The 54160-nt window shown below is 62.4% G+C and carries 62 protein-coding genes (1 of these 62 cut by a window edge); 15 read left to right on the top strand and 47 right to left on the bottom strand.

The genetic code is table 11. The annotated features are described in order from the left end of the window. The 18 genes from NKH93_RS30190 to NKH93_RS30105 all read right to left on the bottom strand — a co-directional run. Positions 1 to 1048, bottom strand: the start of a protein-coding gene (locus NKH93_RS30190) for an ABC transporter permease (protein WP_352974742.1). Its footprint begins 1076 nt before the window's first position; the window shows 1048 of its 2124 coding nt (coding positions 1-1048); its start codon is at positions 1046 to 1048; its stop codon lies beyond the left edge, outside the window. A gap of 210 nt (positions 1049 to 1258) precedes the next feature. After that, positions 1259 to 2284, bottom strand: a complete 1026-nt coding sequence (locus tag NKH93_RS30185; RefSeq protein WP_352571250.1) for a sugar ABC transporter substrate-binding protein — start codon at positions 2282 to 2284, stop codon at positions 1259 to 1261. Positions 2285 to 2341: 57 nt separating this feature from the next. Then, a complete protein-coding gene (locus NKH93_RS30180) occupies positions 2342 to 3328 on the bottom strand; it encodes an ABC transporter permease (protein ID WP_352452739.1) in 987 nt (328 codons plus the stop codon). A 280-nt stretch (positions 3329 to 3608) separates the two neighbouring features. Further along, positions 3609 to 5051, bottom strand: coding sequence for a DHA2 family efflux MFS transporter permease subunit (locus NKH93_RS30175; RefSeq protein ID WP_352819967.1), 1443 nt, complete (start codon positions 5049 to 5051; stop codon positions 3609 to 3611). Between the two features lie 226 nt (positions 5052 to 5277). Beyond that, positions 5278 to 6078 (bottom strand): 3-methyl-2-oxobutanoate hydroxymethyltransferase, encoded by an 801-nt coding sequence (locus NKH93_RS30170; protein ID WP_023675787.1) that lies wholly within the window; start codon positions 6076 to 6078, stop codon positions 5278 to 5280. Positions 6079 to 6115: 37 nt separating this feature from the next. Next, positions 6116 to 6430, bottom strand: a complete 315-nt coding sequence (locus NKH93_RS30165; RefSeq protein ID WP_023675786.1) for a MocE family 2Fe-2S type ferredoxin — start codon at positions 6428 to 6430, stop codon at positions 6116 to 6118. Positions 6431 to 6474: 44 nt separating this feature from the next. After that, on the bottom strand, positions 6475 to 7563 hold the full coding sequence (locus tag NKH93_RS30160; RefSeq protein ID WP_352452737.1) for a fatty acid desaturase family protein: 1089 nt from the start codon (positions 7561 to 7563) through the stop codon (positions 6475 to 6477). A 91-nt stretch (positions 7564 to 7654) separates the two neighbouring features. After that, a complete protein-coding gene (locus NKH93_RS30155) occupies positions 7655 to 8836 on the bottom strand; it encodes an aldose 1-epimerase family protein (protein WP_352686245.1) in 1182 nt (393 codons plus the stop codon). Positions 8837 to 8870: 34 nt separating this feature from the next. Then, positions 8871 to 9653 carry an ATP-binding cassette domain-containing protein gene (locus tag NKH93_RS30150; protein WP_352505663.1) on the bottom strand — a complete coding sequence of 261 codons (783 nt, stop codon included), beginning with the start codon at positions 9651 to 9653 and terminating at the stop codon, positions 8871 to 8873. Further along, a complete protein-coding gene (locus NKH93_RS30145) occupies positions 9650 to 10654 on the bottom strand; it encodes an ABC transporter permease (protein WP_352922148.1) in 1005 nt (334 codons plus the stop codon). The genes NKH93_RS30150 and NKH93_RS30145 overlap by 4 nt, the downstream gene beginning before the upstream one ends. A gap of 61 nt (positions 10655 to 10715) precedes the next feature. Beyond that, positions 10716 to 11657, bottom strand: a complete 942-nt coding sequence (locus tag NKH93_RS30140) for a sugar ABC transporter substrate-binding protein (RefSeq protein WP_352922150.1) — start codon at positions 11655 to 11657, stop codon at positions 10716 to 10718. Positions 11658 to 11694: 37 nt separating this feature from the next. Beyond that, positions 11695 to 12609, bottom strand: coding sequence for a sugar phosphate isomerase/epimerase family protein (locus NKH93_RS30135; protein WP_352922152.1), 915 nt, complete (start codon positions 12607 to 12609; stop codon positions 11695 to 11697). A 26-nt stretch (positions 12610 to 12635) separates the two neighbouring features. Then, positions 12636 to 13724, bottom strand: a complete 1089-nt coding sequence (locus NKH93_RS30130; protein WP_352452746.1) for a Gfo/Idh/MocA family protein — start codon at positions 13722 to 13724, stop codon at positions 12636 to 12638. Positions 13725 to 13774: 50 nt separating this feature from the next. Next, positions 13775 to 14836 (bottom strand): ABC transporter ATP-binding protein, encoded by a 1062-nt coding sequence (locus NKH93_RS30125; protein WP_352819969.1) that lies wholly within the window; start codon positions 14834 to 14836, stop codon positions 13775 to 13777. 4 nt (positions 14837 to 14840) lie between these two features. After that, positions 14841 to 15932 carry an ABC transporter ATP-binding protein gene (locus tag NKH93_RS30120; protein ID WP_352922153.1) on the bottom strand — a complete coding sequence of 364 codons (1092 nt, stop codon included), beginning with the start codon at positions 15930 to 15932 and terminating at the stop codon, positions 14841 to 14843. Further along, positions 15932 to 16891, bottom strand: coding sequence for a carbohydrate ABC transporter permease (locus NKH93_RS30115; protein ID WP_352922155.1), 960 nt, complete (start codon positions 16889 to 16891; stop codon positions 15932 to 15934). The genes NKH93_RS30120 and NKH93_RS30115 overlap by 1 nt, the downstream gene beginning before the upstream one ends. Next, entirely contained in the window at positions 16888 to 17748 is an 861-nt protein-coding gene (locus NKH93_RS30110; protein WP_352541114.1) for a carbohydrate ABC transporter permease, read from the bottom strand. The genes NKH93_RS30115 and NKH93_RS30110 overlap by 4 nt, the downstream gene beginning before the upstream one ends. A 79-nt stretch (positions 17749 to 17827) precedes the next feature. Then, positions 17828 to 19441, bottom strand: a complete 1614-nt coding sequence (locus NKH93_RS30105; protein WP_352458310.1) for an extracellular solute-binding protein — start codon at positions 19439 to 19441, stop codon at positions 17828 to 17830. Positions 19442 to 19814: 373 nt separating this feature from the next. Here NKH93_RS30105 and NKH93_RS30100 point away from each other — a divergent pair, with 373 nt between their 5' ends. The 3 genes from NKH93_RS30100 to NKH93_RS30090 all read left to right on the top strand — a co-directional run bounded on the left by NKH93_RS30100 (position 19815) and on the right by NKH93_RS30090 (position 24305). Further along, positions 19815 to 20846 (top strand): LacI family DNA-binding transcriptional regulator, encoded by a 1032-nt coding sequence (locus tag NKH93_RS30100; protein ID WP_352772999.1) that lies wholly within the window; start codon positions 19815 to 19817, stop codon positions 20844 to 20846. A 241-nt stretch (positions 20847 to 21087) separates the two neighbouring features. After that, complete coding sequence (locus tag NKH93_RS30095; RefSeq protein WP_352771395.1) at positions 21088 to 23220, top strand: TonB-dependent hemoglobin/transferrin/lactoferrin family receptor; 2133 nt, start codon at positions 21088 to 21090, stop codon at positions 23218 to 23220. 2 nt (positions 23221 to 23222) lie between these two features. Next, positions 23223 to 24305 (top strand): SIP domain-containing protein, encoded by a 1083-nt coding sequence (locus tag NKH93_RS30090; protein WP_352541118.1) that lies wholly within the window; start codon positions 23223 to 23225, stop codon positions 24303 to 24305. Here the strand turns inward: NKH93_RS30090 and NKH93_RS30085 are convergent. The 3 genes from NKH93_RS30085 to NKH93_RS30075 form a co-directional block, all read right to left on the bottom strand. After that, positions 24302 to 24724 (bottom strand): aconitase X swivel domain-containing protein, encoded by a 423-nt coding sequence (locus NKH93_RS30085; protein WP_352474226.1) that lies wholly within the window; start codon positions 24722 to 24724, stop codon positions 24302 to 24304. The genes NKH93_RS30090 and NKH93_RS30085 overlap by 4 nt on opposite strands. Further along, positions 24721 to 25971 (bottom strand): aconitase X, encoded by a 1251-nt coding sequence (locus NKH93_RS30080; protein ID WP_352922163.1) that lies wholly within the window; start codon positions 25969 to 25971, stop codon positions 24721 to 24723. The genes NKH93_RS30085 and NKH93_RS30080 overlap by 4 nt, the downstream gene beginning before the upstream one ends. 200 nt (positions 25972 to 26171) lie before the next feature. Beyond that, positions 26172 to 26426: a hypothetical protein gene (locus NKH93_RS30075; RefSeq protein ID WP_352474222.1), complete on the bottom strand. Its 255-nt coding sequence runs from the start codon at positions 26424 to 26426 to the stop codon at positions 26172 to 26174. 275 nt (positions 26427 to 26701) lie between these two features. Between NKH93_RS30075 and NKH93_RS30070 the strand changes: the two genes are divergently transcribed. After that, on the top strand, positions 26702 to 27034 hold the full coding sequence (locus NKH93_RS30070) for a hypothetical protein (RefSeq protein ID WP_352922165.1): 333 nt from the start codon (positions 26702 to 26704) through the stop codon (positions 27032 to 27034). Positions 27035 to 27175: 141 nt separating this feature from the next. Here NKH93_RS30070 and NKH93_RS30065 read toward each other — a convergent pair whose 3' ends face one another. Continuing rightward, entirely contained in the window at positions 27176 to 27922 is a 747-nt protein-coding gene (locus tag NKH93_RS30065; RefSeq protein WP_502896519.1) for a hypothetical protein, read from the bottom strand. A gap of 380 nt (positions 27923 to 28302) precedes the next feature. On the opposite strand from NKH93_RS30065, the gene NKH93_RS30060 reads away from it, so the two are divergent. Next, entirely contained in the window at positions 28303 to 28617 is a 315-nt protein-coding gene (locus NKH93_RS30060; protein ID WP_352922166.1) for a hypothetical protein, read from the top strand. Between the two features lie 137 nt (positions 28618 to 28754). On the opposite strand, the gene NKH93_RS30055 is transcribed toward NKH93_RS30060, so the two are convergent. The 4 genes from NKH93_RS30055 to NKH93_RS30040 form a co-directional block, all read right to left on the bottom strand. Next, complete coding sequence (locus tag NKH93_RS30055; protein ID WP_352474214.1) at positions 28755 to 28982, bottom strand: DUF2934 domain-containing protein; 228 nt, start codon at positions 28980 to 28982, stop codon at positions 28755 to 28757. Positions 28983 to 29068: 86 nt separating this feature from the next. Next, a complete protein-coding gene (locus NKH93_RS30050; RefSeq protein ID WP_352452715.1) occupies positions 29069 to 29281 on the bottom strand; it encodes a hypothetical protein in 213 nt (70 codons plus the stop codon). 124 nt (positions 29282 to 29405) lie between these two features. Then, positions 29406 to 29711: a DUF1236 domain-containing protein gene (locus NKH93_RS30045; RefSeq protein ID WP_352474210.1), complete on the bottom strand. Its 306-nt coding sequence runs from the start codon at positions 29709 to 29711 to the stop codon at positions 29406 to 29408. Positions 29712 to 30054: 343 nt separating this feature from the next. After that, positions 30055 to 30351 carry a hypothetical protein gene (locus NKH93_RS30040; RefSeq protein ID WP_352474209.1) on the bottom strand — a complete coding sequence of 99 codons (297 nt, stop codon included), beginning with the start codon at positions 30349 to 30351 and terminating at the stop codon, positions 30055 to 30057. A gap of 168 nt (positions 30352 to 30519) precedes the next feature. Here NKH93_RS30040 and NKH93_RS30035 point away from each other — a divergent pair, with 168 nt between their 5' ends. After that, complete coding sequence (locus tag NKH93_RS30035) at positions 30520 to 30795, top strand: hypothetical protein (protein WP_352474207.1); 276 nt, start codon at positions 30520 to 30522, stop codon at positions 30793 to 30795. Positions 30796 to 30809: 14 nt separating this feature from the next. Here the strand turns inward: NKH93_RS30035 and NKH93_RS30030 are convergent, their stop codons facing one another. The 6 genes from NKH93_RS30030 to NKH93_RS30005 form a co-directional block, all read right to left on the bottom strand. Next, the gene (locus tag NKH93_RS30030; RefSeq protein WP_352474206.1) at positions 30810 to 31109 is read right to left on the bottom strand and encodes a hypothetical protein; all 300 of its coding nucleotides are present in this window, start codon (positions 31107 to 31109) and stop codon (positions 30810 to 30812) included. A 171-nt stretch (positions 31110 to 31280) separates the two neighbouring features. Next, complete coding sequence (locus NKH93_RS30025) at positions 31281 to 31604, bottom strand: hypothetical protein (protein ID WP_036245970.1); 324 nt, start codon at positions 31602 to 31604, stop codon at positions 31281 to 31283. Further along, a complete protein-coding gene (locus NKH93_RS30020; protein WP_352974720.1) occupies positions 31604 to 31807 on the bottom strand; it encodes a hypothetical protein in 204 nt (67 codons plus the stop codon). The genes NKH93_RS30025 and NKH93_RS30020 overlap by 1 nt, the downstream gene beginning before the upstream one ends. Further along, on the bottom strand, positions 31792 to 32061 hold the full coding sequence (locus NKH93_RS30015) for a hypothetical protein (RefSeq protein ID WP_352773023.1): 270 nt from the start codon (positions 32059 to 32061) through the stop codon (positions 31792 to 31794). Before NKH93_RS30015 ends, NKH93_RS30020 begins: the two co-directional genes overlap by 16 nt. After that, positions 32061 to 32273, bottom strand: coding sequence for a hypothetical protein (locus NKH93_RS30010; RefSeq protein ID WP_352474200.1), 213 nt, complete (start codon positions 32271 to 32273; stop codon positions 32061 to 32063). The genes NKH93_RS30015 and NKH93_RS30010 overlap by 1 nt, the downstream gene beginning before the upstream one ends. Position 32274: 1 nt before the next feature. Next, positions 32275 to 33072 carry an N-acetylmuramidase family protein gene (locus tag NKH93_RS30005; RefSeq protein ID WP_352922170.1) on the bottom strand — a complete coding sequence of 266 codons (798 nt, stop codon included), beginning with the start codon at positions 33070 to 33072 and terminating at the stop codon, positions 32275 to 32277. Between the two features lie 152 nt (positions 33073 to 33224). Here NKH93_RS30005 and NKH93_RS30000 point away from each other — a divergent pair, with 152 nt between their 5' ends. The 5 genes from NKH93_RS30000 to NKH93_RS29980 all read left to right on the top strand — a co-directional run bounded on the left by NKH93_RS30000 (position 33225) and on the right by NKH93_RS29980 (position 35426). Continuing rightward, on the top strand, positions 33225 to 33410 hold the full coding sequence (locus NKH93_RS30000; protein ID WP_352474196.1) for a hypothetical protein: 186 nt from the start codon (positions 33225 to 33227) through the stop codon (positions 33408 to 33410). A gap of 133 nt (positions 33411 to 33543) precedes the next feature. Then, the gene (locus NKH93_RS29995; RefSeq protein ID WP_352491000.1) at positions 33544 to 33726 is read left to right on the top strand and encodes a hypothetical protein; all 183 of its coding nucleotides are present in this window, start codon (positions 33544 to 33546) and stop codon (positions 33724 to 33726) included. A gap of 178 nt (positions 33727 to 33904) precedes the next feature. After that, complete coding sequence (locus NKH93_RS29990; protein WP_352922172.1) at positions 33905 to 34072, top strand: hypothetical protein; 168 nt, start codon at positions 33905 to 33907, stop codon at positions 34070 to 34072. 153 nt (positions 34073 to 34225) lie between these two features. After that, positions 34226 to 34399, top strand: a complete 174-nt coding sequence (locus NKH93_RS29985; RefSeq protein ID WP_352452704.1) for a hypothetical protein — start codon at positions 34226 to 34228, stop codon at positions 34397 to 34399. Between the two features lie 562 nt (positions 34400 to 34961). Then, positions 34962 to 35426, top strand: coding sequence for an acyltransferase (locus NKH93_RS29980; protein ID WP_352501167.1), 465 nt, complete (start codon positions 34962 to 34964; stop codon positions 35424 to 35426). Here the strand turns inward: NKH93_RS29980 and NKH93_RS29975 are convergent. The 7 genes from NKH93_RS29975 to NKH93_RS29945 all read right to left on the bottom strand — a co-directional run bounded on the left by NKH93_RS29975 (position 35415) and on the right by NKH93_RS29945 (position 44249). Then, entirely contained in the window at positions 35415 to 36128 is a 714-nt protein-coding gene (locus tag NKH93_RS29975; RefSeq protein WP_352819314.1) for a class I SAM-dependent methyltransferase, read from the bottom strand. The two genes, NKH93_RS29980 and NKH93_RS29975, sit on opposite strands and share 12 nt — an antisense overlap. Positions 36129 to 36313: 185 nt before the next feature. After that, positions 36314 to 39517, bottom strand: coding sequence for an SGNH/GDSL hydrolase family protein (locus NKH93_RS29970; RefSeq protein ID WP_352922176.1), 3204 nt, complete (start codon positions 39515 to 39517; stop codon positions 36314 to 36316). Between the two features lie 156 nt (positions 39518 to 39673). Further along, positions 39674 to 40024: a hypothetical protein gene (locus NKH93_RS29965; RefSeq protein WP_352541126.1), complete on the bottom strand. Its 351-nt coding sequence runs from the start codon at positions 40022 to 40024 to the stop codon at positions 39674 to 39676. Positions 40025 to 41137: 1113 nt separating this feature from the next. Continuing rightward, a complete protein-coding gene (locus NKH93_RS29960; protein WP_352874774.1) occupies positions 41138 to 41500 on the bottom strand; it encodes a hypothetical protein in 363 nt (120 codons plus the stop codon). 165 nt (positions 41501 to 41665) lie between these two features. Further along, positions 41666 to 41962, bottom strand: a complete 297-nt coding sequence (locus NKH93_RS29955; protein ID WP_352472061.1) for a hypothetical protein — start codon at positions 41960 to 41962, stop codon at positions 41666 to 41668. 3 nt (positions 41963 to 41965) lie between these two features. Then, positions 41966 to 43693: a hypothetical protein gene (locus NKH93_RS29950; RefSeq protein ID WP_352922178.1), complete on the bottom strand. Its 1728-nt coding sequence runs from the start codon at positions 43691 to 43693 to the stop codon at positions 41966 to 41968. Positions 43694 to 43877: 184 nt separating this feature from the next. After that, a complete protein-coding gene (locus tag NKH93_RS29945) occupies positions 43878 to 44249 on the bottom strand; it encodes a hypothetical protein (protein ID WP_352974706.1) in 372 nt (123 codons plus the stop codon). A gap of 80 nt (positions 44250 to 44329) precedes the next feature. Between NKH93_RS29945 and NKH93_RS29940 the strand changes: the two genes are divergently transcribed. Then, the gene (locus NKH93_RS29940; RefSeq protein WP_352974702.1) at positions 44330 to 44596 is read left to right on the top strand and encodes a hypothetical protein; all 267 of its coding nucleotides are present in this window, start codon (positions 44330 to 44332) and stop codon (positions 44594 to 44596) included. Here the strand turns inward: NKH93_RS29940 and NKH93_RS29935 are convergent. From NKH93_RS29935 to NKH93_RS29900, 8 genes are all read right to left on the bottom strand, one after another. Further along, entirely contained in the window at positions 44590 to 45081 is a 492-nt protein-coding gene (locus NKH93_RS29935; protein ID WP_352922183.1) for a hypothetical protein, read from the bottom strand. The genes NKH93_RS29940 and NKH93_RS29935 overlap by 7 nt on opposite strands. 2 nt (positions 45082 to 45083) lie before the next feature. Next, positions 45084 to 45752, bottom strand: coding sequence for a hypothetical protein (locus NKH93_RS29930; RefSeq protein WP_352922186.1), 669 nt, complete (start codon positions 45750 to 45752; stop codon positions 45084 to 45086). A gap of 205 nt (positions 45753 to 45957) precedes the next feature. Continuing rightward, the gene (locus NKH93_RS29925) at positions 45958 to 48411 is read right to left on the bottom strand and encodes a phage tail protein (protein WP_352922189.1); all 2454 of its coding nucleotides are present in this window, start codon (positions 48409 to 48411) and stop codon (positions 45958 to 45960) included. Then, complete coding sequence (locus NKH93_RS29920; protein WP_352922192.1) at positions 48408 to 49010, bottom strand: phage connector family protein; 603 nt, start codon at positions 49008 to 49010, stop codon at positions 48408 to 48410. The genes NKH93_RS29925 and NKH93_RS29920 overlap by 4 nt, the downstream gene beginning before the upstream one ends. A 284-nt stretch (positions 49011 to 49294) precedes the next feature. Beyond that, positions 49295 to 49540, bottom strand: a complete 246-nt coding sequence (locus tag NKH93_RS29915; RefSeq protein ID WP_352750282.1) for a hypothetical protein — start codon at positions 49538 to 49540, stop codon at positions 49295 to 49297. A 210-nt stretch (positions 49541 to 49750) separates the two neighbouring features. Then, a complete protein-coding gene (locus NKH93_RS29910) occupies positions 49751 to 50740 on the bottom strand; it encodes a Coat protein (RefSeq protein ID WP_352770671.1) in 990 nt (329 codons plus the stop codon). 23 nt (positions 50741 to 50763) lie between these two features. After that, entirely contained in the window at positions 50764 to 51672 is a 909-nt protein-coding gene (locus NKH93_RS29905) for a hypothetical protein (RefSeq protein WP_352780654.1), read from the bottom strand. Between the two features lie 217 nt (positions 51673 to 51889). Continuing rightward, entirely contained in the window at positions 51890 to 52462 is a 573-nt protein-coding gene (locus NKH93_RS29900) for a hypothetical protein (protein ID WP_352770668.1), read from the bottom strand. A 120-nt stretch (positions 52463 to 52582) separates the two neighbouring features. Between NKH93_RS29900 and NKH93_RS29895 the strand changes: the two genes are divergently transcribed. The 3 genes from NKH93_RS29895 (at position 52583) to NKH93_RS29885 (ending at position 53690) form a co-directional block, all read left to right on the top strand. Continuing rightward, on the top strand, positions 52583 to 52771 hold the full coding sequence (locus NKH93_RS29895; protein ID WP_352638347.1) for a type II toxin-antitoxin system HicA family toxin: 189 nt from the start codon (positions 52583 to 52585) through the stop codon (positions 52769 to 52771). Positions 52772 to 52775: 4 nt separating this feature from the next. After that, positions 52776 to 53177, top strand: a complete 402-nt coding sequence (locus NKH93_RS29890; RefSeq protein WP_352541138.1) for a type II toxin-antitoxin system HicB family antitoxin — start codon at positions 52776 to 52778, stop codon at positions 53175 to 53177. Positions 53178 to 53372: 195 nt separating this feature from the next. Next, positions 53373 to 53690 carry a YMGG-like glycine zipper-containing protein gene (locus NKH93_RS29885; RefSeq protein ID WP_292654509.1) on the top strand — a complete coding sequence of 106 codons (318 nt, stop codon included), beginning with the start codon at positions 53373 to 53375 and terminating at the stop codon, positions 53688 to 53690. Positions 53691 to 54160 lie beyond the last annotated feature (470 nt).

The raw sequence follows: 54160 nt of genomic DNA, 5'->3' as shown, positions 1-54160 counted from the left end.
CCGGTGCGACATAGACCTCGTCCAGCACCTTGTGGCGGTTCTTCAGCCAGCGAATGTCGATGGTGACGGCGACGGCCAGCATGATGCCCAGCACCATCTGGTTAGTGCCGGTGCCATAGCCCAGCCGGATCAGGCCGTTGGTCATCGTCAGCACGATGATCGCGCCCATCAGCCCCTTGATCACCGAACCGCGGCCGCCGCCCAGGCTGACGCCGCCGACGACCGCCGCTGTCAGTGCCATGACCTCGAGGTTGAGGCCTGTGCCCGGCCCTGCCCCGCTCAGCCGGCAGGCGATGAGGAAGCCGCCGAGCGAGGCGCAGAAGCCGGAGAACACATAGGTCATGAACACGGTGCGGCGTACGCGGATACCGGCATTGTGAGCCGATCGCCGCGACCCGCCCACCGCCTGCACATGCCAGCCGGGCCGCGAGCGCGTCAGCGCGACATGCGTAATAATCGCCAGGATAATCGCCGCCCACACCGCGACCGACAGGCCCCAGAAGGTATCGTCGCCGATGAAGTCCAGCACATCCGATGTGGCATCGGAAAGCTGGACGTCGGCCGCATAGGTGGTGACCAGTATGTCGAACAGCGCCCGCCCGAAGATGAAGGTGACCAGTGTCGTCAGGAAAGCGCGCAGCCTGAAATAGCCGATCAGGTAACCGTTGATCGCGCCGAACAGCAGGCCGGTGGCGATCGAGGCGGCCAGCGCCAGCCACACCGATTGTTCGAGGATGAAGAAGACGAAGACGGCGGAAAAGCAGGACAGCGCGAAGATCGAGCCGACCGAAAGGTCGATGCCGCCGCCAAGCATGACCACCGTCATGCCGGTGACGACCAGCGAGAACTCGCCGAGCTGGCGGGTCGATTCCTGCAGCGACATCGGCTTGAAGAAGCCGGGAATGATCGAACCGAACACGCCGAGCGTCGCCACCAGCGCCAGGAACGGAATGGCGTTGTCGGTCCAGCGTTTGCTCAATATCTCGCCGACGAGATGGTCGGGCACGAGATTGTAGCGCCAGGACTGGAGGCGTTCGCGAAAAGACATCGGATGCTGCTATTCGAGAGGAAAGGGAAAAAGGGGCCGGGCAGAACAATCGCCTCAGGTTTGCGCTGCCCCTCGCCCTTACCCTCTCCCCGTGTAGAGACGGGGAGAGGGGGTCGCCAGCGTTGGAGCGTATCCCTTCTCCCCGTCACTATACGGGGAGAAGGTGCCGGCAGGCGGATGAGGGGCAGCGCCAAGCTCAGGAAAGCCGGCCTACTTGGCCGCAGCTTGGGCTTGCAGTGCTTTCAAGTCCCAGCAGCTGTCCGGCTTGAGGTCGGCCTTGGTCGTCGCCTTCTCCAGCGTGTAGATGTAGGTGTGCGAGGTGCCGGCCGGCTGGCCGCTCTGCAACAGGAATTTTATGACGGCGTTCATGTCGCCCGACTGGCGGGCAAGATCGGTCATCACCACCGCGCCATAAGTGCCGTCCTGCAGCTTGTCGCAGTCGGCGGTCTTTTCGCCACCGCCGGTGGTGACCAGAAAGACTTTGCCCTCGAGCTTGGCATCGCGGATCGCAGCCGATGCGCCGGTCGCGTCGCCGTCCCAGAAATCGATGATGGCGCAGATGTCGGGGTTCTGCTGCAGCATCGTCGTCGTCACGTTGCGCGAGGTCGTCGCATCCCAGTTGGAGTCCGGCTTGGCCACGACCTTGAAGTCGGGGTTCTTGTCCAGCACCTTCATGATGCCGGCATACTGGTAGAGGCTCGATGAGTTGGCCTGGTCGCCCTGCACCAGCCCGATCTTCTTGGAGGAGTTCGGCCCACAACCCTTGATCGCCGCTTCGGCTTCCAGCTGGCCGAGGCGATCCCAGTCGCTGCCGACAAAGGCATCGGCCGGGAAGTTCGCCGGATTGTCGACCAAAAGCACATAGGTGCCGGCCGCCTGCGCCTTCTTCATCAGCTTGGCATAGGAATTGAGGTCCGGCGAATGGATGATCAGCACGTCCGGCCTGGCGTCCGACGAGATTGCGTCGGTTATCGCCTGCGCGCCGGCATCGACCACCCAGTTCGGGTCACGCGTCTCGAACACGCCACCCCAGGCCTCGACCTCCGTCTTCAGGTAATGCGCCCAGCCCTGTGCCAGGTCGAAGCCCATCGCCATCGGCACCAGCATCACACGCTTGCCCTTGAGCGCTTGCGAATAGGCGGCCGGACCCGGATCTTCTGCAGCGAAGCCCGGCGCCACGAAGGCGGAGACGGCAAGCGCTGCCGCGGCAGCCATAAATGTCCTGATGATTTTCATGTCACATCCTCTGGTTTGGTATGTCGTTCGCGGCCGGCCCCAACCGTTCGCGTCAGTTTAAATGTCGCCTTGCTGCGCGGTCTGCTCGTCGCGCGGATTGATGAACCCGTCGACGATGATCGCCGCCAGCAGGATCGCGGCCTTGATCAGGTTCTGATAGAGCAGCGGAATGTCGATGATGGTCATGGCGTTGAGCAGGATGCCGATCAGCGCGGCACCCACCAGCACGTTGCGCACCCCGCCCCGCCCGCCAGACAGACCGATGCCGCCGATCACCGCAACCAGCACGATGTCGTAGAGCAGCGTGGAATTGACGATGCGGGTGTTGATCGAATGCAGGCTGGCCGCAGTGAGCAGGCCGGCAACCAGCGAGACCAGGGCCGACAGCACGTAGCGCAGCACCAGCATCGGGCGCACTGGAATGCCGATATTGCGCGCCGCGACCGGGTTGTCGCCGGCGAAATAGACGTAGCGGCCCCATTTGGTGTAGCGCAGGAACAGGAAGAAGGCGAAAGCCAGCCCGGCGAAGACAAACACCTCGACCGGGATGTCGAGGAAACGCAGCCCGCCCAGAAGCTCGACCCAATGGCCGGGCGGCACCGGCACGGCGTCCTGCGTGATCAATTGTGAACGCACATAGCCGAAGACGAAGGACGCGGTCGCCAGCGTCACGAAGATCGCCGGGACCTCGGCGTAGGCGACCAGGATTCCGTTCAACAGCCCGATGGCGAGAACGCCGGCGAGCACATAGGCGAAGGCCAGCCCGTCGGGCATCCCCGAATTCAGCAGTTGCAGATACCACGCGACCGACATCGCCATGATCGCCACCGCCGAGAGATCGATGCCCCTGCCGATGATAACGACCGCCATGCCGAGCGCCAATATGCCCAGCACCGAGACCGAGCGCACGATGGCAACGAGATTGTTCGAATTGATAAACCCGGGCAGTCCGATGGCGGCGGCAATGAACAGCACAACCGCGATGGCAAAGACAATGCCCTCTTGGTTCAGGCTTCTCCAGTTTAGCCAGCCGGTCGCGTTCATTGCCCGCTTTCACCCGCGATGGCTACGCCCTGCTCCCTCTGCGGCCATCGGAACGAAAGCTAATCGGCTCAAGACCAATTCGTCAAATGAATCCGCGCATTGCAGGCCGGCTTGCGAGGAAATTCCGCGCTTGGATGCACCGATTGGCGAGGCTGGCGCAATGCCGGGAACTCAAGCTGTTTTGCAATTGATCGCGCCGATCGAAGCGCCGGCAAAGGTTTGCTCCGGAACGAGCGAAGCAGGCATAATTTATGTCCGCGATTGCCGCTGGATTCCTGCGTCAAATCCGCAAAACATGGCCCGAGACCTCGGCGCCGGCAGCCTTCGGCAATGCCAGGAAGCGACACGAGGCGACGAGCCCGATTGCGCCGATCGCCACGAAGGCAAGTCGGAAGTCGACGAGATCGAGCGCCGCAGCGCCCCTGGCGATCTGCGACAGGTTGAGCAGTGCCGCGGCGACCGCTACGCCGAACAGCATCGCCATCTGCTGCAGCATGCTGGACAACGTCGCCGCCGAGCTGCGCTGCGGTGAGGCCACATCGGCGAAGGCCAGTGTGTTGAGCGCGGTGAACTGCATCGAGCGCGAAAGGCCGGCGATCAGCATCAGCACCACCACCAACGCTTGCGGCGTCTGCGGCGAAAGCGCCGCGCAGGCCATGATCGATAAAGAGGCGATCACCCCGTTGACGATCAGCACCGAACGGAAGCCGAAGCGCCTCAGCATCGGCGTCGTCACCGCCTTCATGCCGAGATTGCCGAGGAAATAGGCCAGGATCATCATGCCCGCATCGACCGGGCTCAGGCCGAAGCCGACCTGGAACAAAAGCGGCAGCAGGAATGGAGTGGCGTTGATGGCGATGCGGAAGATCGTGCCGGCCGAAAGCGTCGAGATGGCAAAGGTCTGCACCTTGAAAGCTGTGAGGTCGAGCAGCGGATGGTTGGCGCGTTGCAGATGCCGCACCGCCAGCCAGCCGACCAAAATGCCCGTGCCGAGCAGTGCCACGGTCGGCAACACACCCTCTTCCGGATGCGCGATGCGCTCGAGGCCATAGAGCATCGCGGCGAGCCCCACCGAGGTCAGCAGGAAGCCCGGCCAGTCGAGCGGCTTGGCTCCGGCTTCGCGGTCGCCGGGAATGAAGCGGGCGACCAGTGCCAAACCGGCAACGCCAAGCGGGATGTTGATGAAGAAATTCCAGTGCCAGGAGAGATAAGTGGTGATGAAGCCGCCAAGCACCGGCCCGACCACCGGCGCAAACAGCGCCGGCCAGGTGATCAGCGCCGTGGCGTTGAGAAGCTCGGATTTCGGCGCGTTGCGCAATACCAGGATGCGGCCGACCGGCGTCATCAGCGCGCTGCCCAGGCCCTGAACCGCGCGTGCGGCGACGAACTCGGCCAAGTTCTGTGAGATGCCGCAAACGAGCGAGGCCAGCGTGAACAGGGCGATCGCCACGAGGAAGATGTTGCGCGCGCCAAAACGGTCGGCAAGCCAGCCGGACAGCGGCACGAACACCGCCATGGTCAGCATATAAACGGTGATGCCGATGCTCATCGCCACCGCCGGCACGCCGAAGGATTCTCCCATCTGCGGCAGCGAGGTCGAGATGATGGTCGAATCCAGAAGCTGCATGAAAAAGGCGACGGCGACGATCAGCGCCACCCGCCGAGCTTGCCGCGCCGCCGGCGCGGTTTCGGGCAAGGCTTTGTTTTCGGGAATGGCGGTCATGCACAGAACTGTCCGAAGGGGAATTTTCACCCGCTCCATCGGCAACCGCACAATTATCCGGCAAACCGATGACCCACCGGTTTCAACAGTATCTGGCCGGTGCCGTCCAGACCTGGTCCAACAAACTTTCGTGTGGCATCGCAGCCGGCCATGCGATGACCCGGCGCTGGCGCCGAACCGGCCTTTTACGATCCGCGATGACGCTTCGTGCCGCTGCCGGGGCGTCTCATGCGGCTTCGATCTTCTCCAGGAACAGGCTGAGCTGGTCCGGGTCCATGTGCACGACGTGCCTGTCTTCGGGATAGGCCAGGCTGTTCACATCGGCGACATATTCGGAGAAGGCAGCGATTCGTTCGGCCTGCAGGCGATCGTATTCGGCGGCGAAATTGCGATAGACCTTGGAATGGCGCGGCATGTGGCCACGGTTCTGGCCGAGGATGTCGTCGGCGAACAGATACTGCGCGTCACAGCCGGTGCCCGCTCCCATCGACAGCATGATCAGCGACGTGCGTTCCGAAATCGCCTTGGCCACCTCGACCGGCACCACCTCGATCTCGGCGCCGATCGCGCCGGCGGCCTCCAGTTGCTTCACCGCCTCGAACACCTGCATGGCGGTATCGGCGGTCTTGCCGACAGCCTTGAAGCCGCCCGTCCAGGTGGCGCGTGACGGGATGAGGCCGACATGGCCGATCACCGGAATGGCATCGTCGGCCATCCGCTTGATGGTGGCGTACCCGGCGCTGCAATAGACCGCATCGGCGCTGGCCTTGTAGAGCCGGAACGCCCAGCGGACGAAATCATCGGCGGTGCCGATTTCGAAGAAATTCTCGCCCGGCATGGTGAACAGGCTGGGTGCCGCATCGCGGTATTGCGGATTGAGTACCAGCTCCGGCGGCACCGAGACGATATCGACGCCGGCGCGTTCGGCGGCCTCGGCCTCGTCCATCGTCAGCACGCGCAGCATCGTCAGCTGCCGCTTGCCCTTCATGGCACGCAGGTCTGCGACGGTCGGTCTTTTCCGGCTCATGGATTTTGGTCCCCTTTGCTACGTGACAGAAGGCCGGTCAGGCGATCTGGATCATCACCTTGCCAGCTTCGACCTTGACTGGATAGGTCGCGAGATTGACGCAAACGGGAGCGCCCTTCGCCTGCCCGGTCTTATAATTGAAGCGGCCATTGTGCTTGGGGCATTCGATGATGTCGTCCATCACAAGCCCATCGGCCAGATGCGCCTTCTCATGCGTACAAAACCCATCGGTGGCGAAGAATTCATCGTCCGGCGAACGGTAGATCGCGAAGGTGCGGCCGCCATGGTCGAAGCGGATGACATCTTCCTCTTCGACATCGTCCACGGCGCACGCTTCGACCCAATCGGCCATCTCTATCTCTCCTGAAATTTCTGCGTTGCGCTTGTGCGCAGTACCTACTCAGCCGCTGCCGACATGTTCACCTCGTGGAATTCGCCACGATAGGGCCGTGCGGTTGGCGGCAGTTCGCGCTTGAGGAAATAATCCTCGTATTTGAGCTGCCTGAGCAGGACAGGCCAGACCTCGCGATAGGCATGCCATATCGACGGGTTCGGCTCCGGCAGATCGTGCTTGATCAATTCATGCAGCCTGGGCAGCGCGTGATAGGGCACCATCGGAAACATGTGGTGCTCGACGTGGTAGTTCATGTTCCAGTAGATGAACCGGCTGATCGGGTTCATGTACACGGTACGGGTGTTGAGCCGGTGATCGACGACGTTGTCGGCCAGACCGATGTGCTGCAGCAGGCCGGTCATCACCATGTGCCAGGTGCCGTAAAGGCGCGGCACGCCGATGAGCACCACCGGCACCCACGACTGCATGAAAAGGGCGAGTGCTATTGTGGCGATGTAGATGGCAATATGCCAGCGCGCCGCGATGACGGCCTTGTGCTGTTCCATCTCGGGAACGTAGCTTTTCTCGTCGGGCGTCAGCTTGCCGAACGCCTGGCGTACCAGTGCCGGAAGCGAATAGCGAAAATCGAGGATGCCGGTGAAAGCCAGCGCCGCACGCAAAAGGTCCGGCGGGCGCATCACGGCGATCTCGGCGTCGCGGCCGACGATGATGGTATCGGTGTGGTGACGGGCATGGCTCCAGCGCCAGGTCACCGGGTTGCGCATCAGCATGAAGCTGGCGATCTGGTAGACGACATCGTTCATCCAGCGCGTGCGGAAGGCAGTGCCATGGCCGCATTCGTGCCAGCGCGAGTCGCTGGACGAGCCGTAGAGCACGCCGTAGACGAAGAAGAACGGCACGCACCACCAGGTACCCCAGAAATAGATGGCGCCGGCGGCGGAGCCGAGGATGGCGACGATCCAGATGATCGTGTCGCGGATCGCCGGACCGTCTGAGCGCTGCATCAACTCCTTGATCGCCTTGCGGGGGACATCCGTGTGGTACCACTCCGCCGAGGCCAGTCCCGTCTCGATCGCCCTGCGCGTGCTTTCGCCGACCAGGCTGTAATCGCGCTTTACCGTGCCAGCCATTGTGACCTCCAATTCCCGATCGGCCGCGAACCCTCCCCGCTCCGGCCGGAACCAGCCTCCCAACTGGTGTCCCGTATCGTCTTCGCCATTATCACGACCTGCCTCCAAGAACAGGAAAACGGCCCGACGGCTGCGGATAATCCTGCTGCGGCTGCCTGGCGATTGCAGCGATCCGGCTTTCGGCGGCGGCGATCTCGCCGGCGCCGTCGAGGACCCGGAACGCCGCATCGTAGGAGCGGCTCTCGCCATGCTCCAGCCAGATCATCTCGCCGCGTTCGCGCGCCGCCAGATTGCCCAGCACATGATGCGTCGACGGCTCGATGCCCAGCGCGTACTGCCCGGCCTGGAAATTCTGCCATTCATAGGCGCAAGGCAACTGGTCCTTGCGCGTGACCACCTCGAAGCCAAGGCCGAGCCTGTCGTTGACCACCGCCACCGGGACTTCGCCGGTGCTGTCGGCGCCGAGTTCATGCTGCCAGACCTGTTCCTTGAATCCCGGTTGCGGCGCCGGCACCGTGCGGTAGCCGACCTTCTGCGCTTCATAGCGCTCGCCGGCATGCCCGGCCCAGACGACGTCGCGGATCGGCGCCAGGTAGCGCGATCCCTCGTCGAGCACCGGATGACTGACATTGATGTGGTAGAAATACATATGCGGCGTACGGTTGAAACCGTGATTGACGACACGGTCCGAAAGCCGGATCTCGTTGCCGCCGACATCGGCCTCGATCCGCCGCAGCAGGTGCAGATCCTCGCCGAATACAGTCGATTGCTGGACGATGCCTTCGGCCCACAACACGCAGCGGTCGCCGTCCCAGGTCTCGCCATAGCCGGTCAGCCGCGCTGGAATGGTGCTGACACGGCCGTGCAGCGAATGGCGTACCGTCTTCTTCGGCGGGTAGTTGTAGGTGTCGGCGGGTACCTCGTTCATGAACAATATATGGTCGAGGCCGCAGGTCAGCAGAAGGCCGGAAAACGACCGCGCCCACGCCAATCCCTCCTCGCCTTCATATTCGTGCAGGCCGGGATGGCGAAAACCGCTCGGCGAGTGCCAGCCGATCGCCTGGCCCCTGAAGTCGCAATCGGCGATATCGAGCGCCCGGTCGACCAGCGCGGTGAAGCGCAGGCCGGAGCCGGTGCGGAATTCGAGCATGCGGATGCCGCGCTCGACGCCGTCGCCAAGCGTCATCAGCCGCACGCCGGCGAACTGCGACAGCATGCCCGAGCGTTCCGAGACCTGCCGGCGCGACAGCGTCTTGCCGTAAAGCTCTACCATGTGACGGCCAGTTCTTTCACTTTGCTCCGGTCCTTCACTTCGCTCTCGTCTCCTTGAGCAGGGCCGATATGTCGGCACCGGTGATGATGCTTTCCACGGTCAGCAGATCGGTATCGGCGACCGTCTGCTCGGCGACGATCTCGCCGCGGCGCATGACGATGATGCGATCGGCGACCTGGAAGACGTGATGGATGTTGTGGGTGATCAAAAGCACCGAGTGACCGGCGTCGCGCACTTCCTTGACGAAGCGCAGCACGCCGTGCGTTTCCTCGACGCCGAGATTGTTGGTCGGCTCGTCGAGGATGATGACCTTGGCGGCAAATTGCATGGCACGCGAAATGGCGATCGATTGGCGCTCGCCGCCCGACAATGTGCTGACCAGCGCATCGGCGTCGAGTTTTTTCGAGATGCCGACGCGCTTCAATAGAGCCGACGCAGCATCGCGCAATCGAGCGAGATCGAGCGGCGCGAACACGCCGAGCCATTTGAGATTGACCGGCTCGCGGCCGAGGAAAAGATTGCGCGCGATGCTGAGGTCGGGCGCCAGCGAGGTGTCCTGGTGGATGGTCTCGATGCCGAGATCCATCGCGTCGCGCGTCGAGCGGATGGAGACCTTCTGGCCGCGCACATAGATCTCGCCGCGATCGACCGGAAACACGCCCGAGATCGCCTTGATCAGCGTCGATTTCCCGGCGCCGTTGTCGCCGAGCAAGGCCACCACTTCGCCCTCGTTGAGCGCGAAGGACGCGTTCTTCAGGGCGCGGACGCTGCCGAAGGATTTTTGCAAATTCTGCAGCCGAAGCACTTCCATGGTCAGCTCCTGGCGGCGTTCTTCTGCAGCAAAGCGTGCAGGATGAGCATGGCAAGGATGATGACGCCGACGAAGATGTTGTAGGCGAGCCCAGGCACGCCGATCAGCACGATGCCGTTGCGGATGCTGCGCAGCATCAGCGCGCCGACGATGGTGCCTAAAATGGTGCCGCGTCCACCGGTCAGCGCGGTGCCGCCAACCACCACCATGGCGATCACTTCGAGCTCGTAGCCGGTGCCGGCCACCGGCGAGGCGGCAGAGATGCGGAAGGCGCTGATCATGCCGGCGAGACCGGCAAGCACCGAGGTCAGGATGAACAGCCAGATCTTGACCGCATCGGCCGGCACACCACGCGCCACGGCAGCGTTACGGTTCGAGCCGATAGCGCTGATCCAGTTGCCGAGCTTGGCGTAGTGCAGCACATAGATCGCCAGTAGCGACAGGCCGATGAACCACCACAGCGAGGTATAGAAACGGAACGTTCCGATATTGAAGCTGCCGGCCAGCAGCGTCACGAAGAAGCCTGGCTGGTTCCAGGATTTCAGCGGAAAGCCTTGGGTGATGTAAAGCGCTGCCCCGCGTACCACCAGTAGCATCGACAGCGTCACCAGGAAGGAGGAGATGCCGATCTTGGTGACGATCAGCCCGTTGATCGCACCGATCGCTATGCAGATCAGCAGGCCGGCCAGCAGCGCGACACCAATATCAAAGCCGCCGTTCTGCACCAGCAGCATGACCACGACCGGCGCCAGCCCGAACACGGCACCGACCGAAAGGTCGAACTCGCCCGCCGTCAGAAGCAGCGTCATGCCGAGGGCGATGATGCCGAGCTCGGGCAGGAACGCCATCATGTTGGAGATGTTGACCGGCGACAGGAAATTGGCGTCGGCGATCGCGAACACCGCCAGCAGGACAATCAGGATGACGAGCGAAGAGAACTGCGGCGAGCGCATCAGGCTCGACCTGCGTTTGGCACGCGGCATTTCCTCTTCTGCGGCAATTGTCATGACTGTTTCGACCATATCTCAGGGTGACGCCCGCCGCCTGCGCGGCGAGCGTCAGTTCCAATCACTTGTTGTAGAGTTTCAGGATCGGTTCGACGCTCGAGGCGTCGTAGAGACTGAACGTGTGGATGTCGTAGCCGATCGGTTCGCCAGCGGCGGCCAACCCGAGCAGCGCCACCGGCATGAAGCCCTGCGCTGACGGGAACTGCCAGGCAGCCGCGTTGATGAACCCAGACTTCACTGACTCGGCCGTTTCCTTCGAATTGCCCCAGCCGACGACCGGGATTTTGCCGGCCGGCACGCCGGCGCCGTCGAACACCCGCTTGACGCTGGCCGCGACGGAATCGCCGAGCGCGATGATCGCCGGCGGGTTGTTGGCGACTATGTAGTCGGTCATCTTGGCGATGATGCCGGCCGGATCGGTGCCGCAATCGACCACATCATATTTGATGCCGAGCGGATCGAAGACGCTGGCGATGCCTTCGGTCTCGAGCTGCTGGTAGCTGGCGCCCGGCACTTCGACCGGCAGGAACACTTTGTCGCCCTGCTTCACCATCTTGTGGTCGACCAGATATTTCGCCCAGATGACACCGGCTTCCTTAAGGTCGGCGCCGATATAGGCCTGCCGGCCGGTTGCCGGATCGTCGGTATTGAAGAACACGATCGGGATGCCGGCCGCCTTGGCTGCCTTGACCTCCTCGGTCCACAGGCCGGGCTGCGCCGAGGTGGTGGCGATGCCGTCCGGTTTGGCGGCAAGGGCCGAGTTGAAGGCCTCCTTCTGCGCCGCCATGTCGCCGCCGCTGAACGAGATCTTGCAGGTCACCTTGAGCTGGTCGCAGGCCTTGGTCGCGCCGGCATTCCAGTCGATCCAGAAGGCATCCGACGGGCCGCCATGCGACAGCAGGTAGAACGTCTTCTGGGCGTCCTGCGCCAGCGCCGGCGTACCCAGCGCCACACCGGCGAGAACGGTCGCCGCGGCAGCGATTTTCAACGCGAATTTCAACATTTCTCTTCCTCCCTTGTTTCGTAGCCGAACCGCGCCATCACAGTCCGTTGGCGCGGAATTTCCCGTCGAGGAATTTCTTGGCGCGCGGCACGTCGTCTTCCGAAAGATGTTCGATGATGACCGGGATGTTCGGGTGCTTTTCGGCCAGCCGCTTGAGATAGAGGTCGTAGTTCAGCGAACCGAGACCGGGGGCCGGCAGCTCGATCTCGCCGACGCCGCGGAAAGTGTGGCTCTCCAGCGCGTCGTCGTCGCCGATATCTGCGTGCTTTTCCGACTTGTCGCCGCCGGAACGCTTGACGTCCTTGGCGTGGGCTATCTTGATCTTGTCGGTCAACGTGTCGAACACCTGGTTCAGGATCTGGTCCATCCTGTCGATGTTGTGCGTTTCGAAATAGTTGGTCGGGTCCATCAGCAGGCCGAGGCCTGGGTGGTCGACCTGCGCGAACATCCTCACCGTCTCCTCGACCGAGCCGACGACATTGTTGACATAGGTTTCGAGCAGGAAGACCGCGCCGTGGTCATAGGCGGTCTGGGCAAGGTCGGCGATGACCTTGCGGCATTCCTCAAAACCTTCCTCGGTCTTGTTCTTCGGGTGATGCACCCAGTCGGACTCGGTGTTGTAGGTACCGGTTTCCGAGATCACGTAAGGGGTGCCGAAATGGCGTGCGTTGCGGATGATCTCCTTCAAATAGCCGACGCGCCGCTCGCGCTCGCCCAGGTCCGGATGGATGATGTTGGTATAGCCCGATACACAGCAGATCGGCAGATTGTGGTCGCGGAACGTATCGCGGACAGTCTTGGCCTTGTCCCTAGTGATCTGTCCGGCGGAAAGGTCGATATCCCTGAAATGCAGGTCGAGCTGCACGGTGTTGAAATCGAGCGCACGGATCTTCTGCGCGGTCTCCTTGAGGCCATACGGGAAATAACCCGTGAAAATACCTGCCTGCATCATGGTGTGAAGTCCTCCCTGTAAGTGATTCAGTCAGTTGATATTTCGGAAAGTTTGACTGTCCGGCCCTTGTCGATCGAACGATAGCCGGCTTCGACCAGCGCCATAGTCTTGACGTTGTCGGCGACCGACAGCGCCGGCGGCTCGCCCGTCTTGACCGCGTGCTGGAGCTGCTCCATGACGCCGATAAAAGCATGCGGGAACCACATCGTGTCCCAGCTGGGTGTCACCCATTCACCACCGGTGGTCTCGGTCGAGGCATAGGTCAGCGTCGAGGCAGCGCCAGTCGGCCAGCCGATGGTACCCTTGGCGACGCCCTTGGTGCCGTCGACGCGCCAATTGATGTGCTGGTCGTCCTTGTAGCCCTCCTGGCGCGGCCCGGACCAGACATCCTCCAGCGATACGGCGAGCACGCCGGACGGGAACTTGATCGTCGACACGGTGATGCCGTCCGAATGGTCGAAGCGGGTGCGCGGGTCCTTGCGGGTCAGGGTGGTGATCTCCAGGGGATCGCCGAACAGGAAGCGCAATACGTCGAGATGGTGGACGCTCATATTGGCGAGCGTCAGCCGGTCATAGTCCTCGAGGAAGCTCTGCCAGTGCGGGATCGCATGCATGTCGATCTGGGCGAAAACGATGTCGCCGAGCGCGCCGCTGTCGATGATCTGCTTCAAGACGCGCATCGACTGGTCGTAACGCATGTTCTGGTTGACCGAGAGGATCTTGTCGGCCTTGGCCGCCTCGTCGCGGAGTTTGACGGCCTCTTCAAGGGACAGCGCCAATGGCTTCTGCGCCAGGATCGCCTTGATATGTGCTTGCTTCAGCGCATGGCGGATCAGCGCCGGCTGCTGGTCGGGCGGAAAGGCAAGGTCGATGATCTCGACGTTCTTGTCCTCGATGAGCTGTTCCGGCGTGTCGTGGACGGTTGGGATATCCCAGCGTTTGGCGACCTTCTCGGCGCTGGCCTTGGTCCGCGAGGCAATCGCCACCACGGGGAAACCGGCTTCCTTATAGGCGGCAAGGTGACATTCGGCCATGATCATGCCGGCGCCGACGCAGCCGATCCTGTATTCCCTGGTACGGACTTCAACGTCCGGCTCGAAGCCGTTGCCCACCATTTCTTGGCTTGCCATATGTTCCTCCCGAAGCTCGTTCCTTGCAGCCGCCGTCATCGTGCCAGCGCTCCCCCGCTCTGTCCGAAATAATGCACCCTGCCCGGCTCGCAGGATATCGCCACCATCGCGTCCGGCCTGATGTCCGGCTGGCCGCGCAACAGCGCCCGCAGACGCGCCTGCCCGGCGGCGAGCGTCACAACGGTGTAGCCGCCGAGCGGCTCGACCTCGAACACTCGCGCCGGGCGGCCCGCGCCCCCCTCCGACCAGGCCTTGACCTTGATGTCTTCCGGCCTGAGTCCAATTTCCACGGCATCGGCCGGGGCGCCGGCATCCGCGATGCGGACTGTGCCTTCCGCCGCCTCTACGCCTTCCGCGCCGTGCACCGACTTCAATATGTTCATCATCGGCGACCCGAGCAGCCGCGCCACATAGGTGCTGGCCGGCCGGTCATAGATCTCGGCCGGCGCGCCGATCTGCCTGATCTTGCCGTTCTCCAGAATGGCCATTCGGTCGGCGACCGACATCGCTTCTTCCTGGTCGTGCGTGACATAGATCAGCGTCTTGCCGAGCTCGCGCTGGATGCGCTTCAGCTCGACCCGCGTTTCCTCGCGCAGCCGGGCGTCGAGCGCCGAAATCGGGTCGTCCATCAGATAGGCGGCGGGATCCCGTACCAGCGCGCGGGCAATCGCCACGCGCTGCCGCTCACCTCCGGAAAGCTGCGCCGGCGGCTTGTGCAGGATATGGCCGATATGCAGCTTGGCCGCGACGTCGGCGACGCGCTTTTCGATCTCGGCTTCGGCGACCCGGCGTTCGACCAGCGGAAAGCGGATGTTGTCGCGCGCGCTCATATGTGGAAACAGCGCCAAATTCTGGAACACCATGGCGACGTTGCGCTCGGCCGGCGACACCGTGTTGACCGGCTTTCCGCCGATCAGGATCTCGCCCGCGTCCGGGGTTTCCAGCCCGAGCACCAGACGGAGTATCGTCGACTTGCCCGACAGCGGCGGCCCGAAGAAGCAGAAGAACTCATTGTCGTTGACAGTGAACGAGGCGTCGTCGACGGCGAGCGTGTTGCCGTAGCGTTTGGTCACATTGCGGAAGGCGATATCGGCCATGGTCTCAGCCCGCTCTCAAGGCAAGGCCGGTGACGGCGTCGAAGACGCGCACCGCCTCCACCGCAGGTGCGACGACGGCTGTCTGCCCGATCGCCAGCCCGACATCATTGTCGAACACCGCCTTAACCGCGGTCTCGCCGTCGCCAAGGTGGATGATGGTGCGCGCGCCGATCCGCTCGACGAAACTCACCGGCATCGACAGGCCACGGCCGTCTTCAGCCAGCGTCACCTGCTCCGGTCGAAAGCCATAAAACACCTCGCCGCGCATCAGGCGTGCCGCATCGGCGATCTCGACCGGCAGCGGCGGTGTCACGCCGAGCGGGCCGAGATCGACGACCAGGCCACGGTCGCTTTCCGCCGGCCAGCCCTTGAGCAGGTTCATGCCCGGCGCGCCGATGAAGCGGGCGACGAAGACATTGGCCGGATCGTTGTAGACTTCCAGTGGCGTGCCGACTTGCTGCAGCACGCCATGGTCCATCACCGCGATGCGGTCGGCCATGGTCATCGCTTCGAGCTGGTCGTGGGTGACGTAGACCATGGTCTGCCGGAACTGCCGCTGCAACTGCTTCAGTTCGGTCCGCATCACCGCCCGGAATGCGGCATCGACATTGGAAAGCGGCTCGTCGAGCAGGAAGATCGCCGGCTCCATGATCGCCGAACGGCCGATCGCCACCCGCTGCAATATGTTGACCGACAGCCTGTCCGCCTTGCGGTCGAGCAGCGGCGTCAGTTGCAGCATCTCGGCAATGGCGCCGACACGGCGGCCGATCTCGGCCTTTGGTGCGCCGCGCATTTTCGGCCCGTAGGCGAGGTTCTGCCGCACGCTCATATGAGTGAAGATCGCATAGTTCTGGAAGACGAAGCCGACGCCGCGCCGCCCCATCGGCACGCCGGCCATGTCGCGCTCGCCGAACAGGATCTTGCCGCTGGTCGGCTCTTCCATGCCGGCGATCATGTTCATCGTCGTCGACTTGCCGCAGCCGGACGGCCCCAGCAACGCCATGAACTCGCCATCGGCAATGGCCAGATCCATCGTCTTCAGCGCGGTGAAATCGCCAAATTTCTTGACCAGGTTCTGCAGATGGATGGTGCTCATCAGGCCGCCACCTCGCGTACCCGAGCCATGCGTTTCATGGCAAACACCGCGGCGATGGACAGCACGATCAATATGGCCAGCGCGATTGCCGCCACATAGCCCCAGATCAGGTCCTGGGTGGTGAGCTTGTAGATGTAAACGGAGATGGTTTCGGTAGCGACGCCAGGACCGCCGCCGGTCATGATGTAGAGCGTGTCGAAGATCTTGAAGTTCTCGATCACCCTGATCGCCAGCGCGATGATGATGATCGTCTTCATCTTCGGCAGCACGATGGTGACGAAGCGCTGCCAGGGGTTGGCGCCGAGCAGCGTCGCCGCCTTGATCTGGTCCTCAGGCACGCCGACCAGGCCGGCAAGCAGGATCAGGAACATCAGCGGCGTCCACTGCCAGATATCGGCGACCATGACGGCGATGAGCGCCAGCGTCGGGTCTGACAGCCAGGCGATGGTGACGGGAAAGCCTGAGATCGCCGACAGGATGTCGTTGACCGGGCCGCCCGACTGAAACAGCATGAAGAACATGTAGCCGGCCACCGCCGGCACCACCATCATCGGCATCAAGAGGATCGAGTAGAAGATCCGCTTGCCGGGGAACTCGTCGGCAAACAGTGTCGCGAGCGCCAAGCCGAGCAGGAACTCCGTCGGCACGCAGACGATCATGACGATGGCCGTGCGCTTCAGCGCACTCCAGAAGCGCGCATCGGCGGCAAGGTCGGTGTAGTTGGCGAAACTGTTCCACATCGACCAGGCGTTCCACCAGCCGGTGCCCGACAGCGGCGACCAGTCGGTCAGGCTGATGTAGAGCTGCATCAGGAGCGGGAAGACGGCGATGAACAGCACCAGGATCTGCGCCGGCAGCGTCAGCCGGAAGCCGAGCTTTGCGCCCTCGTCCGGCAGCACCGACGCCGCTTTGAAGGCTTGCATGTCGCCCTCCGAAATCGTCGCAGTCACCGTGCTCATTGCTTGAGCGCCCCGAAGGTCAGCCCGCGCACCAGATGGCGCTGGATGGCGATGCCCATGATGACAGGCGGCACTGCGGCTATCAGGCCGAGCGCCGCCTTGGCGCCGTAGAGTTGGCCGGTCATCGAGGAGGACAGCGAGGCCATGTAGACAGGGACCGTCACCCATTCGCGCGTCGTCAGAAGCAGCGCAATCAGATAGTCCGACCAGTTGAGGATGAAGACGAACAGCGCGGCACTGGCCAGCGGCGCGCGCATCATCGGCAGCGTGATGCGGATGAAGACGCGCCACCGCGAACAGCCCTCGACCAGTGCCGCCTCCTCGATCTCGCGCGGCATGTCGTCGAAGAAGGTCTTCATCAGCCAGAACGCGAAAGGCAGCGTGACGATGCCGTAGATCAACGACAGCCCCCACCAGCTGTCGGTGAAGTTGAGGAAGGCCCACATGATCATCACCGGGGTCATGACCGCCATCGGCGGAAACAGGCGAAGCTGGATCAGCGCCAGCGGCAGGTTCTGGCCCGAGCCGAAGCGCGACAGCCCGTAGGCCGCCGCGGTGCCCGCCGACATGGCGATTGCCGTACCGAATGTGGCCGACAGCAGCGACGACAGGATCGGCTTCAAAGCTGTGCGGTCGAGGGCGACGATCAGATTGTTGGTCGATTCACCGAAGACGAAGCGGAAATTGCTGAGTGTCGGGTTCTTCGGCCACCATGTCAGGTCGGCGCCGGTCGCCGACCATTCGGCGATCGGCTTGAACGCCATCGACACCATCCACAGGATCGGCACCAGCGTCACCGCCATCGCCGCAAGGATCGCGGCATAGCGGAATATCTCGAAAGGAACTGAACGCTTCATCTTGCGGCTTTGCTGGGTCCTTCGTTGCCGAGGGGAAGAGCGACCGCTCCTCCCCTTCTTGGTAGGATCCTTGGAAGGATCAGGCGATCGGATCGAGGACGGTCGGCCAGGCCTCCTTGTTGGTCTTGATCGCTTCGAGAAGCTTCTCCTCGCCGGTGCGGCGGGCAATCTTCTTCCACTCGGCCTCGGTGTCGGCCATCGCCTGCTCGGCTGTCTTGGCCTTGGTCAGCGCGGCGACGAGGTTCTCGTCCAGCGCGTTGTGGAAGGCGGTGGCGCCGGGATAGTTGATGGTGGGCACGGTGCGGGCGACCGTCTCGCGCACCACGTCCATGTGGTAGGCGTGGTAGGTCTGGCGAACCAGCGGATCCGAGAAATCCGATAGCCGGAACGGATCGAAGTAGCCGCCCGGATTGGCAGTCATCCAGGCGTAGATGCGGCTTGAGCCCAGCCACTGCAGGAACAGGTAGCAGGCCTCCGGATTCTTGGCTTGCGAGGACACCGACGCCGACAGATTGAGCCACAGCACCGACCGGCTGACCAGCTTGCCGTCGATTTCGCGGCCGGGCGGCAGCATCGAGCCGATCTTGCCGGTGACAGCTGAATCCTTGTTGCCGGCATTGTCGAGGAATTTCGGCAGATTGGAGAAGGCACAGGTCATGGCCGCGCCGCCCTTGGCGAAATTGCCGTACTGCTCCGGCCAGCCCCAGGAGATCGCATCCGGCGAATGGTGCGAAAGCGACGCGATGTACTCGCTGGTCGCCGCGATACCTTGCTCCGAATTGATCAGCGGCTTGCCGGTGTCGTCGAACAAGAACTGATTGGGCGAAGCCATTGAGACATAACGCTGATACCAGTTGGTGTAGCCCCAGCCCTGGTTGCGCAGATCGGTCGAGCCGAACAGGCCCTTGTCCGGGCGCTGGAAGAAGGCCGCGATCTCGTCATGCTGCTTCCACGTCTTCGGCGCCGCCAGTTCATAACCGTATTTGTCGGAGAAGGCCTTCTTCTCGTTTGCGTCGCCGAACAGATCGGTACGGTAGACCCAGGTCTGGAAGTCGCCATCCAGTGACACGCCATAGGTCGAGCCGCGATACTGATTGAGCAGCGAGACGCCCTTGGCGCCGTCGACATAGCCGCGCTCGGGATCGTCCCATTCCGGCTTGTATTGCGCGACGAAGTCGTCGAGCTTGAGGATGCCGCCGGTTTCGGCGAGGTCGCCAAGGCGGTTCCATTCGACCGCGTAGATGTCATACGCCCCACCCTTGGTGGAGATGTCCTGCATCGTCTTGGTGAATTCCTGGCCGTTTGGCACACCGACGATTTCCAACGGAATGCCGGTTTCCTTCTCCCAGAGATCCTTGATCGACGGCGCGCCGGCCGGAAACGGCTGGGTCAACTGGCCGATCGAGCCGTCGGACAGGCCAAGTACGATCTTGGCCGGCGCCTTGCCGGCGCCCTTCATCGCCTTGGCCGCCTCGATGGCGCGGCCCTCCGGCGTATCGGCACCATATTGATAGCGCTCCGAACCGTCGAAACCCGTCGGGCCACCGATCATGCCGGGCGCCAGGGCATCGGCCGCATAGGCACGGCTCGGGCGAATGAATTTCGGTGCAATACCTGCGGCGGCAACAAGGACTGCCGCCTTTCCACCGGACGCCAGCAAACGGCGCCGCGACACGCGGATCAAATTCGACATTGGAACTCCTCCCTCAGGGCCTTGTTTCCTCCACGGCCCTTATGATGGATATTGACGGCACTATACGAAGCCTGTCAACATCATAAATAATCAAAATACATCATAACATCTCACGGGAGGGGAAGAATGGCGTTTGTAAAGGCTCTCATACTGAAGCCGGTGCTTGAATTTGAGGGAGCCCGGCTGCCCACCTCCCCGCTTTGGTCTGCTTGGGCACTCTGGTGTAGCGCAACGGCTTGCGCATCGGCCAAGGCCGGTTACATCATTTCCCATCAGAATCGCGGACGGCGATGAAGCCGCTCTCCGACGGTGGACCCATGAAATGCGTGATCTCGATGCGCCCCTGGCGCGTTTTGGAATGAGGTGATCGACAGTGCGGTCCACCCTGACAGACATAGCCCGGGAGGCCGGCGTTTCGGCCGCCACGGTCGACCGTGTGCTCAACAACCGCGCCGGGGTCAGGGCGCGCACCCGTGAGGTCGTGCTCGAAACGGCACAGCGGCTTGGCTATATCGCTGAAAATTCGAATAATCCGAGCTCGCTCAACGCGGTTACTGGCGAGGTCATACGGCTGGATTTCGCCCTGCCCGCCGGCACCAATTCCTTCATCAAGATGCTGCACCGCCAGATCGAGGCGCAGGCGCAGGCGCGGCCCGACCTCGACGTCCGTGTCGCTACTATCGAAGGCTTCAATCCGGACCGGCTTGCGCGTCTGCTGCAGGAACTGCACGGGCAGACGCAGGGCGTCGGTGTGATCGCGCTCGACCATCCGACGGTCCGCGAGGCGATCCGCTCGCTTTCGGCCAGCGGCGTCAAGGTCGTCACCATCGCTTCCGACATCCTGCATGTGCCGAGGGTTGCCTATATCGGCATCGACAACCGCGCCGCCGGCCGGCTCGCCGGCTATCTGCTCAACCGCTTCATGGGTGCCGGGCGTCCGGGCAAGGTCGCGCTGTTCGCAGGTTCGCTCTCCTATCGCGGCCACGAGGAGCGCGAGATGGGCTTCCGCCACATACTGACGGAAGAATCGCCCAATCTGCAGATCGTCGAGATGCGCGAAATGCTCGACGACCGGGAAAAAGCCTATTCGGAGGCCTCCGCCCTGCTCGACCGGCACCCGGACCTGGCCGCCATCTACAATGTCGGCGCCGGCAACACCGGCATCGCCCGCGCCCTCAAGGAGCGCGGGCGTGCGCTGTCGACGGTCTTTCTCGGCCATGAGGTGACGGAAGGCACCAAGGAGCTTCTGCTCGACGGCACGCTGGACGCGGTCATCGACCAGAACCCGCGCGTAGAGGCCCGCGAGGCGCTCAACACCTTGACCCATGCGGTCAGGGGCTTGCCTTACGAACTGCACCAGCCACGGCTGCAAGTGATCTTCAGGGAAAGCATCCCGGAGATCTGAACCAGGTGAAGAAGCACGGGTGCGTCACAAATTCATAATCGCTCGGGCGAGATTTTGGCGGCCAGATCAAGGGTCCGACCGAGAATCTTCGATCAGGCTCAGACCTGCAAAATTAAATTGACTATTATCATCATGTTTTAATAAGTATCCCTGCCCGGCCCGTGTGTCGAGGCTTCTCCATCATGCCAGCCAGGGCCAACGGCCGCCGCCAGCAATCTTTGCTTTTCCCGGGGCTGCACGCATGAAACAGACAAGCAACAAGACCTTGATGGCGAGCACCGCGCTCGCCTTCGCGCTCGGCCTGTGTGCCGCGCCGCTGGCCGCCGCGCAGAAGCCGGAGAAGAACGGCGCCGCCGCCAAGGCCGACCGGCCGGTCAAGGTCGCCCAGCAGGCTAGAACTGGGCAGAACGAGCCGACCGTGCTCGACCTGATCACCATCTCGGCGACGATGATCAAGACGGCGATTATCGAATCGATGGCCGCCATCAGCGCCGTCGATCAGGAAGAGCTCGAACGCATCCAGCCTGACACCGCCGCCGACATGTTCCGCACCACGCCCGGCGTTGCCGCTTCGATGAACGGCGACGATCCGGCAACCGCCATCAACATTCGCGGCCTCGAACAATATGGCCGCGTGGTGGTGACGCTCGACGGCGCCCGCCAGGATTACTGGCGCGTCGGCCACGGCTCGGGCTCGTTCTATGTCGAGCCGGAACTAATCAAGGAAGCGACCGTCATTCGCGGCCCGGTCTCGAACGCCTATGGCTCGGGCGGCATCGGCGGCGTTGTCTCCTTCGAAACCAGGGATGCCGGCGATTTCCTCAAGCAGGAGGAGCGCTGGGCGCTGAGCGAGAAGCTGGGCAATGAGGATAATGGCGACGGCTTCACCACCAGCACCACCGGCGCCTACCGTTTCAGCGACGACGCCGACATCATCGGCAACCTCATTTATCGCGACCGCGACAGCTACACCGATGGCAATGGCGACGCCGTGCCATGGACCGGCGAGAGCATCACCAGCGGCTATATGAAGGCGACCCTGCGGCCGGCCGACGGCCACGAGCTCAAGCTCGGCGCGATCCTGCAGCGCTACAATGACCAGATCACCGGATCGAGCGGCTCGACCTCGCCAACACTGAGCCGCTACGACACCGACACGACCAACCAGACCTACACGGCTGCTTATATGTGGAGGCCGGACGACAACGAACTGATCGACCTCAGTGTCAACGCATACCACAACCGCACGCGCGCCGAGCAGACGCAGGTCTGGCCGGCAACGGCGATCGGCAACTTCCGCTATTACGACGTCGCCACGACCGGCTTCAACCTGAAGAACTCCTCGCGTTTCGACGCCTGGGAGTTGGCACATACCCTCACCTACGGTCTCGACTACTACTATCTGGAGGCCACGTCGGAGGCCGCGCATTTCGGTTCGGGCGAGCAGCAGGGTTATGGCGGCTTCCTGCAATGGCAGGGCGACTACAGCGACTGGCTGCAGCTCATCGCCGCCATGCGCTATGACGGCTACCAGCTCGACGGCAAAACGAAGACCGTGCCGCCGGCGGAAGCCTCGATTTCGGGCGATCGCTGGTCGCCTCGCCTCACCGTCGGCGTGACGCCGTTGGATGGCTTCCAGCTCTACGGCACCTATTCGGAAGGCTACCGGGCACCAGGCCTGCAGGACGTCTATCGCGGCGGCGGCGCGCATGGCGGCGGCGACAGCTACCAGCCTAACCTGCTTCTGCAGCCCGAAACGGCGAAGAACTGGGAAGCCGGGATCAATCTGAGATATGACGATGTGCTGGCCGCAGGCGACCTGTTTCGTGCCAAGGTCAACGTCTTCCACACCGCCGTCGAAGACTATATCGACGTCGACCTCACCGTTTTGCCGCGGATGGCGATCAACATCGGCGACGCGCGGCTGAAGGGCATCGAGGCCGAAGCCGTCTACGACTATGGCTGGGGGTTCGCGAACCTCGCCGGCGCCCTGATCGACGCCAAGGTCGTCAGCGGCGTCTATTCCGGCCAGACGCTGAACAACACGCCGCTCGACCGCTTCTCGGCGACCGTCGGCTTCCGCATGCTGGAAGACCAGCTCACCGTCGGTGCGCAATATCTCAGCGTCGGCAAGATCACCCGGACAAGCCGCACCAATCCCGACGCGCCGGTCGTGGTCGATGACGGCTTCGACCTGGTCAACGTCTTTGCCAACTGGCGCATCAACGACTACGCCAAGCTCGATTTCAGCGTCGATAACGTCTTCAACACCGCCTACACCGACCCGCAAAGCGCCTGGTCGACGACGGCGGCGACGGAACAGGGCAAGGGCCGCACCTTCAAGGTGGCGCTCACAGGCAGGATCGGAGGTTGAGAATGAGGGAAGCTTCAGTGAGCGGACTGGCCTGCGAAGCGCGCTTGAACCTGCGCAACCTGCCGCATTACATCGACCGCATCAGCGACAGGCTGCAGAGCTTCGATGCCGATGCCTCGCGGGAGGGGCAGCGGCTCGACTTCCGCTTCGCCTTCGGCGACGCGTCCCTTGACATGGAGCGGCTGGTGATGCGGGCCAACGCCGCCGACCGCGATGGGCTGGCCCGCATCAAGGACCTGCTGGCCACCGCCGTAGAGGTATATGCCAAGGAAGAAAGTCCCGAGATCGTCTGGACCGGCGATCTCGCCGAAGAAACCCGCCTCGCGCAGTTCCGTGAGATGGTCGTCACCCAAGTCGGCGACCTGACGCGGCATATGCGCCGCATCCGCTTCGCCGGCGAGGATCTCTCTCGTTTTGCGAAATTCGGCGGCATGCATATCCGCATGCTGTTTCCGACCAGGGACGTCCCCGATCCGCTCTGGCCCGTGCTCGGCAGCAATGGCCTCCCGGCATGGCCCTCGGACGACAGGCGCCCGGCAGCGCGCGTCTACACCATCCGGGCCCTCGACGTCGAAATGGGCATCATCGAGGTCGACTTCCTCATCCACCCCGGCGACAGCGTCGGCGCCCGCTGGGCCATGCAGGCGGCGCCCGGCATGAAGATCGGCATGATGGGGCCGGTCGGCCGTCGGGTGCGACCGGCGTCCTGGTATCTCATGGGCGCCGACGAAACCGGCCTGCCGGCGCTGGCTCGCATGCTGGAGACGCTGCCCGCCGAGACCAAAGGCGTGGCCTTCATAGAGATCGCCGACGATGGCGAACGGCAGGTCGTCGACAACGCAACCGGAATAGAGGTGCACTGGCTGCCGAGAAATGGGGTGCCAGCCGGGCTCGACGACAGGCTGGCGCGCGCCATCCGGTCAGTCGCATGGCCGACCGGTTCGGCATTCGGCTGGTTTGCGGCCGAAGCGGCAGCCGCCACGACGGTGCGCGAACACTGGCGCGGCACGCTGGCGCTCGGCCGCAACGAAACACTGGCGGCAGCCTACTGGCGGCGGGGCGCGGCGGGACTGATGGCCGGCTAGAGCTTGCTCACCATCGCTTGCGCATCTTCGCCCAGACCGATTGCGATCCGGTCGCCGGAGACAATGCCTGACACGTCGCAGACAACCAGCGGCATGCTGATTTCGTAGAGGAATTCGGCAACGATGGCGCCGACGGCAAGGATCGGGTCCGGCCGCTCCAGGATAATGCCGGCCGGCGCCGTGCCTCTGCGGATCGCTTCGGCCAGAACCGAAGACGAGGACGACGACCCTCGCCCGCTCGGCATCACCAGGATCTTGCGGGCGATATTGCCGCCCAGGTCCGGATGCGAATGGTCGATGATGTCGCCCGTTTCGACGTCGATCCCGCCCCAGAAGCTGAGCGCCTGCGAAAGCACCAGCGCTGGGCCTTGTGCCGAGCCGGAAAGGTGGAATGTACCGGTTCTGGCCGGCGTCTTCATGGCGCGCCTCGCACGACGCGGCCGGCCGCAGCGGAGCGGACGCAGTCTTCCATGTCACCGAAGGCCACCGAGACACCGATATTGCCAGGTGCGTAATGCGCCCATTTGCCCGAATTGGTCATCACCACGCCATCGAGACGCTCGAGGATCGACGTGACATAGGTGCAGGTGTCGGTGACCGGGACAAGGCCGAAGGCTTCCATGCCGGCCAGTGCGCCTTCGTCCTGCAGCCGCGTCAGCGTCGCGCGCCCTGTGTTGACATAGATCGGGACACCTTTGCCTGGACCGACTTCGCGCAGCAGCGGCAACAGGCGCATCCACTCTTCATGGGAGAAATGCGGCGTGCCTAACGACACGGCTGCGAGCTGCACGCCGTCGGGAACGCTCGACAGCCTGGCCAGCGCATGGTGGATGTCAGCGCGAGAGATCCGGATTTTTTCCTCCGGCGCCAGGCCGTGCAACGCCTCATCCGGCGTCTTCGCCTCCGGCGTGATGCCGACGGCATGAAACAGCGCCACGGCACCCGTCGTTGCCGCCGCCGCCCCCAGCGCCTTCAATTGGTCCTCGTCGCGCGGCTGCGGCAGGCCCGATATGACAGGGATGCGGTCGCCAGCCCTTTGCCCGATGATCAGCCCGACGCCGACAAACAGAGCGTCGCTTGGCTCGAAAGCAGCGTCAGTCAGCTCGAACAGGACCTGGCCTCGTCGATTTTCACTCAGATGCAGCCCCCATGCCGGCGCGCGCCCGGTAATTGCGCAGCACAAATCGATAAAATCGCCATAGCGGTTGGTCCGCGCGCCGATCACCGAATTGGCAAAGACGATGGCGTTGGATTCACCCCAGGCGATCTGCTCGCCGAACCTTGGCCGGAACCGGGTCTGATAGGGTGCGCAGGTGAAGGTCGCCTGGCAGCCGAGTTCCAGATGCGCCTTCATCAGGCGTCGCGCCGGCGTTTCTTGCGACACCGGCATCTTCACCAATCCGGAATGGATGAGGTCGAACGAACCGACATTCAGCGTCGTCGGCACCCGAACGCGGCCGCCGCCCTCGATCAGCCTTTCGACGAAATCGAGGCTGGCCTGGCCGTGATAGAGGCAGCCGTCTATATGGGCACCGGCAATGTCCAGCAACTTGCGCGCGCCGACCGCCTTCGAAAAGGCAACCAGGATCGTCATGGCGGCAGCCGCTGCCGAGCCTTGCTCGCCATGCAGCATCGACTGGTCGCCGGCCGTCAATTCCAGCGTCATCGGCAATATTCCCGAGCCCGCACTATGCCGATCAAGCACTCCCTGATTACGGAGCGTCTGGCAAGACAGAGCTTTGGATCTCTTCTACTTCGCAGCCGTCAGCAGACCAGACGTTCACAGCTCATCGCGAAGCAAGAGAGACGCGAAGCACGGTCGCAGAGCGGGCGATCCGCGGCGGAAACGGCGCTATTCCTTCGGCGCTATTCCTTCTGGGACGGTCCGTCGGCCGCGCTGCGGTCACCATCTGCAGAATGCGGCAGAATGCCGAAATCGCGCGACTTGGTCCCATGCGCCGCCGTCAGGAAACCATCGGCTGTGAGACCTCGCCTCAAAAGCTCACGTACCGCGGCCGACCGGCTCGGCATGTGCTTGTCGAAGCGCCAGTTCTCCAACGCCGCCAGTTCATCGACGGTCAGCATGATCTGCAATCGTTCCGGGCGTTCCAGTTCGGACATCTCGGCCTCCTGTCACACCAGCCTAAATGCAGCTGAGTTAGTGTGTTCCTAATTTTCTGTAGAATTAGGTACGTGAGCAGAATGCGTCAAGGCCTTCGGATCAGCGAGTCATGCAGAAGTCAGATGAAGCGGATCAAGCGTCAGATAGGCAATCAACAAAATATGCTAACTATTTGACATAAAACGAGTTTTTAAGGAATTTCGCTTGCCGATCGCGAATCCTGGGCGCATCGTGGAACATGAGGGACAAACCGCTCCTGAAGGGAAGGTTTTCCATGCGCTACGGATTTTCGGTTCGCCTGCACGAAGACGTCAGTTCCCGAGTTCGGGCTGTATTGCGGTCCGGGATTGCCATCAATCTGACTGCTGTCGCCGAAGCCGCGCGACTGCAGAACCTCGCCGAGAATGTTGCGCGCGAAGACATCGAATGGCTCGTCATGCAAGCAGCCCAGCTCTACGGGGCGGCCATCGAGTTCGACGGCTACGCGGAAACCGATCTGGCGGAGCTTGCGTGCCCTCAGCTGATGCAAAGCAGCCCCGCCGCGGGCTGGGATTCCCTGGAAGACGAAGCGTCCGCTTCGCCGGATCCTGGCCGTCAAACACACTGAGCGCGTGCTCGTGTGAGCCCCCGCCATGCTGACGCCACGTGCTCGGAAAAAAGCCCGCCGCAATGGCGGGCTTTGGACTGCTGGAGCTTTGGTGGACGAAGGCCTCTCGGCCTGGTCCGACATTCATCCGATGTATTCGCCTTAGCGGCGGGCGATCAGCAGGCACAATTGGCGCAGATCGCTGTCGTAAGTGCCTCCGCTGCTGAGCACGTCAACGCAGCGCTTCTTCATCCTGGCCAATTTGTCGCCCGACATGTCGGCAACGACCTGAGGCAAGCTGGGATTGCTGGGGTTGCTGGGATTGGAAGGGCTGCCCGGGTTGGACGGATTGCTCGGATTGGTACCACCGCCGATCCCGACACCGGCGCCGACATTGATGCCGCTGCCGATCCCGACCCCCGCGCCAGCCCTAACGCCGCTGCCGATACCTACCCCCGCGCCGGCAGCAATGCCACCGGAACCGCCGATCGTCGCGCCGGCACCGGCGTTGATGCCGCTTCTGCCCCCGACCGATGCGCCGGCGCCCGCCGCGATTCCGCTGGAACCGCCAACCGTCGCGCCGGCACCGGCGTTGATGCCGCTACTGCCGCCCAACGACGCACCGAGGCCTGCCTTGATGCCGCCGCTGCCGCCAACCGTCGCGCCGGCACCGGCGTTGATGCCGCCACGACCGCCAACCGTCGCGCCGAGGCCGGCTTTGATGCCGCCGATGCCGCCGATGGATGTTCCAACACCAACGGCAATTCCGTCCGCGGCATTCACGGGCATCGAGAGCATGAAAATAACTGCGCTGCCTGCCACCGCATCGGTGATTGTTTTGATTAAGGTGGTCATAACACTCTCCTTGCTGTAGTTGCGCTGAACAGCCCGCGACGTCGCCGGTTGCATACCTACTAATTTGCAAGAAGATGATCGGTTTCGTTGCCGATCAGCTCGCTGGCCTCATGGTATATTTTCAAATAACAGCCGCGTGAAATTTGTACTGAAATTTTCCGAAAGTTTTACTTTGGGATGGCCTCTACCAATTGAAGCGATGCGAGACTCAGCTGATGGCGCCGCAACAGACGAACGTTGCGACGGTCGGCGGCCAAAGAAGGCGAATTCCTAATCAGCAAACCACAACATCAAACCTACCTACGGTAATAGAACAAGGGGGGCCGAGAAGATCCGCGCTGCGCGGGTTTGCTTCACTGTGCTGCGTCATTTTTGCCGGAACCTTTCCATCACCCGGGTTGTTTTTTCTGTAGTCGCCACATGATGATAACCCAATGATGGAGATCAACATGCTTACGAAAATCGTGACAGCTTCCATACTTGCAGCCGGTCTGGCGACCGCGGCGATGGCCCAGAACGCCGGGTCGGACAACAATGCGCCTGGCAGCGAGAAGAGCATCGTCGTCCAGCCCAAGCCGAACGGTATTGACCCTGGCACGACCCGCAGCACGATGGGCACGACGGGTACCATGAACTCCAATGGGGATGAAAACTGCCCTGCAACCCCGCAAGGAGCTCAACCCGATGCATCCAACAAGCCTGCCGGGACGGTTTCACCGACTGTCAACGACAACAATTGCGGTAAGTAGTTAGCCGCGCCAATCGGGCTTGCCATCGCGGGCTTGCGGCAGCAGGACCGGTCAGGACTGGTTTTGCTGCCGATCATGGAACGATGTATGGGCCGACCACCCGCGAGATCCAGCGTTGGAATCAAATCCGCTTGCGTTCACGCTTTACGTGGTCGCGCCTTGGATTTGCTTCCGTCCTTGCTGGCGGCCGGCTTAGGCTGGCGTGCTTTCGGCTTCGGTCGGCTGGCGGTCTCCGGCGCGGCGGTTTCTGCGTCGATTTCGGCGGTAGCCTGATCCCAATGCTGCTGATGCGCCCCGTCGGGCCTGCCTGCCTGTTCCCAGATCGCGTGTGCTCGCTGGCGAATCCGTTCCTGCCTGTCCGTCACTGATACCTCCGTCGGCTCGGTTGATGCGTAAGCAACCTTGTTCTAGCTGAAATTTCGACCGGCGTCTTGAGCGGCAGGCGACACCGTCATTGAACCTCTCTGTCACACAGGACGGCGACCCCGAGGAGCGCCGCCTTCTTGATGATCAGCCCTTCAAGGTCCGCGTCCGAGCGCTCGGTTCCGGTGCGTTCGCGCAACAGTGCTATCGCCGCCTTCATCGACAGCAGGCCATCGCCTCGTTCAGCAAGCAGTTTGTCGACGGCTGCGGCCACGTTGACCGGCTCGACATGCGGCAGCATGGGAATGGCTCCTTTCCTTGTTTCGAGACGACAGCGGCTCCATCCCGATCCCTCGGGATGGAGCTCTCATTTGATAATTTAGGCCATGACCTTCCAAATCCGGTTCGCGGTTTGGCAACGCCGATCACTCGATGACCTGCACGATCTTGCGGGTGTCTGGGTCGACGAGCACGGTGCGATTGCCGACGACGACGTATCTGTACCGCACGTCTGGAACATCGATCGGTTGCAGCTCGACCGTATCGGGCAACGTGGAACCGATATTGAGCTCCACCCCCAGAAGACTGATCGACGCCAGCGGGTGCTTGTGGACGTATTCGCGGATGACCGTCTGCTGTTTGGGCGTGACAATCACCTGGTCCGCGGTGGCCACGCCGACGCCGGCAAGCAACGCCAATCCCGCCGCAGCAGGAACAAGGTGGATTTTCATCGTCTACTCCTGTTGTTACGGGCCTCGCCCTTACAATTGCGACGCGGCATTCCGGTCGAAGCGGCGAACCCTCTAGGCAAACGCCCACGCCACCTTGTTGTTCCGTAAGTGGCGGCTAATCGAACAGCGGTGAAGTGCCCGCGCGATGCGGCGAATGGACTGCGAATGAGCTTGCGGTGGCCCGCGTCGCAAGACGCGGGCCGATCGGTTTCCCGATCAGCAGCGATACCGGAGGGGGGTGATATCTACTGCGTCTGAAATAACATTTAGGACAAGCTAATGTTCCTCAGCGAGTGCAACAAACCTGCCGGCGCGAGCGGCGCGAAGTTGCCGCTCGTCGCTGCTACTGCTTTGGCGGCTGTGGCGGCACCTCGCCGGGCTTGATCACCGGGGTCTTGCCCTCATCCGGCGGTGGCGCCGCCATGCCCTGATCGCCCGTTGGCGGCGGCTTCAGGACCCCACCGCATGGCTCGAGCGTATCGGACAAATTGTTGCCGGCCGGCTTCTGCTGTTGGCTGTTCTGGTCCGGCGGCTCGACTTTGCAGCGGTCGGATTGCGCCTGTTCGCCCGGCTGCGCGGCCGCCGGCACCGCCAGCAGCAGCGCACCTAACATGTACGGCAAGAAAATGAGCGGTCTCATGTCGAGCTCCTTTCGCGCCAGTATCTTCTGAATGTGAAGGCGGGCCGGCGCGATTGGTTCCGTCGTGCGGCAATGCGCGCGGACCGCAGCGGCCCGGAACCGGCTGCCAGACTTATGAGTTCAACCACTGAGCCAATTCGGGGCCGCTGACATTATGGAGAACCGGCGATGGAACCGCGCAGCAAAGAACGAACCGACGACGAGACGGAGAGCCCGACGATCCAGCAGCAGGACTGGGATGCCATCCGGAGCGGGAGAATCCTCCCTGACGGCGTGCCGCAAAACGGCGATATTCGCTATGACGTCGAGAAGAGCGGCGAACTGCCGGAGGAGGACGACGACAACGCTTACCAGGACAGCGACGAGGCCTTGCCGGACGATACGGATGAACGTGTCATTTCGCGCGATCTCGCACGCGAAGGTGGCCCTTTCGACGAGGAATGAGCCGCCGCCTGCTTTCAATTCGGGAGGTCGAAGAGCGGCTCCTGGCAGCGATAGACCAGACATTGACCGTCACGCGTCTTGATATACGCGGCGCGCGGCACCTGCGGCCAGTCGCATTCATTGCCGAATTGGCGGACGTAACGGTCGTAGGTGTTCTGGCCGGTGGTGAGCACGACAGAGCGATGCCTCTGGATCAGAAGCTGCGTCTGTTCGCATGTCATCGCGCGGCTGTCCGGCCGCGCGTCGGCCGTTGCGGCAAACAGAAGCGCCCCGGCTGTCAGGACTGCCGCTTGTGTCTGGACCTTGGCAAGCATGACACCATCTCCCATGCCTAACGCGCATCTTGGTCGGGCAGCGCCGGATCGAGCCGCCCTGTCGCGAAAGAAAGATCGTACAGAATGCGAGCAAAAATGCAAAAAGCCCGCCGCACCTTTCGGCGCGGCGGGCTCCAACTGAACGTCACTATTTCGGCGGGCTTGGGCGGCTTATTCCTCCTTCACCGGCCCGAACCGGCGCACGATAACCTCGAAGACGATGTCCGAGATCCACATCGCCGAGACGCCGATGAGGAACGCCGCGGCCAGCGTCGTGGTGTCGTCGTCCGGAGAAGGAATGGGCAGGCCGGCGGCGCGGAAATAATGCACGACCGGCAGCGTCAGATAGGCCGCCGCCAGCGCGCCGCAGATCGGCGAGGCCACCATTTCGCGGACCTTGTAGCGATGGCGCGACAAGGCCCGCAAAATGCCGCCGGACAGGCCGGCGACCAACACCGGCGCCTTGATGCCCAGGACGTCGAGCAATTCGTGCATCATGGCGTCCACCCGCACCATCTGGCGCCCTGCCCGTTGAAGGCGTTCATCTCGTCGAGCTCGGGCCGGCTCATGGCGGCATCGACCGGGGAGGATGGCCGGCGCGGCTGGTTGTGGTCGCACCAGACCTGGCGCGGATTGCCGGCCGGCGCGGTTGTCGTGCAGCCGGCGAGCACCACGCAGAGGATCAGCGCCTTGCCCATTTCTCAGCCTCCGCCCTTGCTGCCGCATCGGCCATGCCGGCGGCCTTGCGCTCTTCGGCGGCGGCCTCGCGCCTCATTTCCAGACGATCCTCGGCGGCCGCGACTTTTGCCTCTGCCTGTTTGACCGCCTCCTTCCTCGCCCGGTTGATGCCGCCGGCAACGTAAAGGCCGATGCCGCCCGCCACAGCAGCGAATGCCGTCATGACGACCCTGTTGCCGATGATGGCGCTGAGAATGCTGAGAAGCGCTGCCATCACAAGTCCTCCGCGCGGCGGCGGCGCAGGAACTCGGTCAAAACGCCGTTGATCACAAGAAACCAGGGGAACCATTCCCCCGGAACGACCGGCGAAAGAACCTGCGGGTCGACATAGGTGACGATAGTCGCGATGACGCCGATGGCCGCCTGAAGCCGCGCCCAGAATATTGTCTCGCTGTCGCGGAAAAAGCTCTTGATCCGGGTCCACATGTCATTTCCTTCCGAATAGCTTGAGGATGGCTGATAATTTGAGGATGGCGGCGATCAGCGCTGCCCAGAAGCCGGGCTTGGCGACAGCCACGGGAGGTACAGAGGGCGTAGCGGTCGCTTGGGGAACGGCAATTGGCTTAGCGGGCTCTGGCGGGACTGCAGGGGTGACCGCCGATGACACCGGACCGGCAGACGGCCAGGGCGTGTCCTTGATGCGCGACCATTTGCGATAGGCCTCGGCAAGCCTGGTATCGTAGGCGTTCTTGCGATAGCCGGCGCCGTTGTAGCCCTTGGCGAATGCCGACCAGTCATGATTGCGCAGATTGTCGTCGAGCCGCTTCTCGACGATGAAATCGATCGCCGCGCCGAGCTGCAGCGCCTCGTCCGCCATCATCGCCTCGGCCATCGCCTGCACGGTAAGGAAGCCTGCCGCCATGAAATTCTCGCCGAGAACCTGGCCCAAGCCCCACGAAGCGGATTTGAGCGCCGCGGTTTCGTCGATCGCACAAGCTGCTCTGAGCCGTGGGTAGCTATCCCTGGGATAGGGCTTTGCGCCCCACTTCGGATAGGCGAGGCCGGCGGCTACCGCTTGTGCCCGCTTGGCACCCGACAGGTTGCGGTAGAAGACGTGCGGTTCGAACAAGATGACCGGCCGGCCAACGGCGTCGAAGCCGTGCCCGCTGGTTTCAACATCGAGGAACGCGTGCATCTCGTCCTCGCCGACGCCGATCCGGGCGCCGAGTTTCGGCAAGTCTATATCATCGAGGCGCCTGGCGGCGCCCCTGAACGTCATGTCCATGGGCAGTCCTTTCCGCCCTTGCGGGCAAGGTTTTGAGGTTGAAAAAGCAGATGCGCGGCGGCAAAGCAGAATTTGGCGGCAGCCCGCGCCGATGTGGCAAGCAAGGTTGATGTTTTCGACCCGCCGTGTGAAATGGCCGCGGGATGGTGCACATGTCTGATGATGAACAAACCGCTGCGGCACGCTGGTCGGTGAAGTCCGAGCTCCGCGCCGTCGCTCGCGACAAGCCGTTGCTCGCGGTGCTGGCGGCGATCCTCTGTCTCTATTGTGCGTTTATCGCCGGACCGATCGTCTATGCGGTGCTGGCCATCAACGGCATTGCGGATTTCTTCAAATGAAGCCGGTTCCGGCGATATCGCTGCGGTCAGGCGCGCTGCGTTTTCGGCCCCGAAATTGCTCGGGCTGAATGAAATTGCCTAGCCGGGATGAAACTGTTCCCGTCTATCGTTCGTAGCTTTAGCGGGAGGACACGTGACGATAAGAATCAGGCTTCCGGGCGGCACCTTGAAGATCAAGAAAAGGAGCGAGCTGCGGCGCCGCGAGCAGAACCGCGAGGTGCCGGTTTGGCAGGTCGGCAATTACTTCGTCATCTGGTGGCCGAGCGGCGTGTCCGATCGCCCATCCTCGCCCAGAAAATCCTCGCCCAGGAAATAGCCCGCGCACCCGACGATCCCGACTGGCACTGGCGCCCCCGTGCGGGATCGGGAACCGCCGCGTGCGCCCAAACCTCAAGACCGCTCGACTAGTCCCAGAAATAGTCAGCGGGCAGGCATTGACTCTTCCGCAGCGGAAGGTCTCTGATGCTGCATTGCACAATGGGGTGGCGGAATCGATGGCGGTGCGTATCAGGATGCCTGGCGGCACACTGAAGGTGAAGGTGTACCGCGAATTGCGCGACCGCGAACGCGCCCGCCGCATACCCGTCTTCAAGATCGGCCGGATCTATTTCACCTGGTGGTCGAACCGCCAGCGCCTGATTGATGATCAGTCGCCAGGATGAAGCTCCTTCGGCCGGCCCTGCCCGCCTGGCACCGCGAAGCCTCCGCAGCTCGCAAAATAAGTTGATGATCCTGCTGTTGACTCTTCCGCAACGGAAGGTCTCTACTTACCGCATTGCACACAATTGCTGCGTTGCACAACGGGAGTTGAACCGATGGCAGTGCGTATCAGGTTGCCTGGCGGCACTCTGAAGATGAAGACCTATCGTGAGTTGCGGGCCAGGGAACGCGACCGCCGCGTGCCTGTGATGAAGATGGGCTCGCTGTATTTTGTCTGGTGGTCGAAAAGCCAGGACCCTCACCAGAAGCCGCAGGACAGCAGACGGTAGCCCGCCGGCGCGGTGGGTCTGCGTCGGCGATGAACCCTGACAATTCCGAAATACCGCCCAGTTGTAGGATTTCTGGTCGGCCTGCTGTGCCATTGTTGGTGCGCACAGCATCCCGAGCGGCCCTCGCAGAGCAATTCTTCTGACGTCTTTTCGGCGATTTAAAACGGCGTCCAGACTGGCGGCCGCGGGCGTTTTGCAAGCTTGCAAACCGCCGCCGCTTGTCGCAATAGCTAGGCCGTGAGGAGTCGCATGGATGATGGAGACTGACCTGCTTATTGCGAACAGCCAACTTCGGCGTCGGTTCAGTTAGCCGAAGGGCAACTAATCCCACCCATAATCCCTGATACTGACCTCGAAGACGCGGCGCCGGCATTCTTCGAAGGGGTACACCAACATTGGAAGCATTTCAGATTCTTTGAGCAATCGCAGCCTTTCGCTGAGAGGTTGTCCAAGCCGCACTTCGACCGTAACTGATATGCCATTCGTTCCATCATTCCTCTACCGCCTAGCCGGCATCAACTCCGGTCCCGCGACGAAGCTAAGTTTGCGGAGCGTCCGCAGTTTGCGGCGAGGCAAGCATGCGATCGGCGAAGAATGCATCATCAACGGCGTCTTTTCCTTCGATCGCGCTGATGCAAAGATCACCGTGGGAAAAAGATCCTATATCGGCAAGAGCCACCTCGTCGCGGCTGAGAGGATCGAAATCGGGGATGACGTGATCATTAGTTGGGGTACCACAGTCGTCGATCACAACTCACACGCGACGGGTTGGCAAGACCGCAAGGAAGATATCGCCGACTGGCATCAGAGAAAAAAGGACTGGTCAAAGATCACCATTGCGCCAGTGAAGATTGAAGACAGCGTCTTTATCGGCTTCAACGTCATCATTCTCAAGGGCGTAACGATCGGCAAGGGATCGGTCGTTGGTGCGGGGTCTGTCGTCACAAAAGACGTGCCGCCCTTTAGTATGGTTGGCGGTAATCCTGCAAAGCAAATCGGCGGCGCTGCCGCTAGATCAGCGACTTAAGCACAGAGCTCCGGCCATGTAGGCCATGCTGCGCATCGCCATCTTGGGTGCAAACCTGAGAAATTCGGTCCGCAGTCTGTGTTTTACCCATCCTTTTTTTTCGCCAGCCAGGTGCTGTTCATAGGCGAGGTCGTGCGCAAAAACCTTTAGCCGTTCGACCTTCAGCCCGGACGTTTTGAGAAGGTTTTCAAACGTTTGGGTTGTGTAGAAGTTGATATGCCCATACGGCCCTGACATCCGAATGGCCTTGCTGAGATCTCGCGTATGCTCCAAAGGCACTTCGATATACAGCTTCTTGCAGACCCGAGCCGCCTCCCTGAGAAACATCCGTTCGTGTTCGACGTGTTCGACGACGTGAATGGCAAGCCCGAGATCGAACGACTTGTCGGGATGAGGGATGTGATAGCCGTCGAATACGTCGATGCTGGCCAGTTTGGCGATTTTTCTTGCCTTGATAGCCTCGACGCCGCTCTTCGAAATCTCGACGGCGCCAAGCTTCTTACCGAGCCCCTTCCTGTTCAGCTTATCCAGCACCGCACCTTCGCCCGCCCCGATGTCAAGAATCCTGTCGAAGAACTGGCCTTGAATGATCGCTTCGATGTGCCCGACCGACTGGTTCGAAGCTATGTCCCGTTTTGCGGCTACTTTTCCATCGGCGTAATAGTCATCATAGATGTCGATGATGCTGCCGGCATGCGCCATGGGACAATCCTCCAAGGATAGCCCCCGCCGACCTCATCCTGCCATTGCCTGCGAACGGCGTCCAGCGTCGACTACGGCGCCGCCTGCCCAGACCTCAATGAGACCCTCAATGTCGCCGTCAGGAACCGGGATTTCACGGCTGCGTGCCGATTTCGCCCTTGTGCTGAATAGCAGATGGCATTGGGCTATCCCCGCTCCGCAACTTGTTCGATGAAGCGCAGCGCATTGCCGTCATGGCCGGCATCGTTGAAATGCAACCCCTCTTGGTAGTTCCCAGAGTTGATGTAATCGAAGCCGTCGATCGGGATGGTCAGCACGTTCCGGGACCTGTAGGTCTGTCGGATTGCGCCGAGAGCGGCGTCATAAGTTCGGCCGCCGGTGTAGCTTGCATCCCATGCCGCCGAAGGCCGCGTCGGCGGCATGACAAGGATACGCGGTGCAGCGGCCGCTTCCAGCGCGTTGATGATTGTTGCGATGTTTGCCGATATCGTGGCTGGCGGCGTGCCAAAGCTGTCATTGATGCCGAGCGCCAGGATGGGCACGATCTTGCCGCCGGCGTAGCCGCATTGAGCGGCGGCCGATGTAAGACGCGCAGTGTTGAATGACGAGAAGGCATAGCTGCCGTGTGCCGCGCGCAAGGTGCGCAGGCGCGGACGCGAGCCGGCCGCCTTGACGCCAAGCCTGATGAGCCCGGTAATCTCGACAGGACCGCCGACAGCCGTAAGAGTGTAATTGCCGCTTGCCGCCTGCGCGGTGAGCGACGGCCCCGAATATCGGTCAAGCGCCAGGGCGCCGGCGCAATTGACGGTTTTATAGGCCGCGCCGCCGTCGAAGGCAAAGGCAAGTGAGCCCTGGGCTGCGTCCTGGGTGTAGTGGACGTCGACCTGTTCATAGGCGCCGGTGAACGACAGGGTCGCGCCGGCCGCTAGGATGATGCTCTCGCCGATCGGCCCGCGCGACCCTGTCGACACGCTGCCGGCGACAGTGACGCCATAGAAGGTCGGAACGTAGGTAGAGCTTGGCCGCAAAGCAGTCATGCCCGGTTCATCGTCGGCAATGCCGATATTGGCAAAGCGGGTAACCAGGTTGAACCAGTGTTTCGGCCCGTCGCTGGCAAGTGCCCAAAGGCCGATGCTATCGGCGATCAGGCAGAACACATCGTTGTTGGCAATATGTTCGGCCATCTTCGCGCGAAAGCCGTCATAAAGATTTTGCAGCGACGGCTGGCGCGGAATGAAGAAGCGCTTACCGTTGACGGCCGGCTTGCCAGGTCCCCAAAAACCGTCGCCAGATGCAGGAATGGCCGTCAAAGCGAAATTCCCAGGCGGCACATAGGGATTAGGATGAGCGGCGGTCGCCGACGCAAACAGCGCGGTCGCATCAACGACGCCATTCGGATCTGCGCCAGCCAGCAGATTCATGCCGTCATTACCGCCGCCCCGGGTCAAGGCGCGGTCGGCATCGGCGAGCAGACCGGTTTTGATCGTAAAGCGAAGCTCATATCGATGCTGGGCGGACGATGCTACGGTCGCGCCAAGCGACAGTGCGCCTGCCTTGATCCATGCCGGGATGCCTTGCGGGTTGACGCTGTTTTGAAACTTGTAGGCGCCGCCGCTGATCGCCGGATATTTGCCGGCTGGGATTGGGATACCCAGCGGAATATGGGCGACCCCGTTGATCAGCGTCACCGCATATGTGCTTAGGACGTTGACCACCAACCCGCCGAGATAGTCCACTACATGAATGAGCGCAGCGCCGGCGCCAGCGCCAGCGCCAACTTCGACCGCTGTAATATAGCCGTCGGCCGGCGCTGGCGTCTGCATGATGACGCTGTAGCTGCCCGGAACGTCCGACCCGGTGTTGACCAGCGCCGGCCAGCCGATTTCCTGGCTAATGCCGACAGCGGAGACGAGACCGTTTGCCGTGGAATAGGCAGCGCGCGCCTTGACGGCGACTTCGCCGGTGAAGGTCGCCTTCCACTGCGGGCCATTTGCCGCGCCTATGGTCTTGGCAGTATGCGAGGTCGGTACCACCGCTGTGAACCACTCGACTCCACCGTTCGGAATTGCCCCGGCAGTATAGTACCAGCTGCCAACTCCAGTGCGCTGGACGCCCATGACGCTCCCGGCCGGCTTCAGAATCGCGAGTCCCGAAACAACTGACGACGGGCCGGCTGGAACGGATATCGTTTGCTCGGAAACAAGGCTAAGCGTCCCGTCGCCCTCGAGGTGGGCGAAGACAATATGGGCTGTCCCTGGCACGGCGCCGAATCCAAGCTCCAAGGTCGAGAGATATTCATCGGCCGCAGACACCGATCCAGGCCAGAAATAGACGCTGTCGTTGGTAATCAGCGTGCCGCCGACAGAACCAGTGATCGGAACCGGCCCAATCGCCCGCGAGCTGATCAGGGCAATTTCCGCCGGTGACGCACGAATACCCGTATCGACGGCAATCGGGCCTGTCCCGACGCTGTGAAGCCCCACAATGCCGGCGCTGACCTCCGTCCAGAAATACTCGCCGACATCGACATTCCTGCCCAGCACCGCCGCTGCGGCGGCGCCGGCGAGCCCTGCCGACGCCGCAAAACTGAACGTCGGCGCCACTGTGTAGGAGCCCGGCGCCGTGATCAGTATCTGCGTCAGCGCCCCGCCCGCCACCACGAAGCGGCCGGCGGCGCCCGAACCGGTCCCGCCGGTAAACGCCAGGTCGAACGTGCCGTTGGCGCCGCCGGAGCCTGGCGTGATCGCACCGTTGCCGGCGACGCCGAAGCCGATTGCCGCCGCAGTCGTCGGGAAAATGCCCTTGCCGTAGAGCGAAGCGTCGCGTGCAGCCTGAGCGCTGATGACGGCGGCCGCGGCCGCGACGGCATCGGAATTGGTGGCAGCCCGGTCGGCTGTGGTTTGTCCGGCATTCGCGGCGGAAGCGGCGGCACTGTCGGATGCCTGGCCGGCGCTGGCTGCGGCAGCATCCTTCAGCGCCTGGGTTTCATCGCGCAGCGCTTCGACCTCTTCGACCACATCGGCGATGTCGGGCGGAACGGATGCGGCGATGGTGATGGCATCGGCGCCGATGGCCGGCTCGTCGGCCGTGAACTCGAACACGCGGTCGGCGTTGACCGACCCGACCTGGGTGTGAACGGTCGTGCCCTTCTGCAGGGTGCGCGTAGAACGGGCGTCGGCGGCGCGGAACCAGTCGCCTTCGCTCGCCGTGTAGATGCCGTTCTGCGTCGGGTCGGCCTGGTCCTTGACCAGCACGCGGTCGCCGATTTCGGTCGGCACGCCGTCGATGGCCTGCAGGCCGTGCAGGAGGATGTCGGCCGTGGTTGCGAGGCGCACGGGTTCGCGTTCGCCGGTCAGGAGACGAACGGCGGCAGTTGCAGGTCGGGACATGAGGGCTTGCTCCATAAAAAAAGCCCCGCATAAGCGAGGCTGGAAGGGGGTTCGGTGCTGTCGGTGGGAGACTTAAGCTACGCGGCCGGACACCGCGCTATCCGGCGCAGCCGGCGATTTACATTTTCCGGACGGAGAGCGGCAACGCGGTCGAGACTACAGCAGCCCGCCAATGAGCCTTCTTGTGCCCCTCATGGCCGCCAGCCCGCAGGCCATGCCGGCGCAGTCGGCGACCCAGTCGAGGATATCCATATCGCGCGCGATCAGCTGCACGCCCTGAAGCAGCTCGATCGCCGCGCCGGTAATGGCAAGGAGCACGACCAGCCTCGTCTTGTGTTCCGGCCAGCCGAGGCTTCCAAGCGCCGCCAGCACCGCGAACGCCGCGGCGTGGTTGAGCTTGTCGTGCTGGAAGGTGAAGCCCATGTCCAACTCCTGCAGGAAGCGCACCGGCGAAAGCGCGAGCAGGAGGACGCCGGCCAAGGTGAGCAGAAAAACGATCCTTGCCATGGTCGAAAAAGAGTCCGTGCGCAACAGGTCAATCCTTCATCTGAAACAGGAGGCGATCCAGGAGGCACCGCCAAACTGACCGCTCGGCGGTTAGCAGGCCATAAGCCAGGATCGTGACCACAATCAGACCGCCGGCACGTTGCGTGCCTGGTCGCCATTTCCGGCGTGCGCACTCACCAGTGATTGCGCCAGTGCTGATCCGGTCGAACCGAGTGCCGGGCTTGCATCCGCGACGAGCCACGGAGCACGCCAGTACATCACTTCGGGAGCAACGAAAGCACGTTCTCGTCAAGGAACTGACGGCGCTTGCCGACAAGCGGCAGCCGATCACTCTCGAAGTTCCGGCAACACCCTTTCGTCGAGAAATTTGAGACGGCTATCCAACATTTCGGCGTTGGCTGGGCTAGGCGGCACGTTGACCGGGATTAGATCTGCCACCGAGTCCCCCGTCGCGCAGCTTCGACCCACTCTTCCATGGCGCCGATATATCCATCCAGCGCCTCGTATGGAGTCTTGGCGTCTACCGCCGGCAGATATGTCGGGGGCACATCGCCGACGATTACCCATATCCATGGGTCAACTTCCGGCCTGCCCGGAACAATCTCGAAGAGAAAAATATAGGTTATGCCGTCGGCCCCGTATCCAAGGTATTCCCCCTTGATGTCTGAAACCCAATCATAGAAATCAAGATATTTTCAGGGCTTCCAGACGTGCAGCATCAAGCTCTTCATCGCCTGTGCTTTTGTCAGTCGACGGCAAGCGGGTGACGCTGGTCAAGTCGGGTTTGACGTCGCTATAATTTCTCTCGACCACTTGTGTTCCCTTTCATTTCTTGCTTGAGCCATCTTCTTCTTGCCCAGCGAGCATAGTCTCCTGCATCGCCATGGTGTTTAATATGATCTGCTCTCGCACGATGCGTGATGTTTGAGAGGTGATCTGCCCCCCGTCGGCCAGCGCTTTCTCGTGAGACACATCCATATTCCGGCCCGTGGGCTGATTGGTCCTTGCCAGAACGCTCCGTGCGAAGTGACGCCCCGGTTTCTTGCACCGCTGTCGGCTCCGCCGCTCAGCGTCGCAATCACCCATGTCAACCGTTACAATTGGAAGTCGAAACTAACTCCGCTCCGATTCTGGGTGTTCGTCGAGGGTTTTGCCTCGCCTCCATGGCGAGGTTTTTGTCTCGCGCCAAGCATACCAGCCGTAAGGTAAATCAGCCAACTGCATAATAGTCTTGTCTTTTTCAACCATATTTTTCAGGCTTATGATCATAATATCGCTTTCATCGAAATCTTCGGATTCATCCGCGTGAAACTGCCATGATCCGTCATCATCATCATGCACGACGCGAGCAACCCACCTACCATTGCGTATAGCTTTCCTGTTTACAAAAACAGCTACGTTCTGGGGGTCTTCAAACTTCCATTTAGTCATCACAGCGCCTATTTGTTCCACTTTCTCTGTTTCGAATTCTTGCAACCATCCTTGCATTGGTGTAACTATTCGATCCGGGAGTCTTTGTCGGATCAACTGGAATAAGCGGATCGATGTGATCAAACTGTGATTCGTTGGCGGAGGAGTAACACCTTTTTTTACTTTCACCGGGTCAAAGCAGAGTAAACTCCGCTACCATTCAGAATGTGTTTAGGTGATTTTGTCGCGCTTCCATGGCGAAGACTTTGTATCGCGCCACGCACGCCAGCCTAACGGCAAATCCGCCAACTGTGCAACAGTTCCATCAAGCTCGACCACCTCGACCAAGGCCACTAAAATTAGGTCATCTTGATCAACTTCAGCTTCATTTCCGTAGAATTGCCACGACTCATTATCGTCGCCGTCATCATCATGTGACACATACGCAATCCAGCCGCCCCCCCTAAATATCTTCCGAGTCGAAATAACGGCTGTGTTTTTTGGGTTTTCGAACTTCCATTCGGTCATATGTCACCTATTTGTTCGATTTTCTATATTCTCAAACCCAGCCGTAAGACGAAGATTTTTATAGCTATTTGATCCTGACGATTTTGTCTTGTCAGCGGGATTAACCGGATCTATGTGACCGATATGAGCTTCGTTTTTTGGAGGAGTTACGCCTCTTTTGCTTTTCTTTGCTGGAATTATTTCTATACCACTCTCATCCGATCTCAAAATTCCATCATTCACCCTTTTATTTTCCTCGAAAATAGCTATCCTCTGCTTCTTTGTTGGATCCTTGCCGGACGCAACGTTGGGAGGATCTTCCAAATGCGTATAGGGCCTCCTTATTTCTCGGGCCTTGCCGGTCGAGATCGGAATCTCTTCTGCATTGACAGAAACCGGGGGAGCCCCACTATCCAGTACGATATCAGGTTTAGCATTCGCAGAACGCCCGGCAAGCCTTGCCAACACCTGGCTGCCAACTGCACTGAGCCCTTCGGCAAGGACATTGCCGCCCGCCCCCCAAAGCGCGCCGTTGGCAATTCCCCAGGGGACGCTCTGTCCTGTGTTGAAGGCGTATGCCCCGCCATAAGTGCCACCCGCCACACCCCCGACGCCAGTTCGGGCAGCAAGACCGATCAAGCCGTTCTCTGCCGCCGCGCCAACGCTTGCCCGGCCCAGCAAACCGAACAAACTCTCCGCCAGGCCATATCCGCTTAAGCCGGTGCCGAGGGCTTCCGCCGCCCAACCGGCCGAACCGGCCCGGTCCTCGGCGTCCTCGGTCTTGGCCTGTTCATCTTCGAGGAGGTTCTGGTAGTTTCCTCCGGACCAAGCGGAGTCCAGCCCGGCGGAGATCGCATCCGCACCGCCGGCGGCCGCGCCCTTAGCCGTGAGGCGGCCGACATCCGAGAACGCCAAGCCGAATTGCTGTAGCCACGGCATGGTGCTGTACTGGGCTTGGGCCGGATGTTCCCCGATCCACGCCAGCCTGTTCTTGAGCACTGCAACCTGGGCTTCCAACGACTCTGGCGCGACGTTCGGATCTTGGGCGGCCTTGGCTCGCCACTGGGCTTCCGCCGCCACAGAAATCTGTTGGGTTGTCGCCTTGCGGGCATCAGGATCGCGAACCGCCAGGACGATCGAACTCAACTTGGCAAGGCGCTTTTCGAACGGCACGCCTTGGTCGATGTATTTCGCCGCCTGCTGGCCAGCTACAGCCCAGGGCATTGGCAGTATTCGGTCGAAGCCCAACTCCTGCTGAGCAGCGACGGCCCAGGTGACGGCAGCCTTATAATCCTCAGGAGCTGTGATCTTATCCCAGTCCGGAGCATGGTTCGGGAACAGTTGGCCGACGTAACCGGCGGGATCGGCGCGCCTGGCACCCAGCACCAATTGCGCGGCGCCGGCCCTTATCTCATATTGCTCCCGCTCTTCCGGCGAGCCGTAGGGGCCGGGTTCAAAATCCCGAATCTGGGCGTGTATCGCCTGGTTCGGGACGGGTCGCATGTCGAAAACCGCGCGGCCGATATCAGCCGTTATGTCGAAGGCTTGGAGACGCTTGCCGCCATCTTCGGCGCCGTACACGGCAGTGAAGTCTTCGGCACCCGGTGTCTTGCCAGAATAGCTGCCGGTATTGGCAATGGCAGCCGGCGCGTTCTGCAAGGCGATGTCGATGTTCGTGCGCGCATCGACCAGGCTTGCCACAGTCGCTACCTGCGCCTTCTGGCCGAGACCCTGAACCGTGTCCGGCGACAAGTCGGCAATCCAGGGTCCTGCGGCAGCCCAAGCCGTATTTCCGACGGGCCCCACGGAACCCGTGCGGATAGGTGTTTCGTCGGACGGAAGGCCACCTACGGGCGCTTCGCGCGTCGCCAGCACGCTGGACCCACTCGCCCGAGGCCCACTCACAGCCTCGACGGTATCGTCCTTGGTCCTGCCGTCAGTCGCTCCCGACCGCCCCACCCAGCACCTCCGCGGCACCCTTCGGGTCCTTGGCGATCATCGCCTGGGCGAGCGCCTTTGCCGTGTTGGCGCGCCAGGCGGCCTCGGCGGCCTGCCGGGCCACCGGGTTGCCCATCTTGCCGATCAGCTCGAGCCCGCTCTGCCTGATGGCATCGAATGTTTCTGTGTCGTCCGGGTCGCTTTGCGCGATGGCGCTGGTATAGCCGTCCTCGACCTTGCTCCACTCGGCCTGCTCATAATTCTGGCGCCGCGCGTGCTGCTGCGCCGCCATGCGTGCCGAGCCGGCGAGCCGCAGAGCCTGCTTTTGGGCGAGGAAATTGGCGCGTTCGCCCTCCGGCACTTTCGCCACGGTGTCGTCGAAGATCTGGTCGAACAGGCCGGCTTGACGACGCCGTCGCTGCGCGGATCGAGCTGGCCATACATGAAGTCGTGCAGGCCGCCGCCGTCGGCCGGCGCGGTCTGCACCGCCACGGCCTCGGCATGCGCTATGCGTGCGTTCAGCTCGCGGCCGATAATGTCGGCATCGAAAGCGTCCTGCTGCTGCTTCTGTTGCTTGAAGCGCTCGGCAATCGCCGAGAGCTCGTCGCCAAAGCCTTGCATGGCGGCGCCCACCGGCGAGCCGCTGGGATAGGAGGCCACAGTGCCGGTATCGAGGCGGCGCTGGGCAAGCTGGAGCGGGATGGTGGCCATCAGTAGAGGCCTCCACCCGGCGCCGGCGGGAAGGCGCTTCTGCCGAACGTCACCGCCTTGGCCGGGTCGTAGAGGCCGGAGATGCCCGACACGAGGTTGCCGCCGGCCTTGAAGATCGAGGCGCCGACCGCCTGCCTGCCGGAAAAGCGCGCGATCGCCGCTTGCGTGGCGAGACCGTTCTGGCGCAGCTGCGAGCCGTACTGGATCGCCTTGAGGTCGAGCTGGCCCTGCCTCGCATTGGCCGCCAGCACCTCGGTCGGCGAACCAGAAATAGCGACGCCCGAAGCGCCGGCCTGGGCACGCGCCTGCGCCTGCAGCAGATCCTGCTTGTGGCGCTCCTGGCCCTGCTCGAAGGCCGAGCTTTGGGCGTCGGCCCGCGCCTGCTGTTCATAGGCTTTGGCCTGGTACTCGGCCATCTGCTTGGACTGCTGGCCTTCCGCCAGCGCGCCGCCGACCGAAAGCGCCGTACCGATAAGAGCTAGTGTGCACATGGTCAGCCTCGTTCGCCGGCGGGAATGAATTTGCTTTTGATGCCGTCGACCGGCGCACCGATCGAAGGCCGCCGGTCGAGCACGCCGCCCGGGCTGAGGAAGGACAAAAGCAGTCGGTCGGCCTGGATCGCCGGCCGGCTGAGACGCGATGGCGCGGCGGCGCGCGGGCCGGCCATGGCAGTGCGCCGGATGGTGGTCAGGTTGACTCTGACCCCGGCAGCGCCGTCGGCATCGAACATGCCGTTGGCGATGATGGCGCGGCTCAAGGCATCGGCCGCGAACAGTTCCTGGCGCAGCTGTTCGATCAGCCAGTGGATCGTGCGCCAGCGCTCGCCGAGCGCCTCGGCGTTTGTCCTGACCTCGTCGCCCGGCGCGGGCGTGGCGGCGACGGCTTCGGCGGGGGGTTCGTCCAGGGGGGCGCCAATGCGGCGCTCGTCCGCGTCCTCGATGGTTTTCTCGATCAGCGCGATTTCAGCGTTGCAGTCGTCCAATGCGGCACGCGCCGCCGTCAAATTGCCGGCGCCGAAGATCGCGTCAAACTTTTCCGTTTCCAGCTCGCCCTTGCGGGCGATCGCATCGTTGAGGTCGGTGTCGAGCAAGGCGCGGATGGCAGCGAAATCGGCAGCCGTCCGCGCCCAGCCGAGGTCTTCGGCATGGGGGAGTTGAGTCACGGGTGGGTTCCTTGGTTGGGGAAGCGATGGAAGACGGAGCGGGTGATCTCCCCCCTCGAGGGGGAGATGGCCGGTAGGCCAGAGGGGGTCGTCTCGCGTGGAGCTCCAACCCCCTCAGTTTGCGATAGGAGGCCGCGTCAGGACGAACCGACCCCTCTGTCGCCTTCGGCGACATCTCCCCCTCGAGGGGGGAGATCAGCAGTTTCTAAGGCTCGGCGTCGAACACCGGTGTCATCGCCCTGATCGTGCAGGGCGTTGGATTGACGTGGCGGATCTTCACCCGCCCCTGCCCTTCCCAGCTATCGTCGATCGGCACCTCGACATTGCCGGTGAACAATTTCGCCATGCCGTCGGGTGCAACCACAGACGGAATGCGAACCTGCTCCCAGCGGCCGCGGATGAACGACTGGACCTGAAGCCCGGTTGTGTCGGTTTCCAGCAGCGAAAGAATGAGCTTGGCCACCTTCTTGCGCCGCCCGACGATCGATCCGTCGCGACCGCCGACGTCGAGCTCCAGCGTGTTGGCTTCGGACTGGTAGCCGAGCCCGACCTGCCATTTGGCTGCCTTAGCCCCACCGGGCAGCGAGACCGCGCCAGCGGCCACAGCAAGGCCCTTGTAGACCTTGCCATCGGCCAGGACGTCGGCTGTTTCTCCGTTGAGATGATCAAGCCCCGAGACCGTGCCCACAGCGACGCCGCCATAGGTCAGGCCGCAGTCGACTTCGAATGCATCGCCGATCCCGCCATACTCAAACGGCGCGGTCTTGATTTCGATATAGCGCCTGGTCACGCCGCCGATCGTGCGCTTGACGATCAGCCAGAGATCGTCGTTGCCGTCCTGGCCGGGCGTCACCACGGCGCTTTCGACAACGGCCCAGTTCGATCCTGCGAAGCTTCCGGCGATCTGGTGGATGTGCATGCCGCGAACGTCCTGCGACGGCTGGTGCGTGTAGCCGCCGAGTTCGCCATCCCCGAGCGGGAACCAGAGCAGCGGATCGGGGTCGGTCTGGAAGGCGAGTTCGACGACGCCTTTCTTGGGAATGTGCTCCGATATCTGACCGACATCGTCGGAGGTGAAGCGGCCGGTGGCGTTTTGCGTCAGCTCGGCGATCGATTTCCGCGAGCGGGTGACATAGAGGAACGACTGCCCCGCATCGACGGGACGCAGCGGGGCACAACCGAAAGTCCGCGACCGGCGGTTCTTGAACGAGGACGGCGTCAGCGCCTCGTCGATGCCGGAACCCGACAGCGCCCTCACCCCGCCAAGCGTCCCGATGATCAGCGCGCCGTCCGATTCCGCCACCCACGTAATGTCGTTGGCCTGGCCGCCACCTGCCTGCACGAATTCCAGCGCGTCGGTGTCTTTCTCACCGGTGGCGAAGTTGTCGAAATCGCCGGTTTGCGAGGCATAGACCGAGAATTTTCGGCTGAACGCCAGGCGCTCCTCGTAAAGCGAACCGCTCTGGACATACTTGCCGGGCACGAACGTGCCGAGACGCCAGCGAATGATCGGGCTGAGATCGGGCAGAGCATGCCCGTACAACTGGACCGTGACCACCGTCGTGCTGGTCCGGGCAACGACCTTGGCCCAGCGCCAGAAGCCATCCGCGCCAAGCAGACGAATAGCGCGGCCGATATCGCTGGTCTGGAAGCCGATGCCGTCGTTGATGCCGACGATCGAGGAGGCCGAGAGATCGAACGGCGTTTGCGACGGCGCGTATTCGTGCAGGGCCAGTTCGGCGATAGCGGTTCCATCGCTGCCGCCACCTGAAAACAGTAGCTGATAATATTCGTAGGCAACCGTGTTGTTGAAGCCGTCGAAGAAGCGGGTTTCCGACTTGGACCAGCCGGTCTCTCCGTCGCGGCTGTCGAGCGTCGTCCAGTCGGTGCCGTTGTGCGAGGCCTGGAATTGCCACTGGGTCGGCGATGCAGTGTCAGAGTGATCATTCGTGGCGGTAATCCAGTAGGCGTCGACCGTCTTGGCCCCGCCGCCGAACTGGTAGCGCAGATACCCGCTCGGAAAGCCCGCTATGTTCTCCCCCTTCTGCTTGTCGCCATCGAACACCTGCCACACGTCGGATGAGCCGTTGCTGTTGCTGACCGTGCCGCTTGGCAGCGTATTCGAGGCCATGACCGGCATGGCGTTGCCGGTTGCGGCCGGCGTTAGCGTCGTGGCCGTGGTGTTGATCTTGTCGTAAGGGCCGTCGAGAAAGACGAAATCGGCCAGCGTCCAGGTCGTGTGCGCGGTGCGCGTCAGCACTTTGACCGGATGATCCTTGTGGGTGATCCACATCTGGTCTGCCGACTGGACGAATTGCAGGTCGAACAGATCGGGCTCGGGATAAGGCGAAACGACTTCGACCGTGCCGACACGCGCGCCATAGGCGTAGACGCGGATGTAACGATCGCCGAATTCGAGCGCATAGGCCTGGTCGGCCGAGAAGATGAACGGGATCAGCCGTGTCGCCTTTGACGGAGCCTTCACCTGGGCGCAAAAATACGTGCCGCCGCGCTTCCTGATGCCGCCATGCGGCAGCGTGACGAAATTCATGCATTTGGACAGCGCCGCCCGGTAAAGATCGAGCGAGGCGCGAGCATGCAAGCGGGGAGAAATCTCGCCGCGGATGAAAGCATCTTGGACCGGATAGAGCGTGGTCATCGGCCGACGCCCCGGCTGTCGCCGCGCTGGAAAGCCCAGGACGTCGTCGAAAATCTGCCGCCGCGCTGGATGGCATTGGCTGAATAGGCGGCGTCCAGCGCCCTGTCATAGGCGCTGCGTGCGACGTCGATCATGCTGGCCTTGTGGGTCAACGGATGCGCGATCTTGATGGCGAGCGCCGCCACCAGCACTTCGGTGAACAGCGCGTCCCAGTCGTTGGGGTCGGTCAGGTTGGCGACATAGCGGATGATGCGCGGCCCGGCCTGATCGGAATAGACCAACCCGGCCTCCTGCCGCCATGAGAGCGGCACGCCGTCCGGCTCGCCGCTATGGGTCAGCGGCAAGGGCCGCAGGCAATCGGCGGGAAGCTCATAGGCGAAGTTCAGCGTGCCAGCGCCGCTGCCGGTGTCGAAGCCGGCGACCGAGGCCGCCAGGATGGCGAAGACAAAGGCGTGCTTGGTCAATTCGGCCTCGCGGGTCAGGTCAAAATGCAGATTGAGCAGGCGCGCCGGCTTGGCGTCCTGGTCGAGGCTGTCGATCGGCGCCTCGTCGAGCACGGCGAGCGCCATGTTGGCGATGTAGAGCGGGGTGATGGCCATGGCTCAGGCCTCTGTCTGTATGGTTGGTCGGAGAAAACGGGGCATGGTGCCTCCACGGCAAAAAGCCGCTTCGAAGCGGCTGGGGATTTTTTGTGATTTGTGGCTTGGGCAGAACGTTGCACGTCTCGTGCATAGAGCGTCACAACGCCAACCGCCCCGTCAGGACACGGGTGGCAGGCGCTGCGTGATCCGTCTCTTTTCCGGTCGAAGCAAGGAAGCAATGCTTCGGCTATTGCGGTTCACGACACCGCCGCGCAACGCGGCGATGTCTTGCCTGAATTGTGTCAGCCGATGCATGCGCCGGTCGAGATCCCTGTTTCAGCTGACTTGGCAAAGACGCTTGCTTTCACCCTTCCGGCACCTCCCGCCAAAGCCAAGCCCCTGTCCAGGGCGTCCTGAAGACTTGGCGTGTAGTAGGCGGTGTCTTCCAGGCCGCTGAAGAAGTTTATGCGATGAACTTCCCCCTTCTTACTCATGACAATGCCCGCTTTTCGGAGCACTTCCTGAACTGTTTTGTACTTCATGTTCATGGTGACCTCCCTTACCAAGACAAGGCAGCATCGCCCTTTCTTGTAACTGTTTGGTGCCGTCGATTGGCCAAAGGGCAACATGAATGTTGTAGCGAACGCCAAAATTCACATCACTCCGACGCAGCGCAGCGGGTGAACTTGCGGGTCGCCACGGTGGCCGACCTGGCGTCCAGAAGGGGCGGGACGTCTGATGCCCGCCCCTTCGCCCGATCAGGCCTCGGTCGTCTTCAGCGCGATGAACGTCATGTGCTTGACGCTCGACGCCGTGCGGTCCCAGTTTGCCGCGAGTGCCAGCTCGGCATCGGTGGCGAATTCGCCGGCCGAGGACGCGTCGAGAAAGCGGGTGCCCGGCACATGCGGCACGAAATGCCGGCGGCCGACCATTTCGGTGACACCACCGCCATGGCCCTGCCGCGGCTTGCGGTCGAACTCGAGCGGCCCGCCTTCGGTGTTGACCGGCAGCTCGTTCCACAGGATCGCCTTGTCCTTGAACATGAACGCCGTGTAGACGCCGCCGGCAACCGGAATGTCGTCGTCGACGACGGCCCTGAGCCCCATGTAATAGGGGATCAGCGGCCCGCCCTGCTCGGACGACGGCACATAGTCGATGAGGTCGGCGAGCTTCAGCGCCTTCATCTGTTTCGAATGCATCCAGATCGTCTTGAACTTGTCGGCGCGGTCGCCCATCAGATAGGCGGCCTCGATGATGTCGGTGTCGACGATGGAGGCGCCGGTGACGCGCACCAGGTCACTGCCGTCATTGGCGATGTTGTCGGCCAGCACGCCTTTCAGTATGCCCAGCAGCGTCAGCTTGTTGGCGCGCTGCCAGTAGTCGGTCTGGCGGCGCACGATAAGCTTCTGCGGATCGTCGCCGGCAAGGATCGAGGTCAGATCCGGGATGCCCCAGGCCTGCGCACGCACATTGCGGGCCGCGACTTCGCGGCGCGCGCCGATCTTCTTCATCTCGATCGAGTCGGCCGGGTCGTCGTTGACCGGCTCGGACGGATCGTTGCCGAGGTCCTTCCAGCCGGGCATGTCGACGGAACGTCCGCCCAGGCTGAGCTTCGAGGCGATCGACGGGTCGGAAAACAGGATCCCGGCCTGGTAAATCTCCAGCGACTGGACGTGCTCCTCGAACGAGTATTGCGCATAGACGGACGGAACGATCGCGTCCGCGATACGGGTATAGACGTCTGCCATTTTTGTCTTCCTTCAGGTTTGGGTTAAAGAGGATTGTTGGGCATCCACAGGTCGGGATTTTCGCCGGCCTCGCGTGCCAGCCGCCGGGCGCGGGCGGGGTCGCTTTTGACGAGCGCCGAGATGCCAGTCAGGTTGCGCTCGCCGGCGGCATTGCGCTTGAAGGGATTGCCTCCGCTCAAGGCAGCATTGCCGTCGATCGTGTCTTCGCGGAACATCGCCTCGCCGATGGCGTGGAACGCCTTGGCGATCTGCGGGTCGGTCAAGGCGCCGTCCGGCAGAAGGATACCCTTCGCCTTGTAGGCATTGACCAGTCCGAGCTTTTTCATCGCCCGGTTGGCGACCTCGAGCTTCTGGCGAAAGCCATCGCTGCCGGTCGGTCCCCAATCCCTGACGAGGTCGTCATGCGTCGTCTCGACCGAGCGGGCAAGGGCGATCTGCTGTGCCTTGGCCTGCTCGGCCATGTAGCCGACGAAGCGGTCGTGATAGGCCTGTGCGACCTTCGGGGTAGCACCTGCCTCGACCGCCCAGGCCTTGGACGCGTTGGCGAGCTCGTCCGAATAGGCGAAGTTTTCGGGGAGCCCGTCGGGGCGCCGGTACTCGACCTTGTCGGGCGAGGTCAGCGGACGCATCGCCTCGGGCAGCCGGGCATGGAACCTGTCCCAGTCTTCCCCAGGTGCGTCCGCGGCCGGAACGCGCAGGCTCTCGCCCTGCTGCCGCTCCAGCTCCGCATAGGAGGCGAAGACCCGATCGAGGCTTTCAGGCTTGGTCCAGCCCTTGGTTTCGGCGAGCTTGCGGTTGCCTTCGGAAAGACCGTCAAACCAGCTTGTGGCCGTGGGCGGGGCGGACCCGTTTTCGCCGTTGGCCGGTGGCCGTGCAAGGTTGCCCGCCGGTGGCGCCGCCACCACGGACCCGGCGTCTGCCAGATCTGTCATGAGAAGATTCCTTTTGTTACAGAATTAAGGGCCGGTGATGAGAGCAGTGGCGGCGAAGCTTGGTATCTCCCACCTCGAGGGGGAGATGGCCGGCAGGCCAGAGGGGGTAGCCGCGCGTGGAGCGCCGACCTCATCTGTCGCCGGGCGTCGCGCCCGTCGAACCGACCCCCTCTGTCGCCTTCGGCAACATCTCCCCCTCAAGGGGGGAGATTAGCGCCTACGCATTATCGCCCCAGTTCTCCCAGAGCAGCGTGATGGTGCCCGACACCGCCATCGTGCCGTCGGCGTCGATATCGGTGCCGGTCGCAAACGCCAGGTTGAGATAGAGGTCGACCGGCGTCGCGGTGCCGTCGAGCGTCAAGGCTGCGGCAACATCGGCAATCGATGCGCTCGACGGCGCGGCACCCGCGCCATCCAGCGTACGGCCGGTCGCGCCCAGCACATTGACCATGGTGCCGGCAAGCACCGCGCTCGATGCTGCCGTCGAGCCGAGCGACCAGGTCAGCGCGGCATTGTCGTTGATGGTCGACGCGCGGGTAGTCAGCACCGCGAACTGCAGCCGGGCCGTACCGCCCCTGATGCGGATCTTGCCATCGATGAAATCGAACAGCTTCTGGCTGGCATAGGCCAGTGCATCGGTGACCGGCACCGGCATGGCATTGAAGGAGAAGACGGTGCGGTAGGCGCCGCCCTGTCCGGTCGTCCTGGCGGTGAGCCCCGCCCTGGGCGGGGCAAGGCCGGCTTCTCTGGCGGCGGCACGCGAAAGCGTCCGGGCAAGACCTCGGGTCATTTGATTTCTCCATTTTTGGGATTTTTCGGGGATTGAAAAAGGCAGCGATTGGACCGCCGCACGCAAACTGCGGCAAATCCTCATGGACATTTGGATCAGTTATGTGTATTTATACACAACATGAAGGGCGCCGATGTCATCCACAGGCTGTTGGCGGATGGCTGGTACGAAGTGGCTCGAAAAGGAAGTCACGCCCAGTTCAAGCACAAATCCAAGCCGGGCCGGGTGACAGTTCCGCATCCCAAGCGCGACATCCCGATCGGCACTCTCAAGAGTATTGAAAAACAATCCGGCGTGAAGCTGAGGTAGAGAAATGCGGAACTATATCGGATTGATCCACAAGCAAGCGGACAGCGACTTCGGCGTCTCCTTTCCCGATTTTCCGGGCCTGGTGACAGCCGGCGTCAACCTGGATGATGCCCGTGCCATGGCCGGGGAAGCACTGGCCTTTCATGTCGAGGGGCTGGTCGAGGATGGCGAGGCCATTCCCGAGCCGTCATCCCTGGAGGAAGTGATGTCGGACAAGGACAATCTGAGCGGTGTCGCCATCCTGGTTCCCTTGAAAGCTGAAGCTGCGAAGGTCGTGCGTGTCAACGTCACCATTCCGGAAGATGTCCTCGATCAGATTGACCGATATGCGGAGCGCCACGGCTACAGCCGATCCGGATTTCTGGCCGCTGCGGCGAAAAAGGTAATGCAGATCGAGGCAGCGTAGCGCTCTCGAAGGCGCGACTGGAGATGAAGCTCTTTGGGTCTTGTTCGGTTACTTTCTTTGCGGATCAGGCCGTCAGACAAAAACAACCATGTCTTATTTCGTGAGGCACGGTGCCTATGTTCCGCCGCAAATGCGACCGTACTTGGCAAAATCAGCCTGCGAATTAGTTCATAGACTTCAAGGGAGTATCAGACGATGACCATGTCCAGAGCCATTGCCGCCATGTTCGTAACCGCCGCGCTGGCAGGCTGCGCGCAGACCGAAGCACAGCAGAGAACCAGCACCGGTGCGCTGCTCGGCGCCGGCGCCGGCGCGCTTGCCGGCCAGGCGATCGGCGGCAACACCAAGAGCACGGTCATCGGTGCCGGAGCCGGCGCCTTGCTGGGCGCCGTCGTCGGCAACGCCACCACGCCGCAGCCGCGCAGCGAACAGCTTTGCCGCTATCAGGATCGCACCAGCGGCCGCATCTACACCGCCCCCTGCGACGACCGGTATTATAACGGCGATTATTGAGCGTAGCCCCTTCTCCCCGTTTTACGGAGAGGAGGTCCCGGTAGGGGGATGAGGGGCAGCGCAAACTTCTGAAATGCCGGCACCGCCCCTCACCTGCCTGCCGGCATCGCTCTCCCCGTAGAACGGGGAGAGGGGCGCAGCGTCAACCTCGCGCATCCGTTTCCCTGACGATTTGGTCCTTCCCCTGATTAGAGGTCAGCGCTATCGTCCAGGGCTACCCACGGGGGCGGGCAATGCGGACTATTGCAACATTGAGGCCGGCGATCCTGCGCCTCATAATCCTTTTGTCGCTTTGCTTGTTTGCAATGGAGATAGTGTGCTGAAGGTTCTGCAAAAAGTTTTGGAGAGAGAACGGCGCCTGCTCTGAGGGCGAGCGGCCATGGCACGGTGGTGACGTTGCGATCACCGATTCCCGTGGAAGGGGAAGTGCCATGACCAATCGAGACGTTAGACTGAGCAGAGGCGAGTTG

Origin of the sequence: Mesorhizobium sp. M0954 (assembly GCF_040319155.1) — a bacterium.
Lineage (GTDB): Bacteria > Pseudomonadota > Alphaproteobacteria > Rhizobiales > Rhizobiaceae > Mesorhizobium.
The sequence above is the reverse complement of the archived record's forward strand: the minus strand, read 5'-3'. Positions and strand labels throughout refer to the sequence as shown.

What these genes read in the sequence shown, in the direction of transcription:
- NKH93_RS30185 (WP_352571250.1), bottom strand. Translation starts at nt 2,284, where the DNA reads ATGAAAATCATCAGGACATTTATGGCTGCCGCGGCAGCGCTTGCCGTC.
- NKH93_RS30180 (WP_352452739.1), bottom strand. Translation starts at nt 3,328, where the DNA reads ATGAACGCGACCGGCTGGCTAAACTGGAGAAGCCTGAACCAAGAGGGC.
- NKH93_RS30175 (WP_352819967.1), bottom strand. Translation starts at nt 5,051, where the DNA reads ATGACCGCCATTCCCGAAAACAAAGCCTTGCCCGAAACCGCGCCGGCG.
- NKH93_RS30170 (WP_023675787.1), bottom strand. Translation starts at nt 6,078, where the DNA reads ATGAGCCGGAAAAGACCGACCGTCGCAGACCTGCGTGCCATGAAGGGC.
- NKH93_RS30165 (WP_023675786.1), bottom strand. Translation starts at nt 6,430, where the DNA reads ATGGCCGATTGGGTCGAAGCGTGCGCCGTGGACGATGTCGAAGAGGAA.
- NKH93_RS30160 (WP_352452737.1), bottom strand. Translation starts at nt 7,563, where the DNA reads ATGGCTGGCACGGTAAAGCGCGATTACAGCCTGGTCGGCGAAAGCACG.
- NKH93_RS30155 (WP_352686245.1), bottom strand. Translation starts at nt 8,836, where the DNA reads ATGGTAGAGCTTTACGGCAAGACGCTGTCGCGCCGGCAGGTCTCGGAA.
- NKH93_RS30145 (WP_352922148.1), bottom strand. Translation starts at nt 10,654, where the DNA reads ATGACAATTGCCGCAGAAGAGGAAATGCCGCGTGCCAAACGCAGGTCG.
- NKH93_RS30140 (WP_352922150.1), bottom strand. Translation starts at nt 11,657, where the DNA reads ATGTTGAAATTCGCGTTGAAAATCGCTGCCGCGGCGACCGTTCTCGCC.
- NKH93_RS30135 (WP_352922152.1), bottom strand. Translation starts at nt 12,609, where the DNA reads ATGATGCAGGCAGGTATTTTCACGGGTTATTTCCCGTATGGCCTCAAG.
- NKH93_RS30130 (WP_352452746.1), bottom strand. Translation starts at nt 13,724, where the DNA reads ATGGTGGGCAACGGCTTCGAGCCGGACGTTGAAGTCCGTACCAGGGAA.
- NKH93_RS30125 (WP_352819969.1), bottom strand. Translation starts at nt 14,836, where the DNA reads ATGGCCGATATCGCCTTCCGCAATGTGACCAAACGCTACGGCAACACG.
- NKH93_RS30120 (WP_352922153.1), bottom strand. Translation starts at nt 15,932, where the DNA reads ATGAGCACCATCCATCTGCAGAACCTGGTCAAGAAATTTGGCGATTTC.
- NKH93_RS30115 (WP_352922155.1), bottom strand. Translation starts at nt 16,891, where the DNA reads ATGAGCACGGTGACTGCGACGATTTCGGAGGGCGACATGCAAGCCTTC.
- NKH93_RS30110 (WP_352541114.1), bottom strand. Translation starts at nt 17,748, where the DNA reads ATGAAGCGTTCAGTTCCTTTCGAGATATTCCGCTATGCCGCGATCCTT.
- NKH93_RS30105 (WP_352458310.1), bottom strand. Translation starts at nt 19,441, where the DNA reads ATGTCGAATTTGATCCGCGTGTCGCGGCGCCGTTTGCTGGCGTCCGGT.
- NKH93_RS30095 (WP_352771395.1), top strand. Translation starts at nt 21,088, where the DNA reads ATGAAACAGACAAGCAACAAGACCTTGATGGCGAGCACCGCGCTCGCC.
- NKH93_RS30090 (WP_352541118.1), top strand. Translation starts at nt 23,223, where the DNA reads ATGAGGGAAGCTTCAGTGAGCGGACTGGCCTGCGAAGCGCGCTTGAAC.
- NKH93_RS30085 (WP_352474226.1), bottom strand. Translation starts at nt 24,724, where the DNA reads ATGAAGACGCCGGCCAGAACCGGTACATTCCACCTTTCCGGCTCGGCA.
- NKH93_RS30080 (WP_352922163.1), bottom strand. Translation starts at nt 25,971, where the DNA reads ATGACGCTGGAATTGACGGCCGGCGACCAGTCGATGCTGCATGGCGAG.
- NKH93_RS30075 (WP_352474222.1), bottom strand. Translation starts at nt 26,426, where the DNA reads ATGTCCGAACTGGAACGCCCGGAACGATTGCAGATCATGCTGACCGTC.
- NKH93_RS30070 (WP_352922165.1), top strand. Translation starts at nt 26,702, where the DNA reads ATGCGCTACGGATTTTCGGTTCGCCTGCACGAAGACGTCAGTTCCCGA.
- NKH93_RS30065 (WP_502896519.1), bottom strand. Translation starts at nt 27,922, where the DNA reads ATGCAACCGGCGACGTCGCGGGCTGTTCAGCGCAACTACAGCAAGGAG.
- NKH93_RS30060 (WP_352922166.1), top strand. Translation starts at nt 28,303, where the DNA reads ATGATGGAGATCAACATGCTTACGAAAATCGTGACAGCTTCCATACTT.
- NKH93_RS30050 (WP_352452715.1), bottom strand. Translation starts at nt 29,281, where the DNA reads ATGCTGCCGCATGTCGAGCCGGTCAACGTGGCCGCAGCCGTCGACAAA.
- NKH93_RS30045 (WP_352474210.1), bottom strand. Translation starts at nt 29,711, where the DNA reads ATGAAAATCCACCTTGTTCCTGCTGCGGCGGGATTGGCGTTGCTTGCC.
- NKH93_RS30040 (WP_352474209.1), bottom strand. Translation starts at nt 30,351, where the DNA reads ATGAGACCGCTCATTTTCTTGCCGTACATGTTAGGTGCGCTGCTGCTG.
- NKH93_RS30035 (WP_352474207.1), top strand. Translation starts at nt 30,520, where the DNA reads ATGGAACCGCGCAGCAAAGAACGAACCGACGACGAGACGGAGAGCCCG.
- NKH93_RS30030 (WP_352474206.1), bottom strand. Translation starts at nt 31,109, where the DNA reads ATGCTTGCCAAGGTCCAGACACAAGCGGCAGTCCTGACAGCCGGGGCG.
- NKH93_RS30025 (WP_036245970.1), bottom strand. Translation starts at nt 31,604, where the DNA reads ATGCACGAATTGCTCGACGTCCTGGGCATCAAGGCGCCGGTGTTGGTC.
- NKH93_RS30020 (WP_352974720.1), bottom strand. Translation starts at nt 31,807, where the DNA reads ATGGGCAAGGCGCTGATCCTCTGCGTGGTGCTCGCCGGCTGCACGACA.
- NKH93_RS30015 (WP_352773023.1), bottom strand. Translation starts at nt 32,061, where the DNA reads ATGGCAGCGCTTCTCAGCATTCTCAGCGCCATCATCGGCAACAGGGTC.
- NKH93_RS30010 (WP_352474200.1), bottom strand. Translation starts at nt 32,273, where the DNA reads ATGTGGACCCGGATCAAGAGCTTTTTCCGCGACAGCGAGACAATATTC.
- NKH93_RS30005 (WP_352922170.1), bottom strand. Translation starts at nt 33,072, where the DNA reads ATGGACATGACGTTCAGGGGCGCCGCCAGGCGCCTCGATGATATAGAC.
- NKH93_RS30000 (WP_352474196.1), top strand. Translation starts at nt 33,225, where the DNA reads ATGTCTGATGATGAACAAACCGCTGCGGCACGCTGGTCGGTGAAGTCC.
- NKH93_RS29990 (WP_352922172.1), top strand. Translation starts at nt 33,905, where the DNA reads ATGGCGGTGCGTATCAGGATGCCTGGCGGCACACTGAAGGTGAAGGTG.
- NKH93_RS29985 (WP_352452704.1), top strand. Translation starts at nt 34,226, where the DNA reads ATGGCAGTGCGTATCAGGTTGCCTGGCGGCACTCTGAAGATGAAGACC.
- NKH93_RS29975 (WP_352819314.1), bottom strand. Translation starts at nt 36,128, where the DNA reads ATGGCGCATGCCGGCAGCATCATCGACATCTATGATGACTATTACGCC.
- NKH93_RS29970 (WP_352922176.1), bottom strand. Translation starts at nt 39,517, where the DNA reads ATGTCCCGACCTGCAACTGCCGCCGTTCGTCTCCTGACCGGCGAACGC.
- NKH93_RS29965 (WP_352541126.1), bottom strand. Translation starts at nt 40,024, where the DNA reads ATGGCAAGGATCGTTTTTCTGCTCACCTTGGCCGGCGTCCTCCTGCTC.
- NKH93_RS29955 (WP_352472061.1), bottom strand. Translation starts at nt 41,962, where the DNA reads ATGACCGAATGGAAGTTCGAAAACCCAAAAAACACAGCCGTTATTTCG.
- NKH93_RS29935 (WP_352922183.1), bottom strand. Translation starts at nt 45,081, where the DNA reads ATGTGCACACTAGCTCTTATCGGTACGGCGCTTTCGGTCGGCGGCGCG.
- NKH93_RS29925 (WP_352922189.1), bottom strand. Translation starts at nt 48,411, where the DNA reads ATGACCACGCTCTATCCGGTCCAAGATGCTTTCATCCGCGGCGAGATT.
- NKH93_RS29920 (WP_352922192.1), bottom strand. Translation starts at nt 49,010, where the DNA reads ATGGCCATCACCCCGCTCTACATCGCCAACATGGCGCTCGCCGTGCTC.
- NKH93_RS29915 (WP_352750282.1), bottom strand. Translation starts at nt 49,540, where the DNA reads ATGAACATGAAGTACAAAACAGTTCAGGAAGTGCTCCGAAAAGCGGGC.
- NKH93_RS29910 (WP_352770671.1), bottom strand. Translation starts at nt 50,740, where the DNA reads ATGGCAGACGTCTATACCCGTATCGCGGACGCGATCGTTCCGTCCGTC.
- NKH93_RS29905 (WP_352780654.1), bottom strand. Translation starts at nt 51,672, where the DNA reads ATGACAGATCTGGCAGACGCCGGGTCCGTGGTGGCGGCGCCACCGGCG.
- NKH93_RS29900 (WP_352770668.1), bottom strand. Translation starts at nt 52,462, where the DNA reads ATGACCCGAGGTCTTGCCCGGACGCTTTCGCGTGCCGCCGCCAGAGAA.
- NKH93_RS29895 (WP_352638347.1), top strand. Translation starts at nt 52,583, where the DNA reads ATGAAGGGCGCCGATGTCATCCACAGGCTGTTGGCGGATGGCTGGTAC.
- NKH93_RS29890 (WP_352541138.1), top strand. Translation starts at nt 52,776, where the DNA reads ATGCGGAACTATATCGGATTGATCCACAAGCAAGCGGACAGCGACTTC.
- NKH93_RS29885 (WP_292654509.1), top strand. Translation starts at nt 53,373, where the DNA reads ATGACCATGTCCAGAGCCATTGCCGCCATGTTCGTAACCGCCGCGCTG.